The sequence below is a fragment of the Pseudoblastomonas aquimaris genome (assembly GCF_035481675.1).
In the GTDB taxonomy this organism is placed as follows: Bacteria; Pseudomonadota; Alphaproteobacteria; order Sphingomonadales; family Sphingomonadaceae; genus Alteriqipengyuania_B.
In genome coordinates, this window is record NZ_JAYJJW010000001.1 from 223,887 (window position 1) to 278,784 (window position 54,898).

The 54,898-nt window shown below is 65.4% G+C and carries 57 protein-coding genes and 2 tRNA genes (2 of these 59 only partly in view); 25 read left to right on the forward strand and 34 right to left on the reverse strand.

What is annotated here, in order from left to right:
* The 4 genes from recA to alaS all read left to right on the forward strand — a co-directional run.
* A protein-coding gene (gene recA / locus VCJ71_RS01115) for a recombinase RecA (RefSeq protein ID WP_324638486.1) crosses the window boundary here: on the forward strand, positions 1–335 show its final stretch. The gene continues 727 nt to the left of window position 1, outside the view; 335 of the gene's 1,062 nt are visible here — the last part of the coding sequence; the start codon falls outside the window, past its left edge; the stop codon is at positions 333–335.
* Between the two features lie 206 nt (positions 336–541).
* Positions 542–1,168 (forward strand): glutathione S-transferase family protein, encoded by a 627-nt coding sequence (locus VCJ71_RS01120; protein WP_324638487.1) that lies wholly within the window; start codon positions 542–544, stop codon positions 1,166–1,168.
* A 27-nt stretch (positions 1,169–1,195) separates the two neighbouring features.
* Positions 1,196–2,020, forward strand: a complete 825-nt coding sequence (locus tag VCJ71_RS01125) for a class I SAM-dependent methyltransferase (protein WP_324638488.1) — start codon at positions 1,196–1,198, stop codon at positions 2,018–2,020.
* A gap of 86 nt (positions 2,021–2,106) precedes the next feature.
* Positions 2,107–4,767 (forward strand): alanine--tRNA ligase, encoded by a 2,661-nt coding sequence (gene alaS / locus VCJ71_RS01130; protein WP_324638489.1) that lies wholly within the window; start codon positions 2,107–2,109, stop codon positions 4,765–4,767.
* A gap of 16 nt (positions 4,768–4,783) precedes the next feature.
* Here alaS and VCJ71_RS01135 read toward each other — a convergent pair whose 3' ends face one another.
* The 9 genes from VCJ71_RS01135 to cpdR all read right to left on the reverse strand — a co-directional run bounded on the left by VCJ71_RS01135 (position 4,784) and on the right by cpdR (position 13,213).
* Positions 4,784–4,951, reverse strand: a complete 168-nt coding sequence (locus VCJ71_RS01135; protein WP_290134850.1) for a hypothetical protein — start codon at positions 4,949–4,951, stop codon at positions 4,784–4,786.
* A 50-nt stretch (positions 4,952–5,001) separates the two neighbouring features.
* The gene (locus VCJ71_RS01140) at positions 5,002–6,765 is read right to left on the reverse strand and encodes a cation:proton antiporter domain-containing protein (protein WP_324638490.1); all 1,764 of its coding nucleotides are present in this window, start codon (positions 6,763–6,765) and stop codon (positions 5,002–5,004) included.
* A gap of 46 nt (positions 6,766–6,811) precedes the next feature.
* On the reverse strand, positions 6,812–8,440 hold the full coding sequence (locus VCJ71_RS01145) for a carbon-nitrogen hydrolase family protein (protein WP_324638492.1): 1,629 nt from the start codon (positions 8,438–8,440) through the stop codon (positions 6,812–6,814).
* A gap of 25 nt (positions 8,441–8,465) precedes the next feature.
* Positions 8,466–9,680, reverse strand: coding sequence for an NADP-dependent isocitrate dehydrogenase (locus tag VCJ71_RS01150; protein ID WP_324638493.1), 1,215 nt, complete (start codon positions 9,678–9,680; stop codon positions 8,466–8,468).
* Positions 9,681–9,773: 93 nt separating this feature from the next.
* Positions 9,774–10,856 carry an NAD(P)/FAD-dependent oxidoreductase gene (locus tag VCJ71_RS01155; protein ID WP_324638494.1) on the reverse strand — a complete coding sequence of 361 codons (1,083 nt, stop codon included), beginning with the start codon at positions 10,854–10,856 and terminating at the stop codon, positions 9,774–9,776.
* Positions 10,835–11,521 carry a methyltransferase domain-containing protein gene (locus VCJ71_RS01160; RefSeq protein WP_324638495.1) on the reverse strand — a complete coding sequence of 229 codons (687 nt, stop codon included), beginning with the start codon at positions 11,519–11,521 and terminating at the stop codon, positions 10,835–10,837. Before VCJ71_RS01160 ends, VCJ71_RS01155 begins: the two co-directional genes overlap by 22 nt.
* Positions 11,511–12,584, reverse strand: a complete 1,074-nt coding sequence (locus VCJ71_RS01165) for a type III polyketide synthase (protein ID WP_324638496.1) — start codon at positions 12,582–12,584, stop codon at positions 11,511–11,513. Before VCJ71_RS01165 ends, VCJ71_RS01160 begins: the two co-directional genes overlap by 11 nt.
* Positions 12,585–12,666: 82 nt before the next feature.
* A tRNA-Val gene (locus tag VCJ71_RS01170) sits at positions 12,667–12,741 on the reverse strand.
* 97 nt (positions 12,742–12,838) lie between these two features.
* On the reverse strand, positions 12,839–13,213 hold the full coding sequence (cpdR, locus tag VCJ71_RS01175; protein ID WP_290134857.1) for a cell cycle two-component system response regulator CpdR: 375 nt from the start codon (positions 13,211–13,213) through the stop codon (positions 12,839–12,841).
* A gap of 129 nt (positions 13,214–13,342) precedes the next feature.
* Between cpdR and VCJ71_RS01180 the strand changes: the two genes are divergently transcribed.
* Entirely contained in the window at positions 13,343–14,296 is a 954-nt protein-coding gene (locus tag VCJ71_RS01180; protein WP_324638497.1) for an N-formylglutamate amidohydrolase, read from the forward strand.
* A gap of 215 nt (positions 14,297–14,511) precedes the next feature.
* Here VCJ71_RS01180 and VCJ71_RS01185 read toward each other — a convergent pair whose 3' ends face one another.
* Positions 14,512–15,315, reverse strand: a complete 804-nt coding sequence (locus tag VCJ71_RS01185; protein WP_324638498.1) for a SapC family protein — start codon at positions 15,313–15,315, stop codon at positions 14,512–14,514.
* Positions 15,316–15,392: 77 nt separating this feature from the next.
* Positions 15,393–16,844 (reverse strand): FAD-binding oxidoreductase, encoded by a 1,452-nt coding sequence (locus VCJ71_RS01190; protein WP_324638499.1) that lies wholly within the window; start codon positions 16,842–16,844, stop codon positions 15,393–15,395.
* Positions 16,845–17,020: 176 nt separating this feature from the next.
* Here VCJ71_RS01190 and VCJ71_RS01195 point away from each other — a divergent pair, with 176 nt between their 5' ends.
* From VCJ71_RS01195 to VCJ71_RS01205, 3 genes are all read left to right on the forward strand, one after another.
* Entirely contained in the window at positions 17,021–17,554 is a 534-nt protein-coding gene (locus VCJ71_RS01195; protein WP_324638500.1) for a hypothetical protein, read from the forward strand.
* Between the two features lie 157 nt (positions 17,555–17,711).
* Positions 17,712–19,100, forward strand: a complete 1,389-nt coding sequence (locus tag VCJ71_RS01200) for a DEAD/DEAH box helicase (protein ID WP_324638501.1) — start codon at positions 17,712–17,714, stop codon at positions 19,098–19,100.
* A gap of 61 nt (positions 19,101–19,161) precedes the next feature.
* Positions 19,162–19,992: a sterol desaturase family protein gene (locus tag VCJ71_RS01205; RefSeq protein ID WP_324638502.1), complete on the forward strand. Its 831-nt coding sequence runs from the start codon at positions 19,162–19,164 to the stop codon at positions 19,990–19,992.
* On the opposite strand, the gene VCJ71_RS01210 is transcribed toward VCJ71_RS01205, so the two are convergent.
* A complete protein-coding gene (locus VCJ71_RS01210; protein ID WP_324638503.1) occupies positions 19,989–22,289 on the reverse strand; it encodes an ATP-dependent helicase in 2,301 nt (766 codons plus the stop codon). The two genes, VCJ71_RS01205 and VCJ71_RS01210, sit on opposite strands and share 4 nt — an antisense overlap.
* A 122-nt stretch (positions 22,290–22,411) precedes the next feature.
* Here VCJ71_RS01210 and VCJ71_RS01215 point away from each other — a divergent pair, with 122 nt between their 5' ends.
* Positions 22,412–22,744 carry a hypothetical protein gene (locus tag VCJ71_RS01215; RefSeq protein WP_324638504.1) on the forward strand — a complete coding sequence of 111 codons (333 nt, stop codon included), beginning with the start codon at positions 22,412–22,414 and terminating at the stop codon, positions 22,742–22,744.
* A gap of 82 nt (positions 22,745–22,826) precedes the next feature.
* Here the strand turns inward: VCJ71_RS01215 and rsmD are convergent, their stop codons facing one another.
* Together rsmD and VCJ71_RS01225 are read right to left on the reverse strand one after the other, a co-directional pair.
* Complete coding sequence (rsmD, locus tag VCJ71_RS01220; RefSeq protein ID WP_324638505.1) at positions 22,827–23,375, reverse strand: 16S rRNA (guanine(966)-N(2))-methyltransferase RsmD; 549 nt, start codon at positions 23,373–23,375, stop codon at positions 22,827–22,829.
* Entirely contained in the window at positions 23,372–24,127 is a 756-nt protein-coding gene (locus VCJ71_RS01225; protein ID WP_324638506.1) for a pseudouridine synthase, read from the reverse strand. The genes rsmD and VCJ71_RS01225 overlap by 4 nt, the downstream gene beginning before the upstream one ends.
* Positions 24,128–24,273: 146 nt before the next feature.
* Between VCJ71_RS01225 and VCJ71_RS01230 the strand changes: the two genes are divergently transcribed.
* The gene (locus VCJ71_RS01230) at positions 24,274–24,711 is read left to right on the forward strand and encodes a ferritin-like domain-containing protein (protein ID WP_324638507.1); all 438 of its coding nucleotides are present in this window, start codon (positions 24,274–24,276) and stop codon (positions 24,709–24,711) included.
* Between the two features lie 69 nt (positions 24,712–24,780).
* Here the strand turns inward: VCJ71_RS01230 and VCJ71_RS01235 are convergent, their stop codons facing one another.
* Positions 24,781–25,938 carry an aromatic ring-hydroxylating oxygenase subunit alpha gene (locus VCJ71_RS01235; RefSeq protein ID WP_324638508.1) on the reverse strand — a complete coding sequence of 386 codons (1,158 nt, stop codon included), beginning with the start codon at positions 25,936–25,938 and terminating at the stop codon, positions 24,781–24,783.
* A 68-nt stretch (positions 25,939–26,006) separates the two neighbouring features.
* On the opposite strand from VCJ71_RS01235, the gene VCJ71_RS01240 reads away from it, so the two are divergent.
* The gene (locus VCJ71_RS01240; RefSeq protein WP_324638509.1) at positions 26,007–27,776 is read left to right on the forward strand and encodes an AmpG family muropeptide MFS transporter; all 1,770 of its coding nucleotides are present in this window, start codon (positions 26,007–26,009) and stop codon (positions 27,774–27,776) included.
* Here the strand turns inward: VCJ71_RS01240 and VCJ71_RS01245 are convergent.
* The 9 genes from VCJ71_RS01245 to purB form a co-directional block, all read right to left on the reverse strand.
* A complete protein-coding gene (locus VCJ71_RS01245) occupies positions 27,773–29,077 on the reverse strand; it encodes a bifunctional folylpolyglutamate synthase/dihydrofolate synthase (protein WP_324638510.1) in 1,305 nt (434 codons plus the stop codon). The two genes, VCJ71_RS01240 and VCJ71_RS01245, sit on opposite strands and share 4 nt — an antisense overlap.
* A 5-nt stretch (positions 29,078–29,082) precedes the next feature.
* Entirely contained in the window at positions 29,083–29,934 is an 852-nt protein-coding gene (accD, locus tag VCJ71_RS01250) for an acetyl-CoA carboxylase, carboxyltransferase subunit beta (protein WP_324638511.1), read from the reverse strand.
* Between the two features lie 3 nt (positions 29,935–29,937).
* On the reverse strand, positions 29,938–30,723 hold the full coding sequence (gene trpA / locus VCJ71_RS01255; RefSeq protein WP_324638512.1) for a tryptophan synthase subunit alpha: 786 nt from the start codon (positions 30,721–30,723) through the stop codon (positions 29,938–29,940).
* A gap of 238 nt (positions 30,724–30,961) precedes the next feature.
* The gene (gene trpB / locus VCJ71_RS01260) at positions 30,962–32,194 is read right to left on the reverse strand and encodes a tryptophan synthase subunit beta (RefSeq protein ID WP_324638513.1); all 1,233 of its coding nucleotides are present in this window, start codon (positions 32,192–32,194) and stop codon (positions 30,962–30,964) included.
* 4 nt (positions 32,195–32,198) lie between these two features.
* Entirely contained in the window at positions 32,199–32,840 is a 642-nt protein-coding gene (locus VCJ71_RS01265; protein WP_324638514.1) for a phosphoribosylanthranilate isomerase, read from the reverse strand.
* Complete coding sequence (locus VCJ71_RS01270; RefSeq protein WP_324638515.1) at positions 32,841–33,359, reverse strand: hypothetical protein; 519 nt, start codon at positions 33,357–33,359, stop codon at positions 32,841–32,843.
* Complete coding sequence (pyrF, locus tag VCJ71_RS01275; RefSeq protein ID WP_324638516.1) at positions 33,356–34,030, reverse strand: orotidine-5'-phosphate decarboxylase; 675 nt, start codon at positions 34,028–34,030, stop codon at positions 33,356–33,358. Before pyrF ends, VCJ71_RS01270 begins: the two co-directional genes overlap by 4 nt.
* A gap of 8 nt (positions 34,031–34,038) precedes the next feature.
* Entirely contained in the window at positions 34,039–34,419 is a 381-nt protein-coding gene (locus VCJ71_RS01280) for a DUF1049 domain-containing protein (protein WP_324638517.1), read from the reverse strand.
* Between the two features lie 70 nt (positions 34,420–34,489).
* Positions 34,490–35,800, reverse strand: coding sequence for an adenylosuccinate lyase (gene purB / locus VCJ71_RS01285; RefSeq protein WP_324638518.1), 1,311 nt, complete (start codon positions 35,798–35,800; stop codon positions 34,490–34,492).
* A 160-nt stretch (positions 35,801–35,960) separates the two neighbouring features.
* On the opposite strand from purB, the gene VCJ71_RS01290 reads away from it, so the two are divergent.
* On the forward strand, positions 35,961–38,744 hold the full coding sequence (locus VCJ71_RS01290) for a DUF3857 domain-containing protein (protein ID WP_324638519.1): 2,784 nt from the start codon (positions 35,961–35,963) through the stop codon (positions 38,742–38,744).
* Positions 38,745–38,763: 19 nt separating this feature from the next.
* On the opposite strand, the gene radC is transcribed toward VCJ71_RS01290, so the two are convergent.
* On the reverse strand, positions 38,764–39,483 hold the full coding sequence (gene radC / locus VCJ71_RS01295) for a RadC family protein (RefSeq protein ID WP_416379135.1): 720 nt from the start codon (positions 39,481–39,483) through the stop codon (positions 38,764–38,766).
* Positions 39,484–39,662: 179 nt separating this feature from the next.
* Between radC and VCJ71_RS01300 the strand changes: the two genes are divergently transcribed.
* The 5 genes from VCJ71_RS01300 (at position 39,663) to VCJ71_RS01320 (ending at position 42,247) form a co-directional block, all read left to right on the forward strand.
* Positions 39,663–39,989: an AtpZ/AtpI family protein gene (locus tag VCJ71_RS01300; protein WP_290134881.1), complete on the forward strand. Its 327-nt coding sequence runs from the start codon at positions 39,663–39,665 to the stop codon at positions 39,987–39,989.
* Positions 39,990–40,037: 48 nt separating this feature from the next.
* A complete protein-coding gene (locus tag VCJ71_RS01305) occupies positions 40,038–40,823 on the forward strand; it encodes a F0F1 ATP synthase subunit A (protein WP_324638520.1) in 786 nt (261 codons plus the stop codon).
* 36 nt (positions 40,824–40,859) lie between these two features.
* Positions 40,860–41,084 carry a F0F1 ATP synthase subunit C gene (locus VCJ71_RS01310; RefSeq protein ID WP_290134883.1) on the forward strand — a complete coding sequence of 75 codons (225 nt, stop codon included), beginning with the start codon at positions 40,860–40,862 and terminating at the stop codon, positions 41,082–41,084.
* A gap of 82 nt (positions 41,085–41,166) precedes the next feature.
* Entirely contained in the window at positions 41,167–41,661 is a 495-nt protein-coding gene (locus VCJ71_RS01315) for a F0F1 ATP synthase subunit B family protein (RefSeq protein WP_324638521.1), read from the forward strand.
* Positions 41,654–42,247, forward strand: a complete 594-nt coding sequence (locus VCJ71_RS01320; protein WP_324638522.1) for a F0F1 ATP synthase subunit B family protein — start codon at positions 41,654–41,656, stop codon at positions 42,245–42,247. Before VCJ71_RS01315 ends, VCJ71_RS01320 begins: the two co-directional genes overlap by 8 nt.
* Positions 42,248–42,324: 77 nt before the next feature.
* Here VCJ71_RS01320 and VCJ71_RS01325 read toward each other — a convergent pair whose 3' ends face one another.
* The 4 genes from VCJ71_RS01325 to rpsA all read right to left on the reverse strand — a co-directional run bounded on the left by VCJ71_RS01325 (position 42,325) and on the right by rpsA (position 45,665).
* A complete protein-coding gene (locus VCJ71_RS01325; RefSeq protein WP_324638523.1) occupies positions 42,325–42,651 on the reverse strand; it encodes a DOPA 4,5-dioxygenase family protein in 327 nt (108 codons plus the stop codon).
* Positions 42,652–42,664: 13 nt separating this feature from the next.
* Positions 42,665–43,423, reverse strand: coding sequence for a hydroxyacylglutathione hydrolase (gloB, locus tag VCJ71_RS01330; protein WP_324638524.1), 759 nt, complete (start codon positions 43,421–43,423; stop codon positions 42,665–42,667).
* Between the two features lies 1 nt (position 43,424).
* Positions 43,425–43,823: a GFA family protein gene (locus VCJ71_RS01335; protein WP_324638525.1), complete on the reverse strand. Its 399-nt coding sequence runs from the start codon at positions 43,821–43,823 to the stop codon at positions 43,425–43,427.
* A 129-nt stretch (positions 43,824–43,952) separates the two neighbouring features.
* Positions 43,953–45,665: a 30S ribosomal protein S1 gene (gene rpsA / locus VCJ71_RS01340; RefSeq protein WP_324638526.1), complete on the reverse strand. Its 1,713-nt coding sequence runs from the start codon at positions 45,663–45,665 to the stop codon at positions 43,953–43,955.
* A gap of 558 nt (positions 45,666–46,223) precedes the next feature.
* Here rpsA and VCJ71_RS01345 point away from each other — a divergent pair.
* A complete protein-coding gene (locus VCJ71_RS01345; protein WP_324638527.1) occupies positions 46,224–46,802 on the forward strand; it encodes a hypothetical protein in 579 nt (192 codons plus the stop codon).
* 19 nt (positions 46,803–46,821) lie between these two features.
* Here the strand turns inward: VCJ71_RS01345 and VCJ71_RS01350 are convergent, their stop codons facing one another.
* Genes VCJ71_RS01350 through VCJ71_RS01360 form a run of 3 tightly spaced genes read right to left on the reverse strand, consistent with a single transcriptional unit; the run spans position 46,822 to position 48,256 of the window.
* Positions 46,822–47,442: a (d)CMP kinase gene (locus VCJ71_RS01350; protein ID WP_324638528.1), complete on the reverse strand. Its 621-nt coding sequence runs from the start codon at positions 47,440–47,442 to the stop codon at positions 46,822–46,824.
* Complete coding sequence (locus VCJ71_RS01355; RefSeq protein ID WP_324638529.1) at positions 47,439–47,984, reverse strand: hypothetical protein; 546 nt, start codon at positions 47,982–47,984, stop codon at positions 47,439–47,441. Before VCJ71_RS01355 ends, VCJ71_RS01350 begins: the two co-directional genes overlap by 4 nt.
* Positions 47,981–48,256: a CBU_0592 family membrane protein gene (locus VCJ71_RS01360; protein ID WP_324638530.1), complete on the reverse strand. Its 276-nt coding sequence runs from the start codon at positions 48,254–48,256 to the stop codon at positions 47,981–47,983. The genes VCJ71_RS01355 and VCJ71_RS01360 overlap by 4 nt, the downstream gene beginning before the upstream one ends.
* Positions 48,257–48,284: 28 nt before the next feature.
* Here VCJ71_RS01360 and VCJ71_RS01365 point away from each other — a divergent pair, with 28 nt between their 5' ends.
* Positions 48,285–48,866 (forward strand): HAD family hydrolase, encoded by a 582-nt coding sequence (locus tag VCJ71_RS01365; protein WP_324638531.1) that lies wholly within the window; start codon positions 48,285–48,287, stop codon positions 48,864–48,866.
* Here VCJ71_RS01365 and aroA read toward each other — a convergent pair.
* Positions 48,863–50,200, reverse strand: coding sequence for a 3-phosphoshikimate 1-carboxyvinyltransferase (aroA, locus tag VCJ71_RS01370; RefSeq protein ID WP_324638532.1), 1,338 nt, complete (start codon positions 50,198–50,200; stop codon positions 48,863–48,865). The two genes, VCJ71_RS01365 and aroA, sit on opposite strands and share 4 nt — an antisense overlap.
* A 157-nt stretch (positions 50,201–50,357) precedes the next feature.
* Here aroA and VCJ71_RS01375 point away from each other — a divergent pair, with 157 nt between their 5' ends.
* From VCJ71_RS01375 to VCJ71_RS01400, 6 genes are all read left to right on the forward strand, one after another.
* A complete protein-coding gene (locus VCJ71_RS01375) occupies positions 50,358–50,684 on the forward strand; it encodes a TIGR02300 family protein (protein ID WP_290134892.1) in 327 nt (108 codons plus the stop codon).
* Positions 50,685–50,771: 87 nt separating this feature from the next.
* A tRNA-Ala gene (locus VCJ71_RS01380) sits at positions 50,772–50,847 on the forward strand.
* A gap of 245 nt (positions 50,848–51,092) precedes the next feature.
* Positions 51,093–52,574, forward strand: coding sequence for a signal recognition particle protein (gene ffh / locus VCJ71_RS01385; RefSeq protein ID WP_324638535.1), 1,482 nt, complete (start codon positions 51,093–51,095; stop codon positions 52,572–52,574).
* Positions 52,575–52,607: 33 nt separating this feature from the next.
* Entirely contained in the window at positions 52,608–53,102 is a 495-nt protein-coding gene (gene rpsP / locus VCJ71_RS01390; RefSeq protein WP_324638536.1) for a 30S ribosomal protein S16, read from the forward strand.
* 6 nt (positions 53,103–53,108) lie between these two features.
* The gene (gene rimM / locus VCJ71_RS01395) at positions 53,109–53,624 is read left to right on the forward strand and encodes a ribosome maturation factor RimM (protein WP_324638537.1); all 516 of its coding nucleotides are present in this window, start codon (positions 53,109–53,111) and stop codon (positions 53,622–53,624) included.
* On the forward strand, positions 53,621–54,346 hold the full coding sequence (locus VCJ71_RS01400; protein ID WP_324638539.1) for a metallophosphoesterase family protein: 726 nt from the start codon (positions 53,621–53,623) through the stop codon (positions 54,344–54,346). Before rimM ends, VCJ71_RS01400 begins: the two co-directional genes overlap by 4 nt.
* On the opposite strand, the gene VCJ71_RS01405 is transcribed toward VCJ71_RS01400, so the two are convergent.
* On the reverse strand, positions 54,343–54,898 hold the 3' portion of the coding sequence (locus tag VCJ71_RS01405; RefSeq protein ID WP_324638540.1) for an NAD(P)/FAD-dependent oxidoreductase. Its footprint extends 353 nt past the window's final position; only the last 556 of its 909 coding nucleotides appear in the window; its start codon lies beyond the right edge, outside the window — the gene reads right to left on this strand; its stop codon occupies positions 54,343–54,345. The genes VCJ71_RS01400 and VCJ71_RS01405 overlap by 4 nt on opposite strands.

Here is a 54,898-nt window from a genome sequence, read left to right on the forward strand (position 1 = left end):
AGGACCGCGACGAGATCATCGGCAATTCGACCCGTGTGAAAGTGGTCAAGAACAAGGTGGCTCCGCCGTTCAAGCAGGTCGAATTCGACATCATGTACGGCAAGGGTATCTCGAAGACCGGCGAAATCCTCGATCTCGGCGTGAAGGCCGGCATCGTCGAAAAGTCGGGCAGCTGGTTCAGCTACGACAGCGTCCGCATCGGCCAGGGGCGCGAGAATTCGAAGACCTATCTCGACGAAAACCCCGAAGTTCGCGACAAGTTGGAAGCCGCCATCCGCGGTAAGACCGACGAGGTCGCCGAAGAGATGATGACCGGTCCTGACGCGGAGGACTGAGCTCGCTCTCTTCAAGCGGAGCCGACCCTCTCTTTTACCGATGGCTCCGGATAAACGGGAAGCCGGCGCGCGCGATCTTTCGCCGCGCCGGCTTTTCGTTTGGCGGTGCGGCGCGATGTTATTCCTTCCGCGCACATCGTGCCAGCCTCGGCCCTTTGATAATTGTCAAATACTGCCATAGAGGGTGCGCAACGGGAGGGAATATTTTGCCGATACTGGTCCATCACCTGAACAACAGCCGCTCGCAGCGCATTCTGTGGCTGCTCGAGGAACTGGGCGCGGAATACGACATCGCGCATTACCAGCGCGACGCGACGACCAATCTGGCCCCGCCCGAACTCGCTGCGGCAACGCCGCTTGGCAAGTCGCCGGTCATCGAGGACGACGGCCGCACCGTCACCGAAAGCGGCGCGATCATCCAGTACCTGTGCGAACGCCACGGCGGCGAAAGCTGGCTCCCCGATCCCGCTTCGGACGACCACGTATCGTGCCTGGAATGGCTGCAGTTCGGCGAAAGCTCCTTCTTCGTGCCCGTCATGCTCAAGATCATGGCCGGGCGCCTGGGCCAAGGGGCAGCTCCCGCCATGCCGCGCATCGAACAGCAGCTAGGCGCCCACATCGCCTACATGGCCGAACGCCTCGGCGACCGCGACCATTTCGTCGGTGACGACTGGACTGCCGCCGACGTCATGATGAGCTTCCCCGCCGAAATCGCCGTGATGCAGGGCTACGCAGAAAAGCATCCCAACCTTGCCGCCTATGTGGAACGTGTCCACGCCCGCCCGGCCTGGCAGCGCGCGCGCGAACGCGGCGGGGCCTATTTCGGCTGGTAGTCACTGCATGGCACGGGGTGACAAGCGATGACCGCGGGGGCGGACTGGCGCGGCCGGGTGGGGCGCAGCTGGGCGGAGCATTGGCAGCGCACCGACCGCAGCTTCGGCACGCTGACCGAGCGGCTGCTCCACTACACCCGCGCGCTCAATTTCATGAACGTGCTCGACGTGGGTTGCGGTGCTGGCGAGGTTTCGGTCGCGCTCGCCAGGAGCCACGGTCACGCCCGTATCCAGGGCATTGACCTGTCAGAGGACCTGATCGAGGTCGCGCAGTCCCGCGGTGAGCGTTACGCCAACCTGTCATTCAGCGCCATGGACGCGGCGCGCTGGGAAGACCCGACGATGACGCCCGACCTCTTGGTCTCGCGGCACGGGGTGATGTTCTTCGCCAATCCGACACGGGCGTTCAACCACCTGCTGAACCACGCGGCGCCCGGGGCTGCGCTGGTCTTCACCTGCTTCCGCGCGCGCAGCGAAAACCACTGGGCGACCGAGCTCGACCGGCTGGTCGGCAACGAGCCCGGCCCGGCCTCCATCCGCGAGCCCGGCCCCTTCGCTTTCGGCAACCGCGAGGAGGTGGAGCGTATGCTGCTGGAGGCAGGATGGAGCGAACCGCAATTCGAGCCGTTCGACTACGCCATGGTCGCGGGATCGGGCGAAAATCCGGTCGAGGAAGCGCGCGCCTATTTCCTGCGCATCGGCCCGGCGGCCGGCGCCATTGCCGAACTGTCGGGCGCAGAGCACAGCGATGCCGTTGCACGGCTGGAGCAGATGCTGCGCTACCACGAGGTCGACGGGCTGGTCGCGATGGGCGCGGCCGCGTGGATCGTCACGGCCCGCAAACCGCTCTGACCCGGGCGCCACAGCGCCGCGAAATCGCTTCGCCGCGTGCATCATTCGCCTTGTCGCTGCGGCATCGATGACCTAATTCGCCAGCCATGCAATCGACCAACGACATTCGTGCGAGCTTCCTCGACTATTTCGCCGGCCGCGGCCATCGCAAGGTGCCGTCTGCGCCGCTGGTGCCGTACAACGATCCGACGCTGATGTTCGTCAACGCCGGTATGGTGCCGTTCAAGAACATCTTCACCGGCCTTGAAACCCCGCCCGCGCCGACGGCGACCAGCAGCCAGAAGTGCGTTCGCGCCGGGGGCAAGCATAACGATCTCGACAATGTCGGCTACACTGCGCGGCATCACACATTCTTCGAGATGCTCGGCAATTTCAGCTTCGGCGACTATTTCAAGGAAGAGGCGATCCTTGCGGCCTGGACGCTGCTGACGAAAGAGTGGGGCCTCGACGCCGGACGCCTGACCGCCACGATCTATCACAACGACGACGAGGCGTTCGACCTGTGGCGCAAGATTTCCGGACTGCCGGAAGACCGCATCATCCGCATCGCTACCGCCGACAACTTCTGGTCGATGGGCGACACCGGCCCGTGCGGCCCGTGCAGCGAGATCTTCTACGATCACGGCGATCATATCCCCGGCGGTCCTCCCGGCAGCCCGGACGAGGATGGCGACCGCTTCATCGAGATCTGGAACCTCGTCTTCATGCAGTTTGACCAGGCGGCGGACGGCACGCGCACCCCGCTGCCCAAGCCCAGCATCGATACCGGCATGGGCCTCGAACGCATCGCCGCGGTGATGCAGGGCGTGCACGACAATTACGACATCGACCTGTTCCGCGACCTTATCTCCGCGAGCGAGGAGCTGACCGGGGGGAAGGCGGAAGGTGAGCGTACGGCAAGCCATCGCGTCATCGCGGACCATTTGCGCTCGACCGGCTTCCTGATTGCCGACGGTGTGCTGCCCTCCAATGAAGGCCGCGGCTATGTCCTCCGCCGCATCATGCGCCGCGCGATGCGCCATGCGCACTTGCTCGGCGCCGACCAGCCGCTGATGCACCGGCTCGTGCCCACGCTGGTCAGCGAAATGGGGCAGGCGTTTCCGGAATTGCAGCGCGGCCAGGCGCTGATCGAGGAAACGCTGGAGCGCGAGGAAACGCAGTTCCGCCGCACGCTGGACAAGGGGCTGGGCCTGCTTGCCGAAGCGACCGGCGCGATGGGCGAAGGCGACGAGCTGCCTGGCGAAACCGCTTTCAAGCTCTACGACACCTACGGCTTTCCCTATGACCTCACCGAAGATGCACTGCGGGCACGCGGTATCGGCGTCGACCGCGACGGCTTCGATGCCGCGATGGCGCAGCAGAAGGCCGCTGCGCGCGCCGCGTGGAAAGGCAGCGGGCAGGCCGGCGACGACGAATTGTGGTTCGACATCGCCGAGCGCGAAGGCGGGACCGAGTTCACCGGCTACACCGCGACCAGCGGCGAAGGCCGGGTGGTCGCGATCGTCAGGGACGGCAGCGAAGTGGAACAGGCGGACGCGGGCGAGGACATCGTCCTGCTGACCAACCAGACGCCGTTCTACGGCGAGAGCGGGGGCCAGACGGGGGACGCCGGCACGATCTCGCAGGCCGATGGCCTTCGCATTGCGGTGACCGACACGGGCAAGCCGCTGGGCCGGCTGCACGCGCATCATGCCACGGTAGAGGCGGGAACGGTCAAGGTCGGCGACACGGTGCACATGGACGTGGATGTCGAGCGGCGCGACGCCATCCGCGCCAACCATTCCGCCACGCACCTGGTGCATGCGGCGCTCCGCCATAGGCTCGGCGAGCACGTGACGCAGAAGGGTTCGCTGGTCGCGGCCGAACGCCTGCGGTTCGACTTTTCGCACCCCAAGCCGCTGTCGGCCGAGGACATCGCTGCCATCGAGGCGGACGTCAACGAGCAGATCCGCGCCAACGAGACCGTCTCGACGCGGCTGATGAGCCCGGACGATGCGGTCAACGCCGGCGCACTTGCGCTGTTCGGCGAGAAGTATGGCGATGAAGTGCGCGTCCTCTCGATGGGCAGGCCCGGTGGGGACGGGCGCAATTACTCCGTCGAGCTATGCGGCGGCACCCACGTCCGCGCGACGGGCGACATCGCCCTGTTCCGCATCGTATCCGAAAGCGCGGTCAGCTCGGGCGTGCGCAGGATCGAGGCGCTGACGGGCGATGCCGCGCGGCGCTGGCTGGTCGCGCGCGAGGAAACGCTGAAGGACGTGGCGGGCACTCTCAAGACGAGCCCCGACGAAGTCGAGGCCCGTGTGAAAGCGCTGGTCGACGAACGCCGCCAGCTGGAACGCGAACTGGCCGAGGCACGCAAGCAGCTGGCGCTGGGCGGCGGCGGCGCGAACACCGGTCCCGCAGACGAGGAGATCGGCGGCGTGACCTTTACCGGCCAGGTTCTGGAAGGATTGAACCCCAAGGACCTGCGCGGCCTGCTGGACGAGGCGAAGAAGCGCATCGGTTCGGGGATCGCGGCAATCGCTGCGGTGAACGAAGGGCGCGCGGCCTTTGCCGTGGCTGTCACCGACGACCTCACCGACCGTTTCGACGCCGTGAAACTGGTTCGCTCCGGGGTCGAGGCGCTGGGCGGGAAAGGCGGCGGAGGCCGTGCCGACATGGCCCAGGGCGGCGGCCCCGACGGAGCCAAGGCAGAAGAGGCCCTGAACGCAGTACGGGCCGCGCTGGAAGCGCGGCCCGCCTGATTGCTATCGAATCCGCTTAGGTGCGGTTCATGCTCTTGCGCTGAAGGTGGTGTTCCGCCCCGCGCGAGGCGTCGACGCCGGTGCTGTTGTCGGGGCCGCCCTGGCGGTATTCGTCCTGCACGTTCTTGGGCGCGAATTTTTCCGAATTCGAGACCGGCTTGGTCGGGTCTTCCTGCTTGCTCATGTTTCGTCTCCTTCTGCCCCAATCAACGGGCCGGAAACGAAAAAGGTCCCCTATTCCGCGCTGCTGGTGCGCAGCTTCGGCTTGCGGTCGAGCTTGCCGCCGGCCTGGATGACCGCGCGGAATTCGTCGCGCTTTTCGTGGATGGAGGCGATCACGGGGCCCATCGCAACGCCCAGGTCCACCAATACGGCCTCGGACAGCTGGAGCGAGCTTTCCAGCGTTTCGGGAACCGCGTGGCTCGCCCCGCTGCGGTAAAGCTGGCCTGCGTGCTCGGCATCCCGGGCGCGGGCGATGATCGGCAGGTCGGGATAGGTTGCGCGCAGCTTGCGCGTCAGCCGCTGCGCCAGCACCGGCTCATCCATCGTCAGGATGACGGCAGGGGCGCGATCCGCTCCCAGCCGGTCCAGCACATCGGCGCGCGAGGCGTTGCCGAACACGGCGCGGTAGCCGCTCTGGCGCGCCTGCGTGACCTGGTCGGCATCGAAATCGATCGCGACATAGGGCTTGCCGTGGACCTTGAGCATGTCCGCGATCAACTGGCCCACGCGCCCGCTGCCGACGATGATCGTGGTGGGCTCGTCCGGGTCGTCCACCACCTCTTCCAGCATCGGTCGCCGCTCGACCCGCACCGCGATCTTGCGCCCGAACATGGCGAGCAGCGGCGTGATGGTGAGGCCGATGGCGGTGACGATCTGCCAGAACTGCGCGGTGCCCGGCTGGATCAGCATGGCGCTGGTGGCGGCAGAGAGCACGATCAGCGTGGTTTCCGAAGGGCTCGACATCAGGATGCCGGTTTCGGTCGCGGTGCTGCGCCGCGCGCCCATCATCCGCAGCAGGATGCCGGTGACGAAGGCCTTGAGGGACAGCACGCCGACGACCGCGATGGCGATCGGCACTGCGTTGTCGGCAATAGTGGTGATGTCGATGCCCATGCCCACAGTGATGAGGAAGATGCCGAGCGCTAGGCCCTTGAACGGCTCGATGATGCCTTCGACCTCGGTGTGATATTCGGTCTCCGCGATCAGCAGGCCGGCAAGCAGCGCGCCGACGATGGGGGAAAGGCCGACCGCCGCCGTCGCCAGGCTCGCGCCGATAACCACCAGCAGGCTGGCCGCGAGGAACAGTTCGGGGCTCTTGGTGCGCGCGGCCTGGGCGAACAACACCGGCAGGGCGAAACGCCCGATTACCAGCATGCCTAGGACCACGCCGCCGCCGATCAGCAGCGTCTCAGTAAACCCTTCCAGCCCTTCCGTTTCCGCAAAGGGCGCCATCGCGCCGAGGAGGAAGATGATCGGGACGATCGCGATATCCTCGAACAATAGCATCGACAGCGCGGCGCGGCCGACGGGAGTCGATGTGCCCGCGATGGGCAGGCACAGCGCGGTGCTGGACAGGGCCAGCGCAAGGCCCAGCGCCAGCGCCCCGGTCCAGTACTGGCCCATTGTGGAGAGGATCAGCATGAGGAACAGGGCGCTGAAAATCAGCTCCATCGCGCCGAGGCCGAAGACCATTCGTCGCAATTGCCACAAGCGGTTGAACGACAGTTCGAGCCCGATTGCGAAGAGCAGGAGGATGATGCCGAATTCCGCAAAGGGCTCCAGCCTTTCGGGATCGGTTATCGTGATCCATGTGAGCCACGGATACTCGAACACGTATTTGCCGAGGCCATAGGGCCCGACCAGCAGGCCGATCAGGATGAAGCCGATGATGGGCGTGACGCGGAACCGGGCGAAAACGGGGATGACGATCCCCGCCGCGCCGAGAATCACCAGCGTGTCCGAAAGTACCGGAGAGATTTCGAGTTCGCCCGCCATGGGCCCACCCTATACCGGGGCGGCGGGTGAAATCACCTGCTAATGCTCAGCCGCCGCCGGGCGTGTGCGGACCGCGCGGGGCGGGGCCGTCAAGCTCGGGCATCGACTTGTCCAAATCGCGCTTGCCGACACGCTTGTCCCATTCGATCTGGTAGAGGTCGAACCGGCGGTCGTTGAGGTTGCGCACCGTGCCTTCCGCACGCGCCCAGCTGAGGTCCGCCAGGTTCACGTCGCTGATGGTCAGCGTTTCCACGTTCTCGCTCGATTCGGCGGCGATCCCGTCGCGTGCGAAAGGGAAGTCGCACGGCGTCAGGATGCAGCTTTGCGCATACTGGATATCCATGTTCGCGACGTTCGGCAGGTTGCCGACATTGCCGCTGAGGACAACGTAGCACTGGTTCTCGATCGCCCGGGCCTGCCCGCAATAGCGCACGCGAAGATAGCCCTGCCGGCTGTCGGTGCAGAAGGGGACGAAGATGATTCGCGCGCCCTCGTCGGCCAGGCGGCGTGCGAGCTCGGGAAATTCGCTGTCGTAGCAGATGAGCACGCCGATGGGTCCGCAGTCGGTGGGGATCGCATCGATACTGTCGCCGCCCTTGATGTTCCACCAATAGGCCTCGTTCGGCGTGGGGTGGATCTTCTCCTGCTCGTGGATCGATCCGTCGCGCAGACACACCATGGCGACGTTGTGGATGTCGCCGTCCTCCATCCGCGTGGGATGGCTGCCGCCGATGATGTTGATGTTGTACTTGAGCGCCATCTCGCTCAGCGCCTTGCGGATGCGCGGCGTGTAGCCGGACAGCTTCTCGATCGCCTCGAGCGGGGAGAGCTCGCTCTCCTCGAAACTCAGCAGCATCAGCGTGAAGAGTTCGGGAAAGACTATAAAGTCCGCCTCGTAATCCGCTGCAACGTCGACGAAATATTCCACGTTGCGCATGAATTCGTCGTAGTCCGCCACGGCGCGCGCCTGCAGCTGGCAGGTGGCGATCCGCACCGCCTCCACATCGCGTGGAAGACGGTGGGTCTTGGGCTGGTCGGCATCGACATAGGGATTGCGCCAGACCATGTGGACGGCGAACGCCTTGGACTGCTTGTCCTCCGGCAGGTAGCTCGAAAGCACCCCGACCGGCTCGAACCCGTTGGCCAGCTGGAAGCGCAACACGGGATCGTGGATCTTGTTGTCGACCACCAGCTGGAGATATTCCTCCGGCGTTTCGGCCCGGTTGGTCTTGCGCCGCATCGCCTTGGAGAGGCCGGGCATGCGGCCGCCAAAGACGATCCCGTTCAGCTCCAGCCGCTCTGCCAGCGCGCGGCGTTCCTCGTACAGGCGCCGCCCGATGCGGGTGCCGCGCGTCTTGGGATCGACGCACATCTCGTAGCCGTAGAGCCACTCGCCGGTCGGGTTGTGCCGGCTGCCGAAGCCATTGCCGGTGATCTCGTCCCAGGTGTGCGGTTTCAGGGCCACGTCGCCGCCGATCCGCATCGTGGCGCAATAGCCCACCAGCTTACCGTCCAATTTGGCGACGAAGCAGCCTTCGGCATAGTTGTTGATCTGCCCGCGGATTTCGCCGTGGGTGTAGGCGGGCAGTTCCTCGTAAGCGCGCCGGACGAGGTCCGCGATCGCGCGAACATCGCCCAGCTTAGCCTGCCGGACTTCCAGTCTTGCCTGAGTCATGCGGAACCTGCCGCCGGGTACGCGATCAGGCCGCCATTTCCTTTTCGAGGTTCTCGACGATCTTTTCGAAGAACTGCTCGGTGGTCAGCCAGTTTTGGCCGGGGCCGATCAGGAGGGCGAGGTCCTTCGTCATGTCCCCGTCTTCCACGGTCTTGATGCAGACCTGTTCCAGCGTCTCGGCGAATTTCACGACTTCGGGCGTGCCGTCGAACTTGCCGCGATACATCAGGCCGCGCGTCCAGGCGAAGATGCTGGCGATGGGGTTGGTGCTCGTCGCCTTGCCTTCCTGGTGCTGGCGATAGTGGCGGGTGACAGTGCCGTGCGCGGCTTCCGCTTCCACGGTCTTGCCGTCGGGCGTCATCAGCACGGAGGTCATCAGGCCGAGGCTGCCGAAGCCCTGCGCCACAGTGTCGGACTGCACGTCGCCATCGTAATTCTTGCAGGCCCACACGAACTTGCCGTTCCACTTGAGGGCGGATGCGACCATGTCGTCGATCAGGCGGTGTTCGTAAGTGATGCCGGCTTCGGCGAACTTGTCCTTGAATTCATTGTCGAACACTTCCTGGAACAGGTCCTTGAAGCGGCCATCGTACTTCTTGAGGATGGTGTTCTTGGTGCTGAGATACACCGGCCAGCCGCGATCAAGGCCGTAATTCATCGAAGCGCGCGCGAAGTCGCGGATCGAATCGTCGAGGTTGTACATCGCCATGGCGACGCCGCTGGACTGGAATTCATAGACGTCGAGGTCGATTTTCTCGCCATCTTCGCCTTCGAAGACGAGGCGCAGCTTGCCGGCGCCCGGGATCAGCGTGTCCTTGGCGCGGTACTGGTCACCGAAGGCGTGGCGGCCGACGACGATGGGATCGGTCCAGCCGGGGACGAGGCGCGGCACGTTGTCGATCACGATCGGCTCGCGGAAGACCACCCCGCCCAGGATGTTGCGGATCGTGCCGTTGGGCGAGACCCACATTTTCTTGAGATCGAATTCCTCGACCCGCTGCTCGTCCGGCGTGATCGTGGCGCATTTCACGCCGACGCCGTGTTCCTTGATGGCGTTGGCAGCATCGACGGTGATCTGGTCGTCCGTCTCGTCGCGCTTCTGGATCGACAGGTCGTAATACTTCAGGTCGACATCGAGATAGGGCAGGATCAGGCGTTCGCGGATCCACTGCCAGATGATGCGGGTCATTTCGTCGCCATCGAGTTCGACGATCGGGTTCTTAACCTGGATTTTTGCCATGTCGGTCCTGCTTTGTCTTTCGAAGTCTTCGGTTGCCGCGCGCCATAGCAGAGCGGGCCGCGCACGCAAGGCGAGCGCCGATGCCGGGGTCGGTCAGTCGATGCGGGTCATTCGCATTGCGGGCCGCAGGAGCGACGGCACGATGCGCGCCAGCGGCAGGGCGAGCCGGGCGAGGGCGGGATGCTCGGCAAGCGTCCAGGCCGCCTTGGCCGCCTTGACCGGACGTGCAGCGCGGCGGGCGAAACCGCTCTGCCAGCTGCGCGCCGCGCCCGCTCCGCCGCGAAGCCACGTCTCTGCGGCCGACACGCCGCTTGCGACCGCAATCGCCATGCCTTCCCCTGCGAGCGAGGGGATAACCGCCGCCTGGTCGCCCAGCCGAAAGACGCCCTCGGCGGTGTCTTGCGCGATCCAGCCATAGGGCACGCTGCCGACCGTATCGACGGGAAGTGTGCGCCAGTCGCCCTGCAACCGCAGGGCAAAGGCCGGGTGCCGCGCCGCGACCTGGGCGAGCAGTTCGTGTGGATCAGCATCCGCCTGCGCCAGCCGTTCCTTGCGCAGCGCGAGGCAGATATTGGCGCTGCCGTCTTCCTGCAGGACGATTCCGGCATAGCCTTGTTCGAACAGGTGCAGTTCGATGGCATCGCCCACCGTTTCGGCGAGGGCGGGCGAAGCGGGGATGCGGATCCGCAGGCCGAGCGCGGGATTATCCTTGCTGCGCGGCCGGGCGGCGCCGCGCACATCGTGCTTGCCGCTGGCGAGGAACAGTGTGTCCGGCAGCCACTCCCGACTTTTCGTGGTGACGGTGCGGCCTTCCACCTCGCGTACGGTATCGATTTCCAGCTTCGCCCCGGCGGCTACCGCAGCTTCGCGCATGGCGGTGTCGAGAGTATGGCGCGACAGGCCGTAGGCCACGCCGGGCAGGGGGGCACGGGCGCTGTCCTGCCCCGCGAAGAGGGCGAGGGTGCGCGCAGGATGGCCGCCAAGCGCGGCGATATCAATACCGAGCCGTGCGAGCCGCGCGCTCGTCCGCCAGCTGAGGAAGCCGCCGCACAGCGCGTCGCCCGCCTCGGCATTCCGGTCGAGAAGGACCGGCTCCGCGCCGCCCCTGGCCAGCACGATCGCGGCAGCGCAGCCCGCCGGCCCCGCGCCCAGGATCAGCGGATCTTCGCGACGCACAGGCGGAACGGGAAATGACGCTCGACCGACGCACCGTCGATCCCGGCTTCGGCCAGGATCGGGGGCCATTCTTCGGGGCGATAGGAGCGGGCGATGGAGGTGTGGCCGTCCTTGCGCACGATTTCGTGCCAGCCGAACAACCGTGCGAGCACTGGATAGCCGGCGTAGGCGAAGCCGTGGCGGTGGAGGTCGTTTATGAACCACCCGCCACGCGCCTCGCGGTCCATGAAGCGCAGGAAGGCGACCAGCTGCTCGTGCGTCATGTGATGCGCGACGAGGCTGGAGACGACGAAATCCCAGTCGCGACCCATGTCGTCGGCATAGTCGCCGGTGCGGTAGTCGATCGCGAGATCGTCCGGCGTCGCAGCCTTCGCCGCAGCGACGCTGCGCGGGTTGAGGTCGACGCCGACAAGATCGGCTTCGATACCGCGCCTGTCCGCCCAGCGCGCGATGGCGCGCAGCATGTCGCCATCGCCGAAGCCGACGTCGAGGAGCGAGAAACGCTTGCGATGACCCAACGCGCGGTCGAGGAAGCCGAGGGTGGGGCGATGCGCCATGGTGACACGGTTCACCCTGGCGAGATCTTCCAGCACCGCGTGGTAGGTCGCCTCCGGCAGCGCCGGATCGTCCATCAGTTCCTCGGTGATGCGCCGTTCAGCCAGCATCGACCCAGCCGAAATGGAACCCTTCCATCGCCAGCCCCGGCCCGAAGGCGAGCGCGACCCCGCGTTGCGGCCGGCGCTGCATCATCGTGGCCATGGCGAACAGGAGGGTGGAGGATGACATATTGCCGTTCTCACGCAGCACGTCGCGCGATGCGTCCAGCGCATCGTCCGGCAGCGATAGCCCGCGCGTCACCGCATCGAGGATGGAGCGCCCGCCGGCGTGGACCGCCCATCCGTCGATGGCGGCAAGGTCGCGGCCGCCGCTGATCGCCTCGCGCACCTCGGCACTTTCGAGCGCGTCGGCAAGGCGGCCGGGCACTTCGCCCGACAGGTGCATGGCGAAACCGGTATCGACGATGTTCCAGGTGATGAGCCCGGCGCTGTCGTCGAGCGCGAGCGCGATGCTTTCGCCCAGCGCAAGGCCGTCGCCCCGGTTCTCGACGATGGCGGCGGCCGCCCCGTCGGCGAATTGCATCATGGCGAGCAGCGGCTCGATCTCCGCGACGGGCTGCAAGTGGACGCTGGCGATCTCCACCGTCACGACCAGCACCCGTGCTTCGTCGTCGGAACGGGCGAGGTGGCGCGCGGTGCGTAGGGCGATGGCCCCGGCATAGCAGCCCATGAAACCGATCAGCGTGCGCTCTACATCGCGGCCGAGATCGAGCTCGCGGGCGATGATCTGGTCGATGCCGGGCGCGACGAAGCCGGTGCAGCTGGCGACCACCAGATGGGTGACGCCCGACAGGTCGGGCAGCTTGCGGATCGCTGACAGGGCCAGCTCGGGCGCGGACCGCGCGTAAAGCTCCATCCGCTCGGCCGTGCCGGGTGGTTTTTCGCGGGCGTAGAAACTGCCCGGCTCCAGCCTGGCATCCGCCTCGTCGAAGATCGACCAGCGATGCGTGATGCCGCTGCGTTCGGCCATGCGTTCGAAGATCGCCCCTTCGCGCTCGCCGGGAATCTGGCGGCGCGCCCAGCGGCGATAGGTTTCCGCCACGTCCTGCGCGGGGACGGCGGTGGCGATGGCGGTGATGCGGGGTTCGCCGGAAAGCGCGTGTTCGGTCATGCAGGCCCCACATGGGGTCTAAACCGGTGCGCGACAAACAAAAAGGCGCCGCAAACGCGACGCCTGTTCGATTGGACCCGAATGGTGGGCGTAGGAAGAGTTGAACTTCCGACCCCTGCAATGTCAATACAGTGCTCTACCACTGAGCTATACGCCCGCACCGTTCGGATTTCGCCTGCGCCGAAGCGCCGGCAGGCGCGCCATCTAGCGGGCGCGCCATGGCTGCGCAAGTGGTAAGTTGGCCCGGAACTTACCTAGAGCCGCGCCGACTTGTCGGGCTCGAACATCCGCTCCACTTCCAGCACCAAGTCGCGCAGGTGGAAGGGCTTCGACAGGACCTTGGCCTGCGGCTGTTCCTGGCTCGCCTTCATGCTGACGGCGGCGAATCCGGTGATGAACATCACCTTCGTATCCGGGCTGATCTCGGCGCATTTCTGTGCCAGCTCGATCCCGTCCATTTCCGGCATCACGATGTCGGACAGCAGCAGGTCGAAGGTTTCGGTCTCGAGGTGCGGCACGGCCGCCGTGCCCCGGTCGACCGCGACGACATCGTACCCCGCATTCTCCAGCGCACGCTGCAGGTAGCCCCGCATCGCTTCTTCGTCTTCGGCCAGGAGTATGCGGATCATCGCTGCGCTCTATCCTTCGTCATGCGTTTGCGGGAGGCGAATCCCTACGCCCAAGCCGTTAAGATTTCGATGAAGATCTGTAACGTGATCTGCTTTGACACACACCGCCGCAGGGTCCAGCATGGTGCCATGGATGGAGGCAGCAGAAAGGCCGGTGGCGCGCGGCGCGATTCCCGCGGGGGCAGCGTGCCGGGGCTGGCCGGCGCCGCCGCCTGGCACCTGAGCGAGCCGGAGCCTGCCGCAGTCCCGGTGCTGATCGCGGTGCCGCATGCGGGCCGCGCCTATCCGCCCGAACTCATCGGAAAGATGCGCGATCCTGCGCTGGCGGCCTTGCGGCTGGAAGACCGCTATGTCGACATACTCGCCCGCAAGGTGGCCGAGGCGACGGGCGCGGCGCTGCTGCAGGCACACGCCCCGCGCGCGATGATCGACCTCAACCGCGCACCCGAAGAAGTCGACTGGACCATGCTGGAAGGCGGCGGTCAGGGTCAGGGGCGCGGCAGGGGACGGATCGCCCGGCGCGCGCGCAGCGGCTTGGGACTGGTCCCGCGCCGGCTGGCCGGGATGGGCGAAATCTGGCGCACGCCGCTGCCCGTGGCCGCGCTCGACCAGCGGATCGGCTCCGTCCACGCGCCCTATCACGACGCGCTCGACGGTGCGCTGCGCTCCCTCCACAGCCGCTGGGGCGCTGCGCTGCTGGTCGATTTCCACTCGATGCCGCCGCTCGGGCGGCAAGGCGAGGCACCGGGGGCTGAGCTCGTGATCGGCGACCGTTTCGGGGCGAGCTGCGACGGCGGACTGGTCGCGGCGGCCTTTGCCGAAGCCGATCGCCTGGGCCTGCGCGCCGCGCATAACCGCCCCTATGCGGGCGGCTACGTGCTTGATCGGCACGGCCGGCCCGCGCGCGGACGCCATGCGATGCAGTTCGAGATATGCCGCCGCGCCTATCTCGACATGCGTCTTGCGGAACCGGGTGAGCGGCTGGAGGATACGGCGTCCAAGCTGGCGCTTGTCATCCGGCGGCTGGCTGCGGAAACCGCCGCGCTAGGCTCCGCAACATCGCTTCCCGAAGCTGCCGAATAGGCCCCGATAAAAAGACCACCCCGCACAAGATCGTACGAGGTGGCCAAGGTTCAGGGAGGTGGCACATCGCACGCGATGCGCCAATCCGGACCGGCTATGAGGGGGAACCGCCCCGGACACCTCCAAGATGGGTGCCGGGGCGGTCGGTTTCAAGTAAGGACTGGCGCTGAAGCGAGCCGCATTTGCGACGGGCTGCGCGCGCGAAATCCGAAGTTTTAGATGTCGACCTGCAGTTCGCCGTTGGCCGGCTGCGGCGCGTTCGGCGTCTTGCCCTGGCGGGTCTGGCGCGCGAAGATGATCCGCATCATGTCGAGCGACATCAGGTGCGCGTGGATCAACACGAGAAGGCCGCTCTTGTGCCACTTCTCGACCGTTTCCGTCGGCAGGTTCTGCAGCTTTTCCTGGTCGACCATCTTGAAGCCGCGATAGACATACGGCTGGGCGTCGGGACGGTTGTCCTGGTTGATCGAAACTTCGCCGTCCATCAGGATGTCGGCGTCCTTCAGTTCCTGCATCATCGCCTGCGTACGCTGGCCTGCCTGTTCGAACCGTTCGCAGAACTGCATGACCTGCTGGGTTTCTTCGGACGGCTTGTCACCGTCGAACAGCGCCTTGCCTTCTTCGAATTCGCCGACGAGGCCGCTGGTCGGGTCGAAGCACAGCGACATCTCGTCGCTGCCTTCCTTGAGGCGTGCCAGCATGAAGGGATAGCGGCGGATGTAGGCCGGGATGTAGAGATCGTCTTCGATGAACTTGCCATCGTCGTTAACGAACGTGTTGACGCCTTCGTTGAGACCCATCAGCGCCAGCGGCACCGGCTGGTCGCCCGACGAGAAAATGACCGGGTAGTGGCGCTGCACCTGTGCCAATTCGTCGGCGGTGACCGGAACGGCGTGCTGGTTGACGAGCCAGGTCGCATGCTCGGTCTGCTTGGCGTTCCAGCCCGCGTGGTCGCGGGTGTTGAGGGGCATCAGGTCCTGGTAGAACAGGGGCAATTGGCTTTGCGGCGCGCTGGCCATGGATTTTCTCCGAAAGTCTGGATTCGTCTGTGTCGGCGGAAGGGGGCCGGGCGGCCCGCTTCGCATCGCGGCGCGCTTTAAGGGGTTCGCTCGCCTTTCGCAAGGCGAGCGGGCACCAGCTTGCCGGGATTGAGGAGCCCGGCGGGATCGAGCGCGTCCTTGATCGCCTGCATCACCGCGATTTCGGCCGGGGCGCGGGTCGCGGCGAGCACGTCGCGCTTGTCCTGCCCGATGCCATGCTCTGCGCTGATCGTACCGCCGGCCGCTGCGATCTTTTCGTACACGAAGCGGCTGATCGCCTTGCCCTGCTCACGCTCCCACCGTGCGGGTTCGGAGCCTTTGGGCGCAAGCACGTGGAGATGGATGTTGCCGTCGCCCAGATGGCCGAAACCGCGTACGTCGTGGCCCGGAAATTGCTGCGGAATGACCGTTTCCAGCATCGTGAGCGTATCGGGCATCGCTTCGGGCGGGACTGCGATGTCGTGCTGCACGGCGGGGCGGTGGGCCTTTTCCGCCGGCGCGATGTTCTCGCGCAGGGCCCAAAGCGCCTCCGCCTGGGTTTCGCTGGCGGCAATCACCGCATCCTCGACGAGCCCGGCTTCCAGCGCGGATGCGAGGCAAGCCTCGACCGCATCGCCGAGGGCAGGCGCGCCATCCGCGTCGGCATCGAATTCCAGCAGCGCGTTCCACGCGTGCCGCCCTTCCAGCGGGTGGTGCGCATCGGGCAAGTAATCGACCACCGTGTCGAGGCAGTCGGCCGGCACGACTTCGAACCCTTCGAGCGCTGCGCCCATGCGGCCTTGGCAATGCAGCAACAGCCTGCGCGCGGTGTGGATGTCGGGCAGGCCGGCCCAGACAACCCGCCGTTCCGCAATCGCGGGGACCAGCTTCAGGACCGCGGCAGTCACGATGCCGAGCGTGCCCTCGGAACCGATGAACACCTGCTTGAGGTCGAAGCCCCGGTTATCCTTCTTGAGCGGGGCGGTAAGGTCGAGGATTTCGCCGCCCGGCGTGATCACCTCGAGCCCGGCGACAAGTTCCCGCATCACGCCGTGGCGCAAGACCTGCGTTCCGCCCGCATTGGTGGAGACGAGCCCGCCGACGGTCGCCGAACCCTTGCCGCCGAGCGACAGGGGAAACCTCAGGCCCTTAGTCTCGGCCGCCTCGTGCAGTGTTTGCAGCACCACGCCCGCACCGCAGCGCGCGAGCGAGGCCGCGCTATCGATCTCCAGCGTGTCGAGCCGTCGCAGGGAAAGGAGGAGCGCGGTTCCGCTATCGTCCGGCGTTGCGCCGCCGACCATGCCACTGTTGCCGCCCTGCGGCACGATCGGCGTACCGGTTTCGGCGCATAGCTTCACCAACGCGGCGACCTCCGTCGTGAAGGCGGGCGAGGCGAGGGCCATGGCCCGCCCTTCGTAACGCCCGCGCCAATCGGTCAGCCACGGTGCCATCGCCTCGGCATCGCGCGACAGGCCCTTGTCGCCCAGAATGGCGTGCGCGCGGTCGAGGAAAGGGGTCTGGTCGGTCATCGGAAAACCAGATAGCGATGCGGCAAGCGCCTTGCCAGTTTTGCGCCAGTTCTGCGCCAGTTTTGCCGCCGAATGGGCGCGCGGCGGCAGGATTAAGCCATCGTTCAACCGTACTCCCTATCAGGGGACGGGCTCGAATATCCCGACGCCGCTTTCCGCCGGAGACCCGCTTACCCATGCAGTTCCTGCCCATCATGCTTGCGCCGCTGGCGCTGATGCTTCCGGCAGTGTCTGCGGGCGGGGCGCAGGATGCGCCCCGGCTGGGCGAGGGCGATCCGCTGGCGGCATCGACCCTGCAGCCTGCCGCCGCAGGCCCGCTCGTCTGGCAGCCCGAGATCGGGCGACAGGTCCGGGTCGAACGCCGCGTCGTGCTGCGCATCGCCCCGCGCCGGACCAGCAGCGCGCCGCCGCCCGACAACCGCAGCCGGGTACGCTATCGCCGCGTCGCGATGGGCGACTGCATGCCGATGGAAGATATCGGCGCGGTCCGGCCTTCGGGAGAGAACCGGCTGCTGTTCTTCCGCCGCAGCGGCGGCATCGTGTCCGCCAGGCTCGAACGCAGCTGTAGCGCGCGGGCGTATTATTCCGGCTTTTACGTCGAACGCAGCGAGGACGGGCAGATGTGCGTGGCCCGCGAACGCCTGCGGTCGCGCAGCGGGGTGACGTGCAGCATCGCGTCGCTCGAGCGGCTGGAGCCTGTCACAGAATAACGCCGCAGCCGCGCCGCTCCCATTTCCTTGACTTTTCCGCCGTTTTCGCCGAGAGGCGCGGCGCGTTCGCAGCGTTTCGATTGGCCCGCCGGGCCGGATTGCCCGCAAACGCCCAACCAATCGCTCCGATTGACCTTTAGGGATTTAGCCTAAGCCTATGAAATTTGCCGATCTCGGCCTGTCCGACGAATTGCTCGCTGCGGTTGAAGCCGCGGGCTACGACACGCCTACCCCGATCCAGGCGGAAGCGATTCCGGCCGTCCAGATGATGAAGGACCTGATCGGCATCGCGCAGACCGGCACCGGCAAGACGGCCAGTTTCGTGCTGCCGCTGATCGACGTGCTCGCCAGCGGTCGCCGCCGCGCCCGCATGCCGCGCAGCCTCATCCTGGAACCAACCCGCGAACTGGCGGCGCAGGTGGCGGAGAATTTCGAGAAGTACGGCGTCAATCACGACCTGAAGATGGCGCTGCTGATCGGCGGCGTGCAGATGGGCGACCAGGTCAAGGCGCTGGACGAGGGCGTCGACGTGCTGATCGCCACGCCGGGCCGGCTGATGGACTTGTTCGAGCGCGGCAAGATCCTGCTCAACGGCTGCGAGCTGCTGGTGATCGACGAAGCCGACCGCATGCTCGACATGGGCTTCATCCCTGACATCGAATTCATCTGCGACAAGCTGCCCGAGCAGCGCCAGACGCTGCTGTTCTCCGCCACCATGCCTCCGCCGATCGAGAAGCTGGCGAAGAAATTCATGACCAATCCCAAGCGGATCGAAGTGAGCCGCGCGGCGACCACCAACAGGGACATCACCGCCTTCAAGATCAACGTCCAGCCGCGCCAGAAGCGCGAGACGCTGGAATGGCTGCTGCGCAACGACCACGTCGAAACCGCGATCGTCTTCTCCAACCGCAAGACGACGGTGCGCGAGCTCAACAAGCACCTGCAGCGCGCCGGTTTCGCCAGCGGTGAAATCCATGGCGACATCGACCAGGCGACCCGCCAGCGCGAGCTGGAGCGGTTCAAGTCCGGCGACATGAACATCCTCGTCGCCAGCGACGTCGCCGCGCGCGGGCTCGACATCAAGGGCGTGAGCCACGTGTTCAATTACGACACGCCGTGGCACCCGGACGATTACGTCCACCGTATCGGCCGGACGGGGCGTGCAGGGGCCAAGGGTCGCGCTTTCACCTTCGTCACGCCCGACGATGCCGAGGCGATCGACAATGTCGAAAAGCTCACCGGCAATCCGATCCCGGTGTTCGGCAAGAACGATGTCCGCGTCGAGCTGAAGCAGCCCGATGCCGACAAGCCGGAAAAGCGCAGCAAGCCGAAGAAGGCCGAGGAAGAGGACAGCGAGGCGCCTGCGCAGGCACGCGCTCCGTCGCCCGAGCGCAAGCCGCGCAAGGATTCCCGCAAGAGCGAGGAAAAGCGCGAGAAGCCCGCAAAAGCAGAGCGCAAGCCGCGCCGCCAGCAGGATGAAGAGCCGGTGCCGGCCGGCGAGTGGAACGGCCCGCGTCCGGACTTCCTCGACACCTCGGCAATCTGAACGCGCGCGTCTGGCGCAAAGTTAACCGAATGTTGAAGCCTCGCGCGCGATATGCGCGGGGATGGAAGCGTTCGCATCCGATGCCGCAGCCAAGATGCTGGCCTTCGCGCCGGCCGCGCTGCTGTTCGCGGTGCTCGCCACGATCCTGAAGCGCGAGCGGATCTGGGCTGCGCTCGCCCGCACCAGGGGTGAGACACTGACCAACATCGGCCTCGTCGCGATCAATTCGCTGATCCTCGCCCCGCTGCTGGTCCTGCCGACCGAACGCTGGAACGATGCGGCGGCGATTTTCCCTGCAATGGCCGCTTTCTGGGATGCGCAAGGCGCGGCGCTGGTCCTGCCAGTCACGCTGCTGGCGGGCGAGTTCATCATTTACTGGCGCCATCGGGCTGAGCACACGAAATGGCTCTGGCCGATGCACGCGGTCCATCATTCGGACACGGCGATGACGTGGCTGGCGCTGCTGCGCAAACACCCACTGGCGAAGGTGCTCTCGCTGTTCGTGGATGTCGCGCCGCTGATCCTGCTGGGCCTGCCGGTTTGGGCGATCGTCGTCTGCGGGCTGGCACGCACCTGGTGGGGATACTTCATCCATGCGGACTTGCCGTGGACGCTGGGCCCGCTCGGCAAGTGGCTGATCAGTCCTGCTGCCCACCGACTCCACCACATCGATGACCTGGAGCTATGCGGCAGCAATTACGGCGGCATCCTGACGGTTTGGGACCGCCTGTTCGGCACTTATGTCGACCCCGCACCCTTCATCGATTGCCGGACTGGCGTTGAAGGCGGCTCGAAAGGCCTGGCCGGCGAACTTGCGCGGCCGTTTGCGGGCTGGGCGGCGATGGCGCGCAAGCCCGCCGCGCGGGCGGCGCAGGAAACTGCCGAGGCCTAGTCCGCTGGTTTCACGAAGCTGTCGATGACCCGCTTGGTGCCGGCATCCTCGAAATTGATTTCCAGCTTGTTGCCTTCTTGGCCCATCACCGTGCCGTAACCGAACTTGTCGTGGAACACCCGCGCGCCCAGCGCGATGTCGTTGCGCGGCTTGGCGGCGAAACTGGCGGCGCTGCGGCCCGGCTCCTTCACCCGCACCGGCGTCGTGTCGTATCCGCTGGCGAGTGCGCGCTGCCAGCCGGGACCGCGCGCGCTGCTGCGGCCGGGGCGGTTCTGCGAGACGTGGGCGAAGGGGTCCTCCGTTTCGGTCCAGTTCGCGCGCCATAGGGAGGCGCCGCCGGTCATGGTCGTTTCCTGCTCGATATGCTCGTCCGGCAATTCCTCGACGAAGCGGCTGGGGATGGAGCTGGTCCACTGGCCGTAGATGCGCCGGTTCGCCGCATGCAGGATCGTGCAGCGCCGCCGTGCACGCGTGATGGCGACATAGGCGAGGCGCCGCTCTTCTTCGAGACTGGCGAGCCCGCCTTCGTCGAGCGCGCGCTGGGAGGGGAACACCCCGTCCTCCCACCCCGGCAGGAAGACGTGGTCGAATTCCAGACCCTTGGCGGCGTGGATGGTCATGATCGTGACCTTCTCGTCCTCCGCATTGGCATCGTTGTCCATGACCAGTGCGACATGTTCGAGGAAATCGCCGAGCGTGTCATACTCCTCCATCGCGCGGGCGAGTTCGGACAGGTTTTCCGCGCGGCCTGCAGCCTCTGCCGTCCGGTCCGCTTCCAGCATCGCGTCGTAACCGCTTTCCGCCAGTACGTTACGCAGCAGCTCGGCGGGGGAGACCTGCTCCGCCATGTCCCGCCAGCGCAGGAAATCGTGGAGCAAGGCCGCGATCGTGTTGCGGGCGCGGACGGGCAATTCGTCGCTGTCGGCCAGCTCCAGCGATGCGGCGGCGAGCGGCTGCTGCGTGCGGCGCGCATGCTGGTGCATCTTCTCCAGCGTCTTGGCACCCAGGCCGCGCTTGGGCTGGTTATAGATGCGCTCGAACGCCAGGTCGTCCTGCGGCTGGGCGATGACGCGCAGGTACGCGAGCGCATCGCGGATCTCCGCGCGTTCGTAGAAACGGAAACCGCCGATGATGCGGTAGTTCAGGCCGATCTGGATGAAGCGGTCTTCGAACTCGCGGGTCTGGTAGGATGCACGCACGAGGATGGCGACTTCGTCCAGCGATGCGCCTTCACGCTCCAGCCGCTCGATTTCCTCGCCAACGCGGCGCGCTTCCTCCGGCGCATCCCACACGCCGATGACGCGGACTTTTTCGCCTTCGGGCAGCTCGGTCCACAAGGTCTTGCCAAGCCGCTGGCTGTTGGCGTCGATCAGTCCGCCGGCGGCGGCAAGGATTTGCGGGGTGGAGCGATAGTTCTGCTCCAGCCGCACGACCTTGGCGCCCGGGAAATCCTTCTCGAAGCGCAGGATGTTGGCAACTTCCGCCCCGCGCCAGGAATAGATCGACTGGTCGTCGTCCCCCACCACGCAGATGTTCTTGCGCTCCTGCGCGATCAGCCGCAGCCACAGGTACTGCACGGCGTTGGTGTCCTGGTACTCGTCCACCAGCACGTATTTGAACCGCTTCTGGTAGCTTTCGAGCACGTCGCGATGCTGGCGCAAGATGTTGAGCATGTGCAGCAGCAAATCGCCAAAATCGCAGGCGTTGAGCTGTTTCAGCCGCTCCTGGTAGCGCGCGTACATCGCCTGGCCCTTGCCGTTGCCATAGGCCTCATTGTCGATGGCGGTCAGATCGGCGGGGTTGAGCCCGCGGTTCTTCCACCCGTCGATCAGTCCGGCGAGCTGGCGGGCGGGGAAGCGCTTCTCGTCGAGACCGGCTTCCGTGATCAGCGCCTTGAGCAGGCGCAGCTGGTCGTCCGTGTCGATGATCGTGTAATTCGGCTCCAGCCCGACCAGCTCCGCGTGGCGGCGCAGCATCTTGGCGCCGATCGAATGGAAGGTGCCGAGCCACGGCATACCTTCCAGCGCTCCGCCGGTCAGCTTGCTGACACGGTCACGCATCTCGCGCGCCGCCTTGTTGGTGAAAGTGACGCAGAGGATCTCGCTCGGCCACGCCATCCGTTCGCGCACGATATGGGCGAGGCGGTGGGTGAGGGCGGCAGTCTTACCCGTGCCGGCACCGGCCAGCATCAGCACCGGCCCATCCAGCGTCATCACCGCCTCGCGCTGCGGCGGGTTGAGATGCGCAAGCCACTGCGGAGCGGCCTGTGCCGGCAAGTTGGGGTCGGTTTCGGGCATGGTGAACAGCTAGGGAACACGGGGCCGCTGCGCAAGGCGTCAGTCCGCGCGAACGCGCAGGCACGCGGAACGTATTTCCATCGTCCGGCGTTTTAATGGCCAGAGAATTGAAGGAGTTGCCGATGCGCAAGATTTTCACCACCGCCGCGGCGGCCGCCGTTTTCATCGGCCTTCCCGCCGCCGCCTCGGCGCAGGACGCGAATGCTACCGATACCGCCGACGCTGCGACAGAGGCTGCGAACAGCGGCGGACCGGCAACGCGTCAGGCCGTGCTCGACACGACGCCTGCCCCGCAAAAGGATTATCCGGTTTGCAGTGCCACCGTGACCGACGGCTGCATCCAGCCGCGCGAGGCCGGGATGAATTACGGCAACCGTCCGCTCGATTACTGGCCCGGCAAGCCTGCCAGCCAGATGACCCCGGAAGAAAAGCGCGCCGCCCGTCCGAAGGACTGAGCGGCACGCAAACAGACCAGTTCGTCACGCCTGTGGCGTTGGAAAGGGCGCTCCGCCAAGCGGGGTGCCCTTTCTTTTGCGCTCAGTCCGGCAGGCGCAGCAGCCGGAGCATAGCCTTGCCGACCTTGCGTTCCGCCGCGATGTCGACCGCCTTGAAGCTCGCCTCCTCGTCCGCTGCGGTTTCGAGCGCGATCCAGGTCGCCGGGCCGATCCAGCCGAGCCGTGCGAGCCGGTCGATCGCTACCGCGCCCGCGCCGGTGTGATAGGGCGGGTCCAGCAGGATCAGGTCGTGCGGCGCCTTGGCGGGGCCAAGCGAAAGCACAGACCCCGCCTGCACGGCGAAGCGCGTGCGATCGGCCTTGAGCGAGGCGAGGTTGGCCTTGATCGCTTCCACCGCGCTGCGTTCCTGCTCCACGAACAGGCAATGCGCCGCGCCGCGCGACAGCGCCTCGGTACCGAGCGCGCCGGAGCCGGCGAACAGGTCCGCCACGCTCAGACCTTCGAAGCTGCCGAGGCGGCTGGCGAGCATGTTGAACAGCGTTTCGCGCGTCCGGTCCGCGGTGGGGCGCGTAACCTCCCCCTTGGGCGCAACAAGCTTGCGACCGCGCCAGTCGCCGGCGACGATCCTCACGCTTTCAGCTTCCGGCGCATCGCTTCCAGCGGACCGCGGGGCACGATATCGACCTGCCCGCGGGGCAAGTCGCCGAGTTCGAACGGGCCGTAGGCGGTGCGGACCAGCCGGTTCACCTGCAGGCCGAGGTGTTCGAGGACATTGCGCACCTCGCGGTTCTTGCCTTCGGTCAGGGTCATTTCGATCCACTGGTTGCGGCCGCTGCTGCGTTCCAGGTTCGCGTCGATGGGGCCATAACGCATGCCGTCCACCGTGATGCCGGTCATCAGGTCTTCCAGCGTTTCCTGCGAAACCTCCCCGAAGGCGCGGGCGCGGTAGGTGCGGGGGATCTCGTTGCGCGGCAGTTCCAGCGCGCGCTTCAGTTCGCCGTCGTTGGTCAGCAGCAGCAGGCCTTCGGTGTTGTAGTCCAGGCGGCCGACCGGCATCACCCGCGGCGCATCCTTGGGCAGGGCGTTGCGCAGCGCGTCGTAAATCTTCGGCCGGCCTTTCGGATCGCGCTCCGCCGTCAGCAGGCCGGCGGGCTTGTGGAAGCGATAGAGGCGGGCAGGCGCGGGCTTTTCAACCGGCTTTTCGTCCACGCTGACGCCCTTGAGCGAAGTGAGCAGGGTCGCCGGTTTTTCGACGGGCTTGCCGTCGATGGCGATCCGGCCATCCTCGATCATCCGTTCCACTTCGCGGCGGCTGGCAACGCCAGCGCGGGCCAGCAATTTGGCGATGCGCTGCGGCGCGTCGGCTTCGTCTCGATTGCTCATCCGCAGCGCCTTAGCGGGCAATGGCGGCGCGGCCAACGCTTGGTCGGACAATAGCGGCAACTGGTCGCGCAAGCCGGATAAAAACCGTTGTCTGACAGTTGGTTGGGTAAGTCGAACACGACATTACACCAATACAGGACATTATCATGACCCAAGGACTCGCAACGCTCGAAACCCTCGCCGACACCGCCATCGACAGCACGCTCGGCTACGAAAAGGCAGCCGAACGCGCTACCGATGCCAACCTGCAGAGCACGCTGCGCGCGGCTGGCGCAGAACGTCGCCAGGTCGTCAGCAGCCTCAACGGCGAAATCAGCCGCTTGGGTGGCACGCCCCGCGAAGACGGATCGTTCAGCGGCAGCGCCCACCGCGCATGGGTCGATATGACGACCATGTTCGGCGACAAGAATGAAAGCGCGGTCGAACGCGTCGAAGAAGGCGAAGACTACATCAAGGGCAAGTTCCAGAGCGCATTGGACGACGATGACCTTCAGCCGGAAAGCCGCCAAATCGTGCAACAGTGCTTTGCCCAGATCTGCGAAGGCGAGCGCATGAGCGACCGCCTCGACTCGCAGTTTTCCTGATCGCTTGCAATTCGAGGGTAAGACCCTCGGCGAAAACCCCGCTCGACCGAGCGGGGTTTTTTCGTTCGATCAGTTAACCTCGCGCATTTGCACCGCGATCAATTCGGAGAAGCGCGCGATCCCGCTTTCCAGCGCGCCGAGGGTGATATGTTCGACCGCGCCGCTAGAAAGACCTTGCTGGCCGAGTTCGGCTGCCCGGAAATCCTCGGACGCGAAGACGCCGCCGTCGAGCAGCGCCCAGCTGCGCTCCCAGTGATCGCGGGCCTTGTCGGTCGCGGGCGGTTCGGGGATCAGCATGAAATCCTCCACCAGCGTGTGGCCCACCGCCTGCGGCCAAAGGGTCATGATGTTGATGTAATCCGGGCTGGGAATGACGATTGTGCCGGGCAGCAGCTGGTAGGCAAAGGTCACGATCCGCCGCAGCGCGTCCATGTCGGAGAGGTCCACGCCCTCCATCTCGTCGATCCGGCCCACCGCGCTGCGCAGGTGCGGGCCGATCTCGTCGCCTGCCGTCACCCCGTCGCGGAAGAACGGGCCGATGGTTCCGCTGTGCAGCCGCGTGACATGATAGGATTCAAGGAAGGCGTCCATGATCAGCTTCCAGTTCGCCGCGACCGAGTGGGTTTTGCGGCGGAACAGGTGCAGGTCCGCCATGCCGAAGGCGGCGAAATCCTCGCCCAGCGTGCGCGCATGCGCGAAGTCGGAGTCGCCGGCTGGCGCGAACCAGATCGCGCCGCCGCTCTCGATACTTGGCAATTCGACGAGGCCGTGGGCGGACTTGTCGAGGCCGGGGAACGTCTCGGGCCGGGGCAGGGCAAGCAGCTTGCCGTCGAGGCCGTAAGTCCATGCGTGGTACGGGCAAACGAGCCGCGCTGCGCAGTGCGCTTCGTCGCCCTCGACCAGCCGCGTCCCGCGGTGGCGGCACACGTTGAGGAAGACGCGCGCCGTCCCTTCCTTGTCGCGCGTGACCAGCAGCGGTTTGCCGGAAAGGTCATGCGGCACCGCGATGCCCGCTTGCGGCAGCAGCGCGGAGGGGGCGACCAGCTGGGGCATCCGGCCAAAAAGCGCGGCCATCTCCCGCTCGAAATGGGCAGGGTCGGTGTAATCGCTGGCTGGCAACGTCGACATCCCGCGATCCGCCCTCGTCGCACCTGCTGCCACCGCGCGGGCGAGGGCGAGCTGTCCCGCGGAAGGTGTTCGCCGCGCGGCGGTTGTGATTGCGTTCATGCGCACATCCTTTAACTGCGGGTCACACTTTCGCACGAACCGGTGCGCAACACAATTTGGGGACGGGAATGGCCGAGGCCGCAGCAGCAGAGAAAACGAAGCCGGGTTGGGGAGAGGTTTTCCGCTCCCTCAACAACCGCAAGAGCGGCTTCATGGTGCTGTTCGGCTTTGCGCAGGGCCTGCCGCCCGCGCTTTTCCTCGGTACGCTGTACGCCTGGCTTTCGGAAGCCGAGGTGGACCTCGAAACGATGGGCGTCTTCAGCCTCGTCGGGCTTGCCTACGCCTTCCAGTTCCTGTGGTCGCCGCTGCTCGACAAGGTCGATATCCCGGGGCTGCGCCGCCTCGGCAAGCGCAAGCAGTGGATCGCGCCGATGCAGCTGATCATCGGCATCGCGCTGGTGGTAATGAGCACGCTCAACCCCGCGACTTCGCTGGGCTGGTTCAGCTTGCTTGCGGCCATCGGCGCCTTTGCCAGCGCGACGCAGGACATCGGCATCAACGCCTGGCGTATCGACGTGGCGGACGAGGTCGCGACGCTCGATATCCTGTCCACAATCACCCAGATGGGCTTCCGCCTCGCCAGCCTCGTCGGCGGCGCCATCGGCCTGATCCTTGCCGAGAGATATGGCTGGCCATTCGTTTATGTCATGTTCGGCGGGTTCATGCTGGTCATCGGCTTTGCCGCCCTGTTCGCGCCCGATGCCCGCGTGTCCGACGACCGCGTTGCCAATGCTGCTGCCAGCCGCGAGGAAGTGGCCGAGCTCTACAACGTGGGCGAAGTGACCGAGAAAGTGCGCAATCGCGCCCTGCTGGCGGTCGGGCTGCTGTGGGGCTGGGCCATCGTCACGGTGGTGGTCTTCATGGTCCGCTCCATGACCGCGGCGGCCGATGCCCGCCCCGACGTGACCGAATTCACCACCACTTACGGCCCGCTGATCGTGCTGGCGACGATCGTCGTGCCCGCATTCATCGCCGCATGGGTGGTGAAGCAGCAGCGTGACGGCAAGAACGTGATCAGCGCGGCGCCGGGCGCGGGGGCCGGCCATTCGGTCAAGATTACCGACCACCTGTACCGCGCGCTGGTGCTGCCGCTGGTGGAATTCGTGAACCGGATGGGCTGGTCGCTGATGCTGGTGCTGGCGCTGGTGCTGACCTACCGCATCACCGATTCCGTCTGGGGCGTCTTCGCCTACCCGTTCTACCTCGGCGAGCTCGGCTACACGGGCGAGGACGTGGCGTTCGCGTCCAAGATCCTCGGCATCTTCGCCATCCTGATCGGGCTGGCGCTGGGCGGCTGGCTGATTACGGTCTTCGGGCGGATGTTCATGCTGACGCTGGGCGCGATCATCGCGGCGGCGACCAACCTGCTTTACGCCAACCTCGCCGTCGGCGGCGCGGCGATGCAGGCCGGCAGCGACGCGATCGGCTTCACCTGGCTCGTGGACACCATCGCCGGCTGGCTGGCACCGCTGTTCTTCGTGGCCGCCCCGCCGAGCGAAGGACTGGCGAAGCTGGCCTTCACAATTTTCTGGGAGAACCTGGCCATCGGCATCGCCGGGGCGGCGTACATCGCGTGGCTTTCCAGCATCGTGGCCAAGAAATACGCGGCCGTGCAATTCGCGCTGCTGGCATCGCTCACGCTGCTGATCGGCACGCTGGGCCGCGGCGCGCTCGGCCAGATGATCGAGGATCGCGGCTATTACTTCGTCTTTATCTTCACCGCGCTGATCGGCGTCGTCGCCGTGGTGCTGTGTGTGATGGAGTGGATCCGCGAGGCGCGCGCCGGTCGCAACAGCGGCGTGGTCACGCCCGACCGGCACGTGGTGGCGGAAGCCTAGTCCGGCAGCTCTTCGTTCAGGCGCAGGACCTCGCCCGCGAGGTACAAAGAACCTGCGATCAGCACCGGCAAGCCGTCGTCGGGCAGGGCTTCCAGTGCCTGTTCCACCGTCTCGCGGTTCATCGCGCGGGGGCAGACGTTTTCCGCCCTGTGGCTGACGTCGCCGGGCACCGGGACGACCTGCACCGTGGCAAGATTCTCGCGCAGGGGGCCCACGATAGCAGCGGGGTCCTTGCGCGCCAGCATGCCGAGCACGAGATGCAGCGGCTCGCCCCCGCTGAAATGCTTTGCCAGCACTTCGCCGGCGGAAGGGTTATGCCCGCCGTCGAGCCAGACCGTGTGGCTCCCCCCCGCAAGCCGCGTCAACGGACCGTCGCCCAGTTTCTGCAAGCGCGCGGGCCAGCGGGCGCGGCGGATGCCTTTCGCCAGGGCTTCCGGCGCAACAATCGCATAATCCTGGTGGCGCAGCATGGCGGCGGCGAGTGCAGCGTTTTCCGCCTGGTGCTCCCCCCGCATGGCGGGCAGCGGCAGGACCAGCTCGCCGTGGCGGTCGGCGTAAGTGAGCACGTCGGTGACGCTGGCGTGCCAATGTGTGCCGCGCATCGCCAGCGGCGCGCCCGCGGCCATTGCCGCGCGCTCGATCTCCAGCTCGGCTTCCGGCTCATAGGACAGGGTGACGAGCGAGCTGCCCGGCCGCACGATGCCCGCTTTTTCGAACGCGATGCGCGCTAGCGGGGATGTGGGCGGGCCGTCCTCGGCGCGCAGCAAATATTCCTCGTGGTCGATGCCCAACGCCGCGATGCCGCAGGCGGCGGGGCGCCGAAACACGTTGGTCGCGTCCAGCCTGCCGCCAAGGCCGACCTCAACGATCGCCGCGTCGGCAGGGGTTCGCGCGAAGGCGAGCAGGCTGGCGGCGGTCGAGACTTCGAAGAAACTGGTGCCGAGACCGTCCGACGCGTCGATCACCTCCTCCAGCAGGGCGGCGAGCGCCTCGTTCGAAATCAGCTCCCCGGCCACTCGGATACGCTCGTTGAAGCGCACGAGATGCGGGCTGGTGGAGACGTGCACGGTCTTGCCGTCCGCTTCCAGCATCGCGCGCAGGAAGGCGCAGGTCGATCCCTTGCCGTTGGTGCCCGCGACATGGAACACGGGCGGCAGGCGGTCCTGCGGGTCGCCCAGCCGCTCCAGCAAGGCGCGGATCACCGAGGTGTCGAAACGCCCGTGCTGCAGCTTCATCCGCGCCAGCCGATCGAGCTGGCGCTGGACGGCCGGGTCTTCGGAGGTCGCGAAATCCGCGACCATCGCCGTCAGGCCGCTTCCCGGTCGGGTTGCAGGAAATCGAGCAGTGTCGCGAGGCGCGCTTTCAGGTCCTTCCGCTCCACCACCATGTCCACCATACCGTGCTTGCGGAGGTATTCGGCGCGCTGGAACCCTTCGGGCAGCTTCTCGCGGATCGTATCCTGGATCACGCGCTGGCCGGCAAAACCGATCAGGGCGCCGGGCTCTGCGATATGGATATCGCCCAGCATGGCGTAGCTGGCCGTGACGCCGCCGGTGGTCGGATCGGTCAGCACGACGATATAGGGCAGGCCCGCTTCGCGCAGGCGGCGCGTCATCACGGTGGCCTTGGGCATCTGCATCAAGCTCAGGATGCCTTCCTGCATCCGCGCACCGCCCGCGGCGGTCACCACGATGAAGGCGCATTTGCGGGTTAGGGCCCGCTCTGCCGCCTGGCAGAACGCCGTGCCAACGGCCATGCCCATGCTGCCGCCCATGAACTTGAAATCCTGCACGCCGACCACGGCGGGGTGGCCGTCGATCGTTCCGCTGCCGCCCGTGAACGCATCGTTATGCGGATTGGCGGCGCGGGCGGCCTTCAGCCGGTCGGTGTATTTCTTCGTATCCTTGAAGCGCAGCGGATCCTCGCGCACCAGCGGCGGGGAAAGCAGCTCGTAGCCATCGTCGAGCAGCAGCGAAAGCCGCCGGTCCGCGCCGATACGGCCATGGTGGTCGCAGCGCGGGCAGACGTTGAGGTTCTCCTCGTATTCCTTGGAGAAGATCATCTCCGCGCAGTTGGGGCACTTCACCCACAGGTTGTCGGGCGTGTCCTTCTTGGGAACGAAGGGCAGCGAATTGCGAACGCGATCTAGCCAGCTCATGGGTCAGCCCTTTCGCGCGGAATGGACGGCGTTGGCAAGCGCCTGCGTGAGCTCGCGCAGCTTTTCGGGCGCATCGCTGCCATGTTCGCCGACGATCTCGACGAGTGCGGAGCCGACGACGACGCCGTCCGAGACCCGTGCGATGGCCTCTGCCTGCTCCGGCGTGCGAACGCCGAAGCCGACCGCCACGGGCAGGTCGGTCGCCGCTTTCAGCCGCGCGACGGCATCGGCGATGCTGGCCTGCGCGGCCTGCTGCTTGCCGGTGATCCCGGCGACGGAGACGTAATAGAGGAATCCTTCGCAGCCCCGGAGAACCGCGGGAAGTCTCGCACTGTCAGTGGTGGGTGCACACAGGAAGATTGTAGCGATGTTCTTCGCGCGCAAAGCCAGGCCGAGCGCCTCATCCTCTTCGGGCGGGATATCGACACAGATTACCCCGTCGACGCCGGCCTTGACGCATTCGTCCGCGAACCATTCCGGACCGCGCCGGATCATCGGGTTGGCATATCCCATCAGCACCAGCGGCACGTCAGGATGGCGCGCGCGGAATTCGGCTGCGTGGCGCAGCACGTCCGCGGTGGTCGTTCCCGTGCCGAGCGAGCGGATGTTCGCCGCCTGGATCGCGGGGCCATCGGCCATCGGATCGGTAAACGGCATGCCCAGCTCGATCACGTCCGCGCCGCCCTCGACCAGCGCGTCGAGATTGGCCGCAGTGTCGCCATCGCCTGCCGTGACGAAGCAGACGAGGGCGGGGTGGGGTTTGGCGAAGGCGTTGGTAAGGCGGCTCATTGTCGTGGTCTCCACCAAATCCATACCAAGGTCAAAACGCTCAGAACCAAAGCACTTGAGATCATGAGCCCGCTAAACTTCATCTGATCGACGGCGGGACATGGAACGATAGTGTTCTCAGGACCCGAAGGGCAGCCCCCGGCGAGACTATATTCAGTAAGAGCATCCCTAAAAATATATGCTTGGAAGATAGCAAACACGAGCAGCGAGATAGAGATCAACAAACGATAGTCTCGTCTCAAATCTCCACTCCCAGCTTCTCGGCCACGGTGAAGATATCCTTGTCGCCCCGCCCGCACAGGTTGGCGAGGATGATGCTGTCCTGCGGCATTTCCTTTGCGCGCTTGGAGACGGCGGCGATGGCGTGGCTGGGTTCCAGTGCGGGGATGATCCCTTCCGTCCGGCAGAGGAGTTGGAAGGCGTCCAGCGCCTCCTTGTCCGTAATCGCGGTGTATTCGACGCGGCCCGTGTCCTTCAGCCAGGCGTGTTCCGGCCCGATGCCGGGATAGTCGAGGCCGGCGCTGATCGAGTGGCCCTCGGTGATCTGGCCGTCATCGTCCTGAAGCAGATAGGTCTTGTTGCCGTGGAGTACGCCGGGGAAGCCGCCGAGGAGGCTCGCCGCATGCTCGTCACCGTCGAGCCCGTGCCCGGCCGCCTCGACACCCAGCAGCTTGACCTCCGCATCGTCGAGGAAGGGGTGGAAAAGGCCGAGCGCGTTCGACCCGCCGCCGATGCAGGCTACGGCAAGGTCGGGCAGGCGGCCGATGCGCTGCTGCATCTGCTCGCGCGCTTCCTTGCCGATTACGCTCTGGAAATCGCGCACCAGCTCCGGATAGGGATGCGGCCCCGCGGCGGTGCCGATGATGTAGAACGTGTCCGAAACGTTGGCGACCCAGTCGCGCAGCGCCTCATTCATCGCGTCCTTCAGCGTGCCGCGCCCGGCCGTGACGGGCACGATTTCCGCGCCGAGCAGCTTCATGCGGAACACGTTGGGCGATTGCCGCCGGACATCTTCCGCACCCATGTACACGACGCAGGGCAGACCGAAACGCGCGCAGACGGTGGCCGTGGCGACCCCGTGCTGGCCCGCGCCGGTTTCCGCGATGATCCGCGTCTTGCCCATCCTCATCGCCAGCAGGATCTGCCCGATGCAATTGTTGATCTTGTGCGCGCCAGTGTGGTTGAGCTCGTCGCGCTTGAACCAGACTTGCGCGCCCATTCCGGCATCTGCGTCCTTGCGCAGTTCCTCGGTCAGCCGCTCCGCGTAATAGAGCGGGGAGGGGCGGCCGACGTAATGTTCCAGCAGGTCATCGAACTGTTCCTGGAAGGCGGGGTCCGCTTGCGCCGCGCGGTATTCACGCTCCAGATCGAGCACCAGCGGCATCAGCGTTTCGGCGACGTAGCGGCCGCCATAATCGCCAAAATGGCCGCGCTCGTCGGGCATGTTGCGGAAGGAATTGAGTGCGTTCATGGGATCACTTGTTCGCTGAGAGGGCGGCTTCGCAAAAAGCGCGTATGCGGCCGATATCCTTGACGCCGGGCGCTGATTCAAGGCCGCTGGAGGCATCGACCAGCGGCGCGCCCGTGCGGCGGATGGCATCGGCCACAGTGTCGGGGGTCAGGCCACCGGCAAGCCCCCAGTCGGTCTGGTGGTTGAAACCGTCCAGCACGCTCCAGTCGAAGCCCACGCCGTTGCCGCCGGGCAGCGCCTTGGCCGGCGCATCGTACAGCAGCCGCGCCGCCGCCTTGGCATAGCGCTGCACTTTTTCGAGCGATTTCGCATTCTGGATGCCCACCGCCTTCCAGAACTCCAGCTTGGTATGCTGGGCGAGGAGGTTGAGCCATTCGGCCGTCTCCGCCCCGTGGAATTGGACGATGTCGGGCTTCACAAAGTCGTGCGCCATTCCCAGTTCCGCCGGCTGCATGTTCACGGTGAGCAGAACGACCTTCACGTCCTTCGGCACGCGTCGGCGCAAGGCTGCTGCATCCTCGAGGCTCAAGTGGCGCGGGCTGGGCTCGAAATGCACGAGGCCGATGTGGGTCGCCCCCGCATCGACCGCCGCGTCGACGGTTTCGGGCGTGGAAAGCCCGCAGATCTTGATGAGTTGTTGGGTCATTCAGGGTTCTATGGCCGGAAACATGAGACCGCCAAGGCTGCCATCGAAAGCAATCCTCTTCACTTTCATCCGGTCTAGCGAATATTCCACGCCAAAGAATTTCGATCCGCCGTCGCAAAGAGTGGCCCAGCGATCGCCCTTCGTAGATAGGGTACTCGCAGGCCTGAAATCGCCATACACCATCCGCTCGCCATCGACGATATAACCGACATATGCGCGGGTGTAGCTTGCCGGGTTTTCGGGCCATTCGAAGGGGTCGAATATCGCCTGACCACCTTGCAGCTCGCGGTATTCCTCCGCTTTGTCGCGCAACAGCCGCATGGTTGCGCTTTCGACCGCGGTCACTTCGCGCGGCGAAACTTCAAAGAAGCTATCGACCCCTTCCGGCCCGGGGCGCGAGCATGTCTCGATAAGTCGTGCGCCGTCTGCTGCAGGCGCGAGAACGACGTTTTCGGATTGGACGGTTGTTGCACAGGCCGTCGCCAGCAGTCCTGCCGCAATGGCGATAGGTAGTTTCATAGCGTCGCCTCGATATCGCGGGCGGCCTGCGCGGGGTCGTCGGCGCGGCTGATGGGGCGACCGATGACCAGCACGCTGGCGCCGTCGTCACGCGCCTGGCGCGGCGTGACCGTGCGTTTCTGGTCGCCGGTGGCGGCGCCTGCCGGACGCAGGCCGGGCACGACGAAATAGCCGCCGTGCCACTGCTGCTTGACCGATTTCACTTCCTGCCCGGAACACACGATCCCGTCGAGCCCGCTCGCCTGCGCGAGTTCGGCAAGGCGCATCACGTGGTCGTGCGGGGAGCCGGTCACGCCGGTCCGCGCAAGGTCCCGCTCGTCGAGGCTGGTGAGCATCGTCACGGCGACGACCTTGCACCGCTCGCCCGCGGCGGCTTTCGCATCTTCCATCATCGCCCGCCCGCCGCCGGCGTGGACCGTGACGATGGCCGGTTCCAGCACGCTGATCGCCCGCATCGCCGCGCCGACGGTGTTGGGAATGTCGTGCAGCTTGAGGTCGAGGAAGATCGGCAGGCCGACCTGCGCTAGGTCGTGGACCCCGTGCGAGCCGTGCGCGCAAAAGAACTCCAGCCCCAGCTTCAGCCCGCCGACATGGGCCTTGACGCGGCTTGCGAGCGCGCGCGCAGCATCGAGCTGCGGCACATCGACGGCGAGGAAGACGGGGTTGGACACGGCCGCGGTCAGGACTTGTCGTCGGCCGTCAACGGGCCGGGATCTTCCAGCGGTCGCGGGCGGTCGGAATGGGCCGGCGTGGGGCCGGGCACCGGTGCGGGCGTCGGTGTAGCAGCGGTGGTCGACGCAGTTCCCTCCGTGTGCGTGGTGTGCGTCGTGTTCTGCAGGGACCGGATCTTGCGCTCCAGCCGCCATGCCTGCGTGCGATAGACGAGCCACGTCGGCACCAGGCCGAGCAGGAAGGACACGATCACCACCGCCGGCAGGCGCGTCTGCCAGATCAGGTTTTCCCAAATGTGGACTTCGCTCGTCTCGCCCCAGTTCGCGACCGAGAAGGCGACCAGCGCGACCAGCAGGAAGACCCATACCAGCGTTCTCACAATCTGCATTCCAATCTCCCTCGAAGAACGGGCGCGATGCTAGGGGCAGGGCCGCCGCTTGGGAAGGGGCGGCGCGCCGTCAGCCGAAGACGCGGTCGAAGATCGTGTCGACCTGCCTGAAGTGGTAATCGAGGTTGAAGCTTTCGGCGAGGTCTTCGGGCGCGATCTTCGCTGTCACCTCCTCGTCGGCCTGCAACAGTTCCAGCAGCGACAGCTTGCCGTCCGATTCCCAAACTTGCATCGCGTTACGCTGGACCAGCGCATAAGCATCCTCGCGGCTGATGCCGGCCTGCGTCAGGGCAAGCAGGACGCGCTGGGAATGGACGAGGCCGCCCATCCGGTCGAGATTGGCCTGCATGCGGTCGGGATAGACCAGCAGCTTGTCGACCACGCCGGTCAGCCGCGCCAGCGCGAAATCGAGCGTGATGGTGGCATCGGGGCCGATAAACCGTTCGACCGAGGAGTGGGAAATGTCCCGCTCGTGCCACAGCGCGACGTTCTCCATGGCGGGCAGGGCGTAGGCGCGGATCATGCGGGCCTGCCCGGTGAGGTTCTCGGTCAGGATCGGGTTGCGCTTGTGGGGCATAGCGCTCGAACCCTTCTGGCCGGGCGAGAAATATTCCTCGGCCTCGAGCACCTCGGTGCGCTGCAGATGGCGGATTTCCACCGCCAGCCGCTCGATCGAGCTCGCGATTACCGCCAGCGTGGCGAAATACATCGCGTGGCGATCGCGCGGGATGACCTGCGTGCTGACCGGCTCGACCGCAAGGCCTAGGCGTTCCGCCACGTGCTCTTCGACTTCGGGCGAGATGTTGGCGAACGTGCCCACAGCGCCGCTGATCGCGCAGGTCGCAATCTCCGCGCGCGCGGCGACGAGGCGGGCACGGCAGCGTTCGAATTCGGCGTAGGCCTGCGCCAGCTTCAGGCCGAAAGTGGTCGGTTCGGCGTGGATGCCGTGGCTGCGCCCGATGGTGGCGGTGTACTTGTGCTCTTTCGCCCGGCGTTTCAGCGCGGCGAGCAGCAGGTCCATGTCTTCCAGCAGGATGTCGCTTGCCCGGGCGAGTTGCACGGCAAGGGTGGTGTCGAGCACGTCGCTGCTGGTCATGCCCTGGTGCATGAAGCGCGCTTCCTCGCCCACCTGGTCGGCGACCCAGGTAAGGAAGGCGATGACGTCGTGCTTGGTCACCGCCTCGATGTCGTCGATCGCGTTTACGTCGATCTCCGGCTCGGTCGCCCACCAGTCCCACAGCGCCTTGGCTGCGCTGTCCGGCACGACGCCCAACTCGCCCAGCTTTTCGGTCGCATGCGCCTCGATCTCGAACCAGATACGATATTTCGCTTCCGGCTCCCACAGGGCGGTCATGGCAGGGCGGGCGTAACGGGGGACCATGGGTTGCTCCGGTCGGATGGCTTGGGGACGAGGGGCGCGTATGGCTTCGGCCCCGGCAATTCAAGCCCGCTTCCCCGCATTTCCTTGTAAGAACACGGCAAGGTGTGCAGTCTACGGCGAGGGATGCGGGAATTTGCCGTATTCAACAGGGGATTACTTCGTGAGTCGCACCAAATTTGCCGCATTTGGCTTGATTGCCGCTGCCTGGGTTTCGCCAGCACTCGCCGGGGACGAGCCGATATACGCACCGGCTCCCGATTGGGTGGAAGTGATACCGGCCAGCGAGGTGGACAGCGATACGGGGCCGTCGGACCGTCTGATTGATACGCAGATCTGGATCGATGAGGGCACGGTCCACCGCTACGAAGAACGTATCGTCAGGCTCGACAGCACCGAGGCGCTGACTTCTGCCGGCACGCTTCAGACCACGTGGCTGCCCGACAAGGGCGACCTGACTATTCATGCCCTGCAAATCCTGCGCGGCGGGGAGGTCATCGACCTGATCGAGCAGGGTGTGCGCTTCGACACGCTGCGGCGCGAACGCGGGCTGGAGATGCGCTTCCTCGACGGCGTCTTGACAGCAACGGTCGCAGTTCCGGGCCTTAAGGTCGGCGACCGGCTTCGCGTGGCCTATTCGACTTCGCTCAAAGACCAGGCGCTGGGCAACGAAATCCAGGCGCGCCATTTCCTGCCCAGCGAACCGCAGCAAATCGGCCGCAGTCGGGTTATCGCGAGCTGGGCGGCAGACGACGACATCCTGTGGTCGGCAGGCCCGGACGTGGAGGGCATCGAAACAGAGACGGTCGGGGGGCGCACGCGTCTTTCGCTCGAACTTCCCATCGCGCGGCGCAAGCCCATGCCTTACGACGCGCCGAGCCGCTTCAAGCGACCGCCTATCCTGGAAATTACCAGTTTCGCCGATTGGCAGGAATTGTCGCGCGAGATGGCGCCGCACTTTGAAACCGCCGCAACCATAGAGCCCGGCGGCGAACTTGCCGGCAAAGTTGCTGCAATCAGGGCCGCCAGCACCGACCCGCTGACCCGTGCGGTCGCGGCCACGCGGCTGGTGCAGGAAGACATCAGCTATCTGATGAACGGTCTCGATGGCGGCAATTACCTGCCGCAGAACGCCGAACTGACATGGGACAAGAAATACGGCGACTGCAAGGCTAAGTCGGTCTTGCTGCTCAGCATGCTGCGAGAGCTGGGCATCGAGTCGCAGGCTGTGCTCGTGACCACGCAGGGCGGGGATGCCTTAAGCGAGGTGACCGCCTTGCCCGGCCATTTCGACCACATGATTGTGCGCGCCACTATCGACGGGGTCGACTATTGGATCGACGGCACCAGCAACGGTACCCGTGCGACCAATATCGGCGAAGTTCCGCCGTTTTACTATGCATTGCCATTGACCGCCGAAGGGGCCGACCTGGTCCCGATGACCCAGCGTGAGCAGCCCTGGCCCGACCAGATCATGACGAGCGTTCTCGATCTGTCGGCAGGGATCGACCTGCCAGGCCTGTCCACCATGCGCATGGAGGCGTTCGGAGCGGGCGGGGCCTCGTTCAAGCAATTCGCCGCGCAGCTGGACGCGCAGGGCAAGCAGGAAATGCTGCGGTCCATGTCCGGTTCGGGCGATATCGTGACCGACGTGGACGTCAGTTATGACGACGAAAGCGGGACCGGGCTGTTCGTGGCGAAAGGATTGATGGATAACCCGTTTTCGTGGCGCGATGGCGAGCTTGTTTACAATCTGACGCCTTCCTCGGGAATCAACTTCTCACCTGACCGCGCTCGTTCTTCATGGCGGAACATCCCCGCAGCGACACGGGGCCCGACCCGCGAGCGGTCGATCTTGGAGTTGGAGCTGCCGGGCGCCGGCAAAGGCTTCACGCTTCGCGGCGATGCCGCGATGCGCGGCGAAGCGGCCAACCAGGTCATCAGCTGGGACGGCGCGATCGAGGGAAGCACTGTAAGTGTCGCCGTGGAAACGATCGGGCATCTGGGAGAGATTGCTCCCGACCGCATCGGCGCGGAAAAACGCGCTGTGATGGCTCTCTCGGCGAAGAAACTGGAAGTGCTTGCTCCGGCCGATCCGCTGTGGCGCTGGGAACGCGATCCGCGCGAACTGGCGCGCGCCGCCGCGCCGCTGATGGCGCAATTCGATGCCGCCCTCGCGAATGCCGCTCCCGACGATTTCGGCCCGCTCGAACGCCGGGCCGCATTCAAGAAACTTCTGCTGGATTACGAAGCGGCACTGGTGGATTACGACCGGCTGGTGGAGGAGCGCGGTGCGATCGACGAATTGCGGATGCGCGCATCCTTGCATGACCAGATGGGAAATCTTGCCGAGGCGACGGAGGGCTATCGCGAGGTCTACGACTTGGAGCCTGACATGTGGAACGGCTATAATCTGGCCATTGCTCTCGCCCGAACGGGCGCAATCGACGAGGCGCTGGAAACGCTCGACACTATCGTGGTCGATGACGACGAAGCATGGCGCATCGCCACCTTCCGCTCCGACATCCTGGGCATTGCCGGCCGCGCGGAAGACGGGCTTTTCGAGATCGAGAGTGCGCTGGCATCGGGCGAGACCGACGCCGCACTGCTCAATCAGGATTGCTGGTTCCGCGGGATTTACGACGTCGGCACCGATGACGGGGTCGCCCGTTGCAATGCCGCCGTCGAGAAAGCCAGCGAGTCCGCCAACGTATTCGACAGCCGGGCCATGATGCATTTCAAGCTCGGCGATCACGATGCGGCGCTTGCCGACCTCGATGCGGCGCTGGAACTCGACCCTTCGCAGGAAGCCTCGCTTTACCTTCGCGGCGTCGTCCGCCTGGCTGAGGGCGACGCCGGGGGCATGGACGATATTCGCGCGGCCCGACGCATCTGGCCGGCGGTCGACACAATCTATGCCGGATACGGTATTACGCCGCCGTCCTGACAAGCCTTGCAAGCCGGCGTCAGATCAGGCCCTTGCTCCGCAGCGAGACGTGCCCTTCGCGCCCGACGATGACATGGTCGTGCACGACGATGCCGAGCAGGCGCCCGGCTTCGGCGATCCGGTTGGTGATATCGATGTCGGCGCGGCTCGGCTGCGGGTTGCCGCTCGGATGGTTGTGGACGAGGATCAGCGCCGTTGCGCCGATTTCCAGCGCCCGCTTCACCACTTCTCGCGGATGGATCGCCGCCTCGTCGATCGATCCGTCACCGACGTGGTGGTCCAGGATCAGGCGGTTCTGCGTATTCAGGTACAGCACGCGAACCCGTTCCACCGTCAGGTGGGCCATGTCGATGGTGAGGTAGTCGATCAGCGCCTGCCAGCTGCCCAGCACCGGCTTGTCCTGCACGCCCGCCTTCGCCAGCTTGCGCGCGGCCAGCGCCACCACTTTCAGCGCGGCGGCGCTGGTTTCGCCCATCTGGGGGTGGCCGGCGAGGGCCTTCGGGTCGGCATTGAGCACCCCTGCCAGCGAACCGAAGCGCTGCATCAGGCTCTTGGCGATGGGCTTGGTATCGATCCGCGGGCGCGAGGCGGCGAGGAGATATTCGAGCACCTCGTAATCGGCCAGCGCGTCGGCCCCTCCTTCCAGCAGCCGGGTGCGCAGCCGTGCACGGTGCCCGGCATGGTCGGCCTTGCCGGTCTGGCCTGTCACGGCCGGTGTGTCGGTGCGCCCCTCTTCCACGCCGCCTGATTGCCCGCCATCGCGCGACTGTGCAAGGCGGGAAGCGGGGCAGAGGGCCGAATATACCGGAAGCAGGCGGGCCACTGCGGTTGACTCGAATCCGGCACCCCCCTAAGGGGGCGGCGCCCTTGGCGGGCACCTTCGTTGCCCGTGCCTCACACACTCCGCAGGAGCATGGCATGAGCGACGATAAACCCGCCCGGGAACCCGTCGGTGAAGATGCGAGAATCGACGCGCTGGAAGAGCGGCTCAAGGCGGCTCAGGAGCGCGAAGCGGAACGCAACCGGCCGAAGACGCAAGGTACCGATGCGAATTACAAGCTCGGCAACCGCGTCCTGGCCGAACTGCTCGGCGGGCTTCTTGGCGGGGCGGCGATCGGATGGGTCATCGACCGGGTCTTCGATACGTCGCCGTGGGGTCTGTTGGTGATGCTGTTCCTTGGGATCGGTGTCGCCTTCAGGAACATCATCCGGATTTCCAGCCGGCGCCCGGACGATCCCCAGTAAGGGGTTCGCGATGGGCGCCCGTTGCATGCAGGTTTGAGGTATTTCTCGGTGGCGCAAGAAGCCAAAGTCGATCCGATGTACCAGTTCCAGATCCAGCCGATCTTCGGCTCGGAAAACTGGGAACTGGCGGGCATGAATATCGCCTTCACCAACAGCGCGATGTGGATGCTGATCAGCGCCGTCGTGCTGTGGGTATTCATGCTGGGCGGCATGCGGCGCGAACTGGTGCCGGGCCGCTGGCAGATGGCAGTGGAAAGCTTCACCGGCTTTATCGACAACATGCTGGAAGCCAACGTGGGCAAGGCTGGGCGCAAGTACGTGCCTTACATCTTCAGCCTGTTCATGTTCATCCTGTTCGCCAACCTCCTCGGCCTGATGCCGCTGGGCCTGGCGGGCGTCCACCCGTTCACTTTCACCAGCCACCTTACGGTGACCGGCGTGCTGTCGCTGATGACTTTCGCGATCGTCCTGATAGTGGGTTTCGCGAAGCACGGTTTCCACTTCTTCAGCCTGTTCGTGCCGCACGGCACACCGTGGCCGATGATCCCGATCATCTTCCCGATCGAGCTGATCAGCTTCCTCTTCCGCCCGATCAGCCTGGCGCTGCGACTGTTCGTCGCCATGATGGCCGGCCACGTCCTGCTGGAAATCCTCTCCAGCTTCGTGATCAGCGGCATCAACGCCGGCCCGGCCTTCGGCGCGCTCGTTTCCATTCCCAGCATGCTGCTGATGATCGCCATCTGCGCGCTGGAAATCCTGGTCGCGGGCATCCAGGCCTATGTTTTCGCACTGCTCAGCTCGCTGTACATCAACGACGCTGAAAACCTTCACTAAGCCTTTCAATTCTATCTGTTTACAAAGGAATTTCTCATGGATCTCGAAGCTGCAAAAATGATCGGTGCCGGTCTCGCTGCCATCGGCGCCGGCATGGCTGCCCTGGGCGTGGGTAACGTCTTCGGCTCGTTCCTCGAAAGCGCCCTGCGCAACCCGGGTGCCGCAGACGGCCAGCAGGGCCGCCTGTTCATCGGCTTCGCCGCAGCCGAACTTCTCGGCCTGCTGGCATTCGTCATCGCGATGATCATCCTCTTCGTCTGAGGAAAAAGAACGGCAGTCGGCGAGGATCCCTCCCGACTGCCGCCTCGCCTGACCGCTTCCCACCCGACGCTCGGAATCCGCCATGCCTCAAATCGCGCAACTCGCCGAAACGTGGTCCAGCCAGCTCTTCTGGCTGCTGGTCTTCTTCGGCCTCGTCTATTTCATCGTCGGTCGCGGAATGGTGCCGAAGGTGATGGGCACGGTGGAATCGCGCGACAAGCAAATCGCCGACGATCTTGCCGCAGCACAGGCTGCCCGCGACGCGGCCGATGCGCAGGAAGAGGCGTGGCGCGTTCGCGAGAACGAGAACCGTGCGAACGCGCAGGCCGTGGTGGCTGAAGCGAAGGCCGAGGCTGCCCGGAACACCGAAAAGAAACTGGCCGCAGCCCAGTCGCGCATCGACAAGAAGATTGCCGATGCCGAAACCCGGATCGAGGCTTCGCGCAACGAAGCGCTGGCCGAAATCGAAACCGTCGCGGTCGAAGCCACGCAGGACATCGTCCGCCAGCTGGCCGGTGTGACCGCGACCAAGCCGACGGCAAAGGCTGCCGTGAAGAAGGCCATGGCCCATGTCTGACACTCGCAGCGATCCCTTCGCCGGTCAGCCGCCGGAAGTTCTTGCCACGGATGCCGCGGAAATATCCGGCACCATCGACCACGGCGCGGGCAAGCACGAGGAACCCAGCGCCTTCGGTCTGGAACCTTACCAGTGGGTGGCCGTCTCGATGGTCATCTTCATCCTGATCGCCCTGTTCGTCGCCAAGGCGCACAAGGCGGTGACGGGCGGGCTCGACAACCAGATCGCCGCCATCCGCCAGCAGCTCGACGAAGCGAAGTCGCTCCGGGCCGAGGCAGAGGCACTGCGCGAAGAATACGCTGCCAAGGTCGCCGGCGCGGAAAAGGATGCCGAGGCGATGCTCGCCAACGCGCAGACCGAAGCCGACGCCATCGTCGCCAAGGCCGAAGCGGATACGGAAGCGACCATCACGCGCCGCAAGGCCATGGCCGAGGACAAGATCGCCGCTGCCGAACGCGCGGCGGTGGACGATCTCAAGGCCCGCGCAGCCAATGCCGCAACGGCAGCGAGCCGCGCGATCATCGGCGAGAAGCACGATGCCGCGAGCGATGCCTCGCTGGTGGACAAGACCATCGCCAGCATCTGAGCGGACGTCTCCATCGACATCGAAAAGGGCGGCCTGAGGGTCGCCTTTTTTGCGCCCGATCGAAGGGGGCAGCTGCCCTAATCGAAGAGCGACAGGTCCAGTTCCTCCGACGGGCCGAACCAGACCACATGATGTGTATGGTCGGCCTTGTCGTCGCCGCTCAGCCCGTGGGCAAAGATGGTCAGGTCGCCGCGCTCTTCGGCCGCCCAGACGGCGAATTCCCCGAATTGTGCCGGGCGAAGCGAGAGCTGGCAGGATCCGCGCGGGTGGGGACCTATCGGGCGGAGGTGGAAGTGACCGACCGGCATGCCGAAGCGTTCCTGCGCGCGGGCGGCAAGGGCGCGGGCTGCGTCCACCTCCGCGGCATCGAAATAGATATGGGCATGGAATCCGCGAAGGCTCATTGCGACAGCTCCGTCAGAAAGCGTCCTTCGCCGCTCTCAGCGCGGCAAAGGTTTCGTGGGGGGCAGCGCCGCCCCATTTCGCCATCAGCCCCGGATCGTCGGCGCGCAGGAAGGGGTTGGTGGCGAGCTCGCGGTCCAGCCGGGTGGGGACGGTCGGCTCGTCTCGCTCGCGCTTGGTCGTGATCTCGTCGGCATAGGCCCGGAGCTCCGCATTGTCGGGATCCGCATGGAGCGCGAACTTCGCATTGGCCGCGGTGTATTCATGCGCGCAATAGAGCGTGGTTTGCGGCGGCAGGCTGCGGATGCGATCGAGGCTTGACCAGAACTGCTCCGGCTCGCCTTCGAACATCCGCCCGCAGCCGAGAGCGAATACGCTGTCACCGACAAACGCGATGCCGTCATCGGGGAGATGGAATGCGACGTGCCCGTTCGTGTGCCCGCTGACATCGATAACCCCCGCTTCGTGCGCACCGAGCGCGACCGTGTCGCCATGCGCGACCACGCGGTCGATAGGGGAAAGCTTCTCCACCTCCTGCGGGGCGAGGACTTTCGCTCCCGTGGCCTCGACAATGGCCTTGTTCCCGCCAGCGTGGTCGGGGTGCCAGTGCGTGTTCCAGATCTGCGTGATGCGCCAGCCCTTCGCGTCCGCCTGGCGCAGGTACTCCGCACCGTCCGGCGTATCGATCGCGGCGGTTTCGCCGCTGTCGGGATCGTGCAGCAGGAAGCCGTAATTGTCGGACAGGCAGGGGAACTGGTGAATTTGAAGCGCCATCTTAGCCCTTTCTGCCGCGCGGGAAGGATTGGGTGCTTTCCGGCACGGCAATCCAGTGATGCCTGCAGTCCTCGAACACAGATCGCACCGGCGGTTCGCTCTCGCTGCCGTCATGTGCGCCCACCGCGATGCCGATCCCGCCGGGATGGCGCGCAGTCGTGAGCCAGAACGGGGTGCCGCAGGTGGGGCAGAAGCCGTGAGTCACTTCGTCGCCGCTATCGGCGGTACGGGTGTAGCGTGTCGCCTCGCCCGACAGGCCCACGTCTTCGGCCGCGTAATAGACCATCATCCCGAAGGGCGAGCCGGTGCGCCTCTGGCACGCCTTGCAGTGGCACATGACGCCGTGCCCTTCGCCCCTGATCTGCGCGCTCAGCGCGCCGCATTGGCATCGTGCTTCCATCGGGTCAGTCTACACGAGCCGGCCATACAGAAAAGGCCCGCCTGCTCGGGTGAGCGGGCGGGCCTTTCTTGTTGTCCTATCGCTGCGCTACTTGAGGACGGTTAGTCCCCGTGCAGCGGGCGGAAAGGGTTACTTCTTGTCGTCTTTCTTGAGCGCTTCGCCCAGGATGTCGCCGAGCGATGCGCCGCTGTCGGACGAACCGAACTGGGCAACCGCTTCCTTCTCTTCGGCGATCTGGCGCGCCTTGATCGAGAAGTTCGGCTTCTTCGAACGATCGAAGCCGGTGACCATCGCATCGACCTTCGAACCGGTCTGGAAGCGATCCGGACGCTGCTCGTCGCGGTCGCGGCCGAGGTCCGAACGCTTGATGAAGCCGGTCGCGCCATCTTCGCCGACCTGGACTTCCAGGCCGCCGTCGCGGACTTCCAGCACCGTCACGGTGACCACGTCGCCGCGCTTCAGGCCCGATGCGCTGGCTGCGCCTTCGGCCGTCGGTGCACCCTTTTCGAGCTGCTTCATGCCGAGGCTGATGCGTTCCTTATCGACATCGACGTCGAGGACAACGGCTTCGACTTCCTCGCCCTTGCGGTGCAGGGCCAGAGCGTCTTCACCCGAAATGCCCCAGGCGATGTCGGACATGTGGACCATGCCGTCCACGTCGCCCGGCAGGCCGATGAACAGGCCGAATTCGGTCGCGTTCTTGACTTCGCCGGTGACGGTTGCGCCAACCGGGAACTTCTCTGCGAAATCGTCCCACGGATTGCCCTGGGCCTGCTTGAGACCGAGGCTGATGCGGCGCTTCTCGCTGTCGACTTCCAGCACGACCACTTCGACTTCCTGCGAGGTCGACACGATCTTGCCCGGGTGGACGTTCTTCTTGGTCCAGCTCATTTCGGAAACGTGGACCAGGCCTTCGATGCCCGGCTCCAGTTCCACGAAGGCGCCGTATTCGGTGATGTTCGTGACCGTACCGGTCATCTTCGCACCGACCGGGTACTTCTGCGCCACGCCGTCCCACGGATCGCTTTCGAGCTGCTTCATGCCCAGGCTGATGCGCTGCGTATCGGCATTGATGCGCACGATCTGCACGGTCACGGTCTGGCCGATCTCGATCACTTCGCTGGGGTGGTTGACGCGCTTGTAGCTCATGTCGGTGACATGCAGCAGGCCGTCGATGCCGCCGAGGTCCACGAAGGCACCGTAATCGGTGATGTTCTTGACCACGCCGTCGATGACCTGGCCTTCGGCGAGATCGCTGATCAGTTCGCTGCGCTGTTCGGCACGGGTTTCTTCCAGCACCGCGCGGCGGGAGACCACGATGTTGCCGCGGCGACGGTCCATCTTCAGGATCTGGAACGGCTGCGGCATGTCCATCAGCGGGGCGACGTCGCGCACGGGGCGGATGTCGACCTGGCTACCGGGCAGGAAGGCCACGGCGCCGTCGAGGTCGACGGTGAAGCCGCCCTTGACGCGGCCGAAGATGCGGCCTTCGACGCGCTTGCCTTCGCCGAATTCGTTCTCGAGCTTGTCCCAGGCGGCTTCGCGGCGGGCGCGGTCGCGGCTGAGCATGGCTTCGCCGTCGGCGTTTTCCACGCGGTCGACATAGACTTCGACTTCGTCACCCACCTTGGGTGCGACATCGTCTTCGCCGCGCTCGAATTCCTTGATGTTGACGCGGCCTTCGCTCTTCAGGCCGACATCGATGATCGCCATGCCGGCTTCGATGCCGGTGACGGTGCCCTTGACGACGCGGCCTTCGAAACCGCCGTCGTCGGCATTGCCGAGTTGTTCGTTGAGAAGCGCTTCGAAATCGTCGCGCGTCGGGTTGGCTGTGGTTGCCATCGTGGTGAGTTTCCTCAGGTCTGTTTGCTACCGGCCACCGGTTTTTCCGGGGTCTTGGTCCGTCTCCTTTGCACCATTGCAAAGGTGTACGGGGCAAGAGGGCCGTGATCTCCGCAAGGCCGAATGCGCAAGCGAAGGTCCTGTCGATCCGGGGATGTCGAGAACGGCCGCGCGCCTACGCGATACCCCCGTGAAAGGCAAGCGGTTTGCGGTGGGATCGCAGGCGGGGCGCGCGCACGCCGATCCAACCCAATGGAACACATGGAACACGGTCCAGGAGGAAATCGGCGGGCGGGCGCCAGAAGGGCGAAAGCCGGCGGAAAAGTTGGGTTGGGGCGGGCGCGTGGCCAGCATGAACTGGGTCCTGCCAGCGTAGGACCGATGTAGGAAAGCGGATTTCGGCCCCGAGCGAGGCCGCGCTTCCCCTCAGTCCGGGATAACAGCCCCGAATACCGGCCCCCTTTGGCGAACCCGCCTTCCTGCTTGCCCCAAACGCTTGGAAACCGGGCTTTTACGTTTTTCGACTACGCCCCTTCGCGACCATAAAGAGGCTCCACAATGCACAAGATGAGGAACATAACCTTGGCCGCGGTTGCCGCATCGCTGCTGTCGGCATGCGGCGGCGATAGCCAGGTTTACGCGATGAGCGCCGATGCCGTCAAAAAGGGCGTCCTCGGCAAGCAATCCTCTTATTCGATGGGGTCGCAAACCCGGTTCATGAAAGCGGTCGGTTCGGTCGACAACCGGTTGACGGTTGAACTGTGGAACGATGTGTCCTGGAAACAGACCTGCGAGGTCGAGCTCGAAAAGGTGGACGAGGGCAACACGCGCATAATCCCTTCGTGCGCCACCGGGAGCGGCGACGGGTCCGACAGCTTCGTCGAGATGGAAATCGACGAGCATTTCCGCCAGTTGCTGACCGGGACGCCGATCGATGCCGACCGGATCATGATGAAACAGACCGCCAGTTTCGCGACACAGTTGCCCGGCCTCCAGAAAGAGGCGCTGGAGGCCGAACTGGGCCAAGACACAGAGACCTTCGGGCCATCGGAGTCGGCCGCAGACGAAGGCTGGGGCGGGTCGAGCGACGACGACGCCGACAGCGATTGGGCCGACAGCGATTGGGGTGCGAAGTAGGGACGATTAAGTCCCGGGCTTAGTGGATAGCTTCTTCCACCGCCGCAATGGCGGCCGCGATGGCCGCTTCCCTGTCCAGCGCCGATGTATCGATGACCAGCGCGCCCGGTGCCGCGCGCAGCGGGGCGTCGGCGCGGTTGATGTCGCGATCGTCGCGTGCGGCGATGTCTGCCTCGATCTCGCGCAAGGAGATGTCGAGCTCGCGGTCCTGCATTTCCAGCCAGCGCCGCTTCGCCCGGGCCTCGACGCTGGCGGTAATGAACAGCTTCACGTCGGCATCGGGCGCGATGATCGTGCCGATGTCCCGCCCGTCAAGCACCGCGCCGCCGCGCTGCTCGGCAAAGCTGCGCTGCCGCTCGAACAGGGCCCGGCGTACCGAGGGGTGGACTGAGACGCGGCTGGCAAGCCCGCCAGTCTCCTCGCTGCGCAGGTGCGGATCGGCCAGCAGGCTGCCGGGAAAACCGGTTGCCGCCAGCGCATCGCCCGCATCGTCCGGGTCGCCGCCGTCGAGGAACACCTGCCGCCCGACCGCGCGATAGAGCAGGCCGGTATCGAGATGGGGCAAGCCGAAATGCGCGGCGAGGGCCTTGGAGATCGTCCCCTTGCCCGAAGCGGTCGGCCCGTCGACGGCGATGATCATCGGCTTTCCCAATCTTCTATTCCCACGCGATAAAGGCGATCGTTGGAGTCAAATTCCAGATAAGCTGTTCGATTTCCGGAAAAGACCGAGCATTTGTCTTCGGTGCAGGCAAATTTGGCTGGGGCGATTGCCCGATTTGCAGCGTCGAGCACGTCCTCCCGCGCACGCTTTTCTCCGATGCCCCACGGCGCCACCCAGCGTGGTTCCATGACCGGCTTCACCTTCAGGACCATCCGGCCAAGTGAGACATAGTGATGGACGCCTTCCCCATCCTGGTAAGAGCAATCGGTCCAGTGGGAACACGTCCCATCTCCGCGCGAGTCTCCCTCGTGAGTCTTTTTTAGCAATCCAAGGTCTGTCGAGGAGATAGCGCCCATTTTGGTTGCCGAAAGCGCGGCGGAGAGTTCCTGAAACTGGCCGAGAGTTATCTCGAGAACCTCGGAGCTTTGCGTCGCTTGATTGGATGGCGCGGCGGCTTGCGTGGCTCCCTCCGCCGAACAAGCTACAAGAAAGAGTGAAACGGCGAGAAGGACAAGCTTCATGCCTCCCGCTCCTGTCCCTTGCGCCCGGTCCGCACGGCTTTCCAGATGCCGAAGAGGGCGATGGCCGCCCAGAAACCTTCGAGCACGAGGCTCGGCCAGTTGGTATGGACCAGCAGCGAGATGGTCAGCAACCCGGCCCCGGCGAGATTGGTGCCATGGAGCACTAAGGGGTTGGGCGCGTCCTTCAAGGTCAGATAGGCATAGGCCGCGATGATGCAGGCGGTGCCGAGGAAGCCGATGAGGCTGTAGATGTCGAGCGAGGCATCTTGCATGCCTGCGGCACTAGCTTAACCAGCAGGTATGGCAAACGACATGCAGCAATTGCTGGTGCTCGATCTCGACGAGACGTTGGTGTTTGCCAGCGAAAGCCCGCTGGCGCGTCCGGCGGATTTCATGGCCAATCAGTATCATGTTTATCGACGCCCGCATCTGGAGGCTTTTCTAGAATCTGTTTCGAAGCATTTCAGGTTGGCGGTCTGGTCATCGGCCAGTGACGCCTATGTCGAGAGAATAGTAAAAGGGATATTCCCTTCCGACATACCTCTCGAATTCGTGTGGGGTCGCAGTCGAGCGACCTTGCGGCGCGCTAGCACAGAGGAAGGCTTTCGAGCCGAAGCGGGAAGCCATCCCAATTATCGCAAGCCGCTTTCCAAACTGAAAAAGCTGGGTTGGCGGCTCGAGAACATCCTCATTCTGGACGACACGCCGGCGAAGTCGGCCCAAAATTACGGCAATGCGATCTATCCAACAGTTTGGCATGGAGACGAGGAGGACGTCGAACTTCAGTTGCTGGCACGGTATTTGCCGACCCTTTCATGTCTCGAGAACGTGCGGACGGTCGAAAAGCGCAACTGGCGAAGCAAGGCACTTCAAATGATCTAGCGCATCGCCCCTTCCAGCAGCGCCATGAAATTCGGGAAGCTCGTCGCGATGGGCGCGGTGTCGTCCACTTCCACGCCATCGCGGCTGGCGAGGCCGGCGATGGCCATGCTCATGGCGATGCGATGGTCGAGATGGGTCGTGACCGGGCCGCCTCCGGCCAGCGGCTCCCCGCCGGTGCCGTCGATGACGAGGCCGTCCCCGCGCTCTTCGACACGGGCCCCGATGGCGGTGAGGGCGGTTGCCATGGCGGACAGGCGGTCGCTTTCCTTGACCCGCAATTCGTCGAGGCCGCTGGTGGTCGTGCGGCCATGGGCTAGGGCGGCGGCAACGAAGAACACCGGGAATTCATCGATCATGCTGGGGGCGATCGCCGGATCGACTTCGACGCCGGCGAGGGCGGAATGGCGCACCCTGAGGTCGGCGACCGGCTCCCCGCCGACTTCGCGCGGGTCCATTTCCTCGATGCTCCCGCCCATTTGCCGCAATACTTCGACCAGCCCGGCGCGGGTGGGGTTGAGGCCGACGTTCTCGATCACCAGGTCGCTGCCTTCGGTGACGAGCGCGGCAACGATGAAGAAAGCGGCTGAGGAAGGGTCGCCGGGCACCTCGATCGTCTGCGGCTTCAGCTCCGCCTCGCCGTGCAGGCGGATGACGCGCTCCTTGCCTTGGGCACCATAATCCTCGCCGATCTCCAGCTTCGCGCCGAAACCGGCCAGCATCCGCTCAGAATGGTCGCGCGTCGGCACCGGTTCGATCACCGTGGTGATGCCGGCCGTGTTGAGGCCGGCGAGCAGGACCGCGCTTTTCACCTGCGCGCTGGCGACGGGAAGGCGATAGGAAATCGGCACCGCGGGGTGCGCACCGCGCATCATCAGCGGCAGCGTGCCGCCCGGCGAAGGCTCGAACGAAGCGCCCATTCTACTCAGGGGCTCGATTACCCGGCCCATCGGGCGGCCCGACAGGCTGGCATCGCCGGTGAAGGCCGCCGTGACCGGATGGCTGGCGAGCAGGCCCATGAGGAGCCGCGTGCTTGTGCCGCTGTTGCCCATGTCCAGCGCCCGTTCGGGCTGAAGCAGGCCGCACACGCCCACGCCGTGGATGCGCCAGGTGCCGCCCTCGTCCCGCTCGACCTCGGCGCCCATCGCCCGCATGGCGGCCGCGGTGGCGAGCACGTCCTCGCCTTCCAGCAGGCCGGTGACCGTCGTTTCGCCCACCGCCAGCGCGCCGAGCATCAGCGACCGGTGGCTGATCGACTTGTCGCCCGGCACGCGAATACGGCCAGTCAGCGGGTTCTGGCGGGAGAAGCGGTGGGTGGTGTGATGGGGCGGGGTCATGCAGGCTCGATAGTTGTCGGCGGCTTTTGACAGCGCCCATGGCCTGTGGCAAGGCGCGCCGCCAACGCTGTGGGCCTTGAAATCTTGGCTGCCGGCAACACCTGATTTACACGCGTTACAAGCCCGCCCGAGCGGCGGCCATCAATCGAGGAACATCATGGTCAAACCCGAATGGGGCACCAAGCGCACCTGCCCGAAATGCGGCGAGCGCTTTTACGATCTCGGCAAGGAAGATCCCGTCACCTGCATCGAATGCGGCAACGAGTGGACGCCCGAGCCGGTGCTGAAGTCCAAGCAGCCGATTCCGTTCGAGGAAGAGAAGAAGGACGACAAGAAGGACGCCGACAGCGACTTGGCCGATGACGATCTGGACGACATCGACGACAGCGACGATTCGCCCGATGCCGACGTCGATCTGGACACCGGCGACGACGATCTCGGCGTGTCGAAGGGCAAGGGCGACGACGACAGCGACGACGATTAAGGGTTGCATCCGGGGGATGGGCTGAATAAAGGCCCGTTCCCGATGCGCGGCGGACCTGCTATGGTGCGCTGCACATCAGAAATGATCGGGGCCTTAGCTCAGCTGGGAGAGCGCAACACTGGCAGTGTTGAGGTCAGCGGTTCGATCCCGCTAGGCTCCACCATTTCATCGTCTTTTGGCCCTGGGTGGGCTGCAAATGCCGGATGGCTCCGCTTCCGGTGCTCACGGACTGAAGTCCGCTGCGCTCCGGTTCTCGCCCTCCGACGTTTTCGCTTCTACCCAAGCCCAAAATCCGACGAAATGGATTTTTATCGAAGACGGACCGCTGTCGGTTCGCGCGCTGGCCAACGAGGTTTCGTTCGCCGGCGCTTTTCGCGTTTGACGGGAAACCGTCGGTAAGGAGTGGCCATGTTCGACACGCTGTCCGATCGCCTTGGCGGGGTCTTCGACCGCCTGCGCGGCCGCGGTGCGCTGCGCGAACAGGATGTGCGCGATGCCATGCGCGAAGTGCGCATCGCCCTGCTGGAAGCAGATGTGGCGCTTCCGGTCGCGCGCGACTTCATCGACAAGGTGACCGAAAAAGCCGTCGGCCAGAATGTCCTGAAGTCGGTCACGCCCGGCCAGATGGTCGTCAAGATCGTCAACGACGAGCTGATCAACATGCTTGGCGGGGACGCCGCCAGCAAGGAAGGTCGCGCGGGAGAGGCGGAGCCGCTCAACCTCGAGGCGAAGCCGCCGGTCGTCATCATGATGGTCGGCCTGCAGGGCTCGGGCAAGACCACCAGCACCGCCAAGCTCGCCAAGTACCTGCGCGAGAAAATGGGCAAGAAGCCGATGATGGCCTCGCTCGACGTCGCGCGCCCGGCCGCGCAGCAGCAGCTCGCCATCCTCGGCGAACAGGCCGATGTCGCGACCCTGCCGATCGTCGCCGGCCAGCAGCCGGTCGACATCGCCCGCCGCGCGCTGGATTCCGCGCGGCTGCAGAATGTCGACGTGGTGCTGCTCGATACCGCGGGCCGCCTGCATGTCGACGATGCGCTGATGGCGGAAATGAAGGCGGTTGCGGGCGTATCCGCGCCCACCGAAGTGCTGCTGGTGGTCGACAGCCTGACCGGCCAGGACGCGGTCAACGTCGCGCAGAACTTCTCCGACGAGGTGCCGCTGACCGGCGTCATCCTGACCCGGATGGACGGCGATGCCCGCGGCGGTGCGGCGCTGTCCATGCGCGCGGTGACCGGCAAGCCGATCAAGTTTGCCGGCACGGGCGAGAAGCTTGATGCGCTGGAGGCCTTCCACCCCGGCCGCGTGGCCGACCGTATCCTAGGCATGGGCGATGTCGTCAGCCTGGTCGAAAGGGCCGCCGAGGTCATCGACAAGGAAGACGCCGACCGCATGGCCGAGCGGATGATGAAGGGGCAGTTCGACATGAACGACCTTCGCACCCAGCTGAAGCAGATGCAGAACATGGGCGGGCTCGGGATGCTGGCAGGCATGATGCCGGGCATGAAGAAGGCCAAGGCGGCGATGGCGGCCAGCGGCATGGACGACAAGGTGCTGGTCCACATGGACGCGATCATCGGTTCGATGACCGCCAAGGAACGCACCAATCCCGGCCTGATGAACGCAAAGCGCAAGAAGCGCGTCGCGGCAGGCAGCGGCACCTCCGTGCAGGAGGTGAACAAGATCCTGAAGATGCACCAGGAAATGGGCCGCGCAATGAAGCAGATCAAGAAAATGGGCGGGCTGAAGGGCCTCGGCGCCCTGTTCGGCGGGGGTGGACCCGGCGGAATGGGCGGCGGCGGTGGCGGCATGCCCGGACTTCCCGGCGGGCTGGGCGGCGGCGCAGGCAGCCTTCCGCCCGACCTCCAGAACCTCATCAACAAGAAATAATTTCAAGACATTACATCGGAAAGGTAACTACCCATGGCAATTGCACTTCGTCTTTCGCGCGGCGGCGCCAAGAAGCGTCCCTATTATCGCATCGTCGCGGCCGACAGCCGCAAGCCGCGTGACGGCAAGTACCTGGAGCAGATCGGCACCTACAACCCGCTGCTTGCCAAGGATGACGAGAACCGCGTCAACCTGAACGAAGACCGCGCCCGTTATTGGCTCGGCGTCGGCGCGCAGCCGTCCGACCGCGTGGCCCGCTTCCTCGACGCTGCCGGCATCATGGAGCGCAAGGCCAAGAACAACCCGAAGAAGGGCGAACCGGGCGAAGCCGCCAAGGAACGCGCCGAGGAAAAGGCGGCCAAGGCTGCCGAAGCCGAGGAAGCCAAGAAGGCTGCCGAGGAAGAAGCCAAAGCCGAGGCTGAAAAGCCCGCCGAGGAAGAAGCTCCGGCCGAAGAAGCTGCAACCGAGGAAGGCGCCGCTGCCGAAGCTGCGGAAACCGCCGACGAAGCCGAAGAAAAGGCCGAGTAAAGCCTTATGGCCGACACGTCCGTCACACTGGCCGCCATCACCGGCGCGCACGGTGTGGCGGGCGAGGTCCGCCTGAAGCTGTTCGGGGAAGGGCTGGAGGCGCTGGAAGCGCACCGGTCCTTCAACACCCATGTCCCCGGCGGCACGCTGACGTTGAAGAAGCTGCGCAGCGACAACAAGGGCGGCGCGATCGCCCGCTTTGCCGAAGTGCCGGATCGCACGGCGGCCGAAGCCCTGCGGGGCACGGCGCTGGAAGTCCCGCGCGACGCGCTGCCGGCGCTGGAAGAGGGCGAATTCTACCACGCCGACCTGCTCGGCCTGCCCGCGGTGACGACCGAAGGCGAGCCCATCGGCACTGTGATCGCGGTCGAGAATTTCGGCGCCACCGACATCGTCGAGATCGAACGCGATCCCCCGCCTGCAAAGGGCATGCGCACCGTGATGGTGCCCCTGACGCCCGAAGCCGTGCCCGAATGGAATGGCGAGCGGCTGGTGGTCAACGGGGCTTTCGTGGGTTCATGACGCGGATCGCCGTTATCTCGGACATTCACGGCAATCTGCCCGCTCTGAAGGCGGTGGTCGCAGACGCAGGAATGCGCGGCTGCGATCTGTTTGTAAATCTGGGCGATATTCTTTCGGGTCCGCTCTGGCCCAGAGAAACGGCCGACTTTCTGATGAAGCAGGACTGGCCCACGATTGCCGGAAATCACGAACGGCAGTTGCTGACCGATCCGCCAGAGCGGATTGGCGCATCGGACGCTTTTGCCAAGGCGCAGTGCGACCAGCATCATCTGCAATGGCTCGCCGCACTGCCAGCCGAAATGGAAATTCCGGGAGCCTGGTGCACGCACGCGCGCCCTGGAAACGACCACGAGTACTGGCTGGAATCAGTCGACCAGGACGGCGCGCGCGAGGCGACGATGGCGGAGATCGAAGGGCGACTTGCGGGGCGTGCCGAACTGCTGATCCTGCATGGGCATTCGCACATCCAGCGTGAGGTGCGATTACCGTCGGGCCAGCGCATCGCCAATCCCGGAAGCGTGGGATTGCCGGCTTATGATGACGTTCGCCCCTTTCCCCATGTAATGGAAAGCGGCGATCCGGCTGCGCGCTATCTAATCCTCGAAGATGGTGACATCCGCATGTGTGCCGTTGATTACGACCACGAGATTGCGGCCCGGCAGGCTGAGCGGAACAACAGGCCCGACTGGGCCAGGGCCCTGCGCACCGGGCGCGTCAGCTAGCGCCTGATCGGCTGCTTTTCGGCAAGATCGTTGCGGATCGTCGTCGCCGCGACGCCGGCGGCGCCCATTGCGTGGCTGATCTGGTCGAGGCCCAGCACCACGTCGCCTGCCGCGTAGAGGCCGGGAACGCTGGTGCGCTGGTGATCGTCCACAACGATGCAGCCGTCCCCGGTCGTTTCCGCGCCCGCAGATGCCGCCAGTTCGGATCGGACATCGCTGCCCATTGCGGGATAGATGCTGTCGAACTCCAGCCAGCCATCGGCCGTTTCGACCGCGATGCGTTCTCCGCGTAGCTCGTATTTGCCGCAGGGGCCGTCCACTCGCGCCACGCCCGCTTCGTCGAGCGTTGCGAGACATTCGGCATCGAGTTCGTGGTCGCTGTCGGGCGATACCAGCGTCAGGTCGCGCGTGAAGCCACGCAGGAACATCGTTTCCGCCGTGCCGTGGTCGCCCGTGCCGATCACGCCCACGCGCTTGTCGGTCACCTCGTATCCGTCGCACACCGGGCAATAGCGCAGCAGGCCTTTCGCCAGCGCATCGTCGTGCAGCGCA

Coding starts and splice junctions, on each gene's coding strand:
- VCJ71_RS01125 (WP_324638488.1), top strand. CDS start 1,196: ATGACCGCGGGGGCGGACTGGCGCGGCCGGGTGGGGCGCAGCTGGGCG.
- alaS (WP_324638489.1), top strand. CDS start 2,107: ATGCAATCGACCAACGACATTCGTGCGAGCTTCCTCGACTATTTCGCC.
- VCJ71_RS01135 (WP_290134850.1), bottom strand. CDS start 4,951: ATGAGCAAGCAGGAAGACCCGACCAAGCCGGTCTCGAATTCGGAAAAA.
- VCJ71_RS01140 (WP_324638490.1), bottom strand. CDS start 6,765: ATGGCGGGCGAACTCGAAATCTCTCCGGTACTTTCGGACACGCTGGTG.
- VCJ71_RS01145 (WP_324638492.1), bottom strand. CDS start 8,440: ATGACTCAGGCAAGACTGGAAGTCCGGCAGGCTAAGCTGGGCGATGTT.
- VCJ71_RS01150 (WP_324638493.1), bottom strand. CDS start 9,680: ATGGCAAAAATCCAGGTTAAGAACCCGATCGTCGAACTCGATGGCGAC.
- VCJ71_RS01160 (WP_324638495.1), bottom strand. CDS start 11,521: ATGCTGGCTGAACGGCGCATCACCGAGGAACTGATGGACGATCCGGCG.
- VCJ71_RS01165 (WP_324638496.1), bottom strand. CDS start 12,584: ATGACCGAACACGCGCTTTCCGGCGAACCCCGCATCACCGCCATCGCC.
- cpdR (WP_290134857.1), bottom strand. CDS start 13,213: ATGATCCGCATACTCCTGGCCGAAGACGAAGAAGCGATGCGGGGCTAC.
- VCJ71_RS01180 (WP_324638497.1), top strand. CDS start 13,343: ATGGATGGAGGCAGCAGAAAGGCCGGTGGCGCGCGGCGCGATTCCCGC.
- VCJ71_RS01185 (WP_324638498.1), bottom strand. CDS start 15,315: ATGGCCAGCGCGCCGCAAAGCCAATTGCCCCTGTTCTACCAGGACCTG.
- VCJ71_RS01190 (WP_324638499.1), bottom strand. CDS start 16,844: ATGACCGACCAGACCCCTTTCCTCGACCGCGCGCACGCCATTCTGGGC.
- VCJ71_RS01195 (WP_324638500.1), top strand. CDS start 17,021: ATGCAGTTCCTGCCCATCATGCTTGCGCCGCTGGCGCTGATGCTTCCG.
- VCJ71_RS01200 (WP_324638501.1), top strand. CDS start 17,712: ATGAAATTTGCCGATCTCGGCCTGTCCGACGAATTGCTCGCTGCGGTT.
- VCJ71_RS01205 (WP_324638502.1), top strand. CDS start 19,162: ATGGAAGCGTTCGCATCCGATGCCGCAGCCAAGATGCTGGCCTTCGCG.
- VCJ71_RS01210 (WP_324638503.1), bottom strand. CDS start 22,289: ATGCCCGAAACCGACCCCAACTTGCCGGCACAGGCCGCTCCGCAGTGG.
- VCJ71_RS01215 (WP_324638504.1), top strand. CDS start 22,412: ATGCGCAAGATTTTCACCACCGCCGCGGCGGCCGCCGTTTTCATCGGC.
- VCJ71_RS01225 (WP_324638506.1), bottom strand. CDS start 24,127: ATGAGCAATCGAGACGAAGCCGACGCGCCGCAGCGCATCGCCAAATTG.
- VCJ71_RS01230 (WP_324638507.1), top strand. CDS start 24,274: ATGACCCAAGGACTCGCAACGCTCGAAACCCTCGCCGACACCGCCATC.
- VCJ71_RS01235 (WP_324638508.1), bottom strand. CDS start 25,938: ATGAACGCAATCACAACCGCCGCGCGGCGAACACCTTCCGCGGGACAG.
- VCJ71_RS01240 (WP_324638509.1), top strand. CDS start 26,007: ATGGCCGAGGCCGCAGCAGCAGAGAAAACGAAGCCGGGTTGGGGAGAG.
- VCJ71_RS01245 (WP_324638510.1), bottom strand. CDS start 29,077: ATGGTCGCGGATTTCGCGACCTCCGAAGACCCGGCCGTCCAGCGCCAG.
- accD (WP_324638511.1), bottom strand. CDS start 29,934: ATGAGCTGGCTAGATCGCGTTCGCAATTCGCTGCCCTTCGTTCCCAAG.
- trpA (WP_324638512.1), bottom strand. CDS start 30,723: ATGAGCCGCCTTACCAACGCCTTCGCCAAACCCCACCCCGCCCTCGTC.
- trpB (WP_324638513.1), bottom strand. CDS start 32,194: ATGAACGCACTCAATTCCTTCCGCAACATGCCCGACGAGCGCGGCCAT.
- VCJ71_RS01265 (WP_324638514.1), bottom strand. CDS start 32,840: ATGACCCAACAACTCATCAAGATCTGCGGGCTTTCCACGCCCGAAACC.
- VCJ71_RS01270 (WP_324638515.1), bottom strand. CDS start 33,359: ATGAAACTACCTATCGCCATTGCGGCAGGACTGCTGGCGACGGCCTGT.
- VCJ71_RS01280 (WP_324638517.1), bottom strand. CDS start 34,419: ATGCAGATTGTGAGAACGCTGGTATGGGTCTTCCTGCTGGTCGCGCTG.
- purB (WP_324638518.1), bottom strand. CDS start 35,800: ATGGTCCCCCGTTACGCCCGCCCTGCCATGACCGCCCTGTGGGAGCCG.
- VCJ71_RS01300 (WP_290134881.1), top strand. CDS start 39,663: ATGAGCGACGATAAACCCGCCCGGGAACCCGTCGGTGAAGATGCGAGA.
- VCJ71_RS01310 (WP_290134883.1), top strand. CDS start 40,860: ATGGATCTCGAAGCTGCAAAAATGATCGGTGCCGGTCTCGCTGCCATC.
- VCJ71_RS01315 (WP_324638521.1), top strand. CDS start 41,167: ATGCCTCAAATCGCGCAACTCGCCGAAACGTGGTCCAGCCAGCTCTTC.
- VCJ71_RS01320 (WP_324638522.1), top strand. CDS start 41,654: ATGTCTGACACTCGCAGCGATCCCTTCGCCGGTCAGCCGCCGGAAGTT.
- VCJ71_RS01325 (WP_324638523.1), bottom strand. CDS start 42,651: ATGAGCCTTCGCGGATTCCATGCCCATATCTATTTCGATGCCGCGGAG.
- gloB (WP_324638524.1), bottom strand. CDS start 43,423: ATGGCGCTTCAAATTCACCAGTTCCCCTGCCTGTCCGACAATTACGGC.
- VCJ71_RS01335 (WP_324638525.1), bottom strand. CDS start 43,823: ATGGAAGCACGATGCCAATGCGGCGCGCTGAGCGCGCAGATCAGGGGC.
- rpsA (WP_324638526.1), bottom strand. CDS start 45,665: ATGGCAACCACAGCCAACCCGACGCGCGACGATTTCGAAGCGCTTCTC.
- VCJ71_RS01345 (WP_324638527.1), top strand. CDS start 46,224: ATGCACAAGATGAGGAACATAACCTTGGCCGCGGTTGCCGCATCGCTG.
- VCJ71_RS01350 (WP_324638528.1), bottom strand. CDS start 47,442: ATGATCATCGCCGTCGACGGGCCGACCGCTTCGGGCAAGGGGACGATC.
- VCJ71_RS01355 (WP_324638529.1), bottom strand. CDS start 47,984: ATGAAGCTTGTCCTTCTCGCCGTTTCACTCTTTCTTGTAGCTTGTTCG.
- VCJ71_RS01360 (WP_324638530.1), bottom strand. CDS start 48,256: ATGCAAGATGCCTCGCTCGACATCTACAGCCTCATCGGCTTCCTCGGC.
- VCJ71_RS01365 (WP_324638531.1), top strand. CDS start 48,285: ATGGCAAACGACATGCAGCAATTGCTGGTGCTCGATCTCGACGAGACG.
- aroA (WP_324638532.1), bottom strand. CDS start 50,200: ATGACCCCGCCCCATCACACCACCCACCGCTTCTCCCGCCAGAACCCG.
- VCJ71_RS01375 (WP_290134892.1), top strand. CDS start 50,358: ATGGTCAAACCCGAATGGGGCACCAAGCGCACCTGCCCGAAATGCGGC.
- ffh (WP_324638535.1), top strand. CDS start 51,093: ATGTTCGACACGCTGTCCGATCGCCTTGGCGGGGTCTTCGACCGCCTG.
- rpsP (WP_324638536.1), top strand. CDS start 52,608: ATGGCAATTGCACTTCGTCTTTCGCGCGGCGGCGCCAAGAAGCGTCCC.
- rimM (WP_324638537.1), top strand. CDS start 53,109: ATGGCCGACACGTCCGTCACACTGGCCGCCATCACCGGCGCGCACGGT.
- VCJ71_RS01400 (WP_324638539.1), top strand. CDS start 53,621: ATGACGCGGATCGCCGTTATCTCGGACATTCACGGCAATCTGCCCGCT.